Annotated in this window: 42 protein-coding genes (1 of these 42 only partly in view); 33 read left to right on the forward strand and 9 right to left on the reverse strand. The window is 56.5% G+C overall.

All coding sequences use genetic code 11. The features are described 5' to 3' along the window. Positions 1-1,636 carry the 3' portion of an ATP-dependent DNA helicase gene (locus VVR27_RS03730; RefSeq protein ID WP_368547119.1) on the forward strand. The gene continues 398 nt to the left of window position 1, outside the view, so the window shows 1,636 of its 2,034 coding nt (coding positions 399-2,034); its start codon lies off the left edge, out of view; its stop codon occupies positions 1,634-1,636. A gap of 71 nt (positions 1,637-1,707) precedes the next feature. Here VVR27_RS03730 and lexA read toward each other — a convergent pair whose 3' ends face one another. Next, entirely contained in the window at positions 1,708-2,421 is a 714-nt protein-coding gene (gene lexA / locus VVR27_RS03735) for a transcriptional repressor LexA (RefSeq protein WP_368547120.1), read from the reverse strand. Positions 2,422-2,640: 219 nt separating this feature from the next. On the opposite strand from lexA, the gene VVR27_RS03740 reads away from it, so the two are divergent. Genes VVR27_RS03740 through VVR27_RS03770 form a run of 7 tightly spaced genes read left to right on the forward strand, consistent with a single transcriptional unit; the run spans position 2,641 to position 7,585 of the window. Then, complete coding sequence (locus VVR27_RS03740; RefSeq protein ID WP_368547121.1) at positions 2,641-3,249, forward strand: LysM peptidoglycan-binding domain-containing protein; 609 nt, start codon at positions 2,641-2,643, stop codon at positions 3,247-3,249. Between the two features lie 37 nt (positions 3,250-3,286). Then, complete coding sequence (locus VVR27_RS03745; protein WP_368547122.1) at positions 3,287-4,396, forward strand: histidinol-phosphate transaminase; 1,110 nt, start codon at positions 3,287-3,289, stop codon at positions 4,394-4,396. Between the two features lie 33 nt (positions 4,397-4,429). Beyond that, on the forward strand, positions 4,430-5,062 hold the full coding sequence (hisB, locus tag VVR27_RS03750; protein WP_251380883.1) for an imidazoleglycerol-phosphate dehydratase HisB: 633 nt from the start codon (positions 4,430-4,432) through the stop codon (positions 5,060-5,062). Continuing rightward, positions 5,063-5,743 carry an imidazole glycerol phosphate synthase subunit HisH gene (hisH, locus tag VVR27_RS03755; RefSeq protein ID WP_368547123.1) on the forward strand — a complete coding sequence of 227 codons (681 nt, stop codon included), beginning with the start codon at positions 5,063-5,065 and terminating at the stop codon, positions 5,741-5,743. It begins immediately after the preceding gene. Beyond that, positions 5,744-5,914: a hypothetical protein gene (locus tag VVR27_RS03760; protein ID WP_346872838.1), complete on the forward strand. Its 171-nt coding sequence runs from the start codon at positions 5,744-5,746 to the stop codon at positions 5,912-5,914. A gap of 25 nt (positions 5,915-5,939) precedes the next feature. Then, entirely contained in the window at positions 5,940-6,671 is a 732-nt protein-coding gene (gene priA, locus VVR27_RS03765) for a bifunctional 1-(5-phosphoribosyl)-5-((5-phosphoribosylamino)methylideneamino)imidazole-4-carboxamide isomerase/phosphoribosylanthranilate isomerase PriA (RefSeq protein WP_346872839.1), read from the forward strand. Continuing rightward, positions 6,671-7,585, forward strand: a complete 915-nt coding sequence (locus VVR27_RS03770; RefSeq protein WP_368547124.1) for an SseB family protein — start codon at positions 6,671-6,673, stop codon at positions 7,583-7,585. Before priA ends, VVR27_RS03770 begins: the two co-directional genes overlap by 1 nt. A gap of 162 nt (positions 7,586-7,747) precedes the next feature. Here VVR27_RS03770 and VVR27_RS03775 read toward each other — a convergent pair whose 3' ends face one another. After that, complete coding sequence (locus VVR27_RS03775; RefSeq protein WP_346924378.1) at positions 7,748-8,167, reverse strand: DUF1844 domain-containing protein; 420 nt, start codon at positions 8,165-8,167, stop codon at positions 7,748-7,750. A gap of 359 nt (positions 8,168-8,526) precedes the next feature. Between VVR27_RS03775 and infC the strand changes: the two genes are divergently transcribed. The 12 genes from infC to VVR27_RS03835 all read left to right on the forward strand — a co-directional run bounded on the left by infC (position 8,527) and on the right by VVR27_RS03835 (position 21,446). Then, the gene (infC, locus tag VVR27_RS03780; protein WP_409349927.1) at positions 8,527-9,150 is read left to right on the forward strand and encodes a translation initiation factor IF-3; all 624 of its coding nucleotides are present in this window, start codon (positions 8,527-8,529) and stop codon (positions 9,148-9,150) included. Positions 9,151-9,363: 213 nt separating this feature from the next. Further along, complete coding sequence (gene rpmI, locus VVR27_RS03785; RefSeq protein ID WP_237203564.1) at positions 9,364-9,558, forward strand: 50S ribosomal protein L35; 195 nt, start codon at positions 9,364-9,366, stop codon at positions 9,556-9,558. 122 nt (positions 9,559-9,680) lie between these two features. Next, positions 9,681-10,064 carry a 50S ribosomal protein L20 gene (gene rplT, locus VVR27_RS03790; RefSeq protein ID WP_251380846.1) on the forward strand — a complete coding sequence of 128 codons (384 nt, stop codon included), beginning with the start codon at positions 9,681-9,683 and terminating at the stop codon, positions 10,062-10,064. Between the two features lie 176 nt (positions 10,065-10,240). Continuing rightward, positions 10,241-11,071 carry an iron uptake transporter permease EfeU gene (gene efeU, locus VVR27_RS03795; protein ID WP_368547125.1) on the forward strand — a complete coding sequence of 277 codons (831 nt, stop codon included), beginning with the start codon at positions 10,241-10,243 and terminating at the stop codon, positions 11,069-11,071. Positions 11,072-11,095: 24 nt separating this feature from the next. Beyond that, positions 11,096-12,268: an iron uptake system protein EfeO gene (gene efeO, locus VVR27_RS03800; RefSeq protein ID WP_368547126.1), complete on the forward strand. Its 1,173-nt coding sequence runs from the start codon at positions 11,096-11,098 to the stop codon at positions 12,266-12,268. A 16-nt stretch (positions 12,269-12,284) separates the two neighbouring features. Further along, positions 12,285-13,553, forward strand: a complete 1,269-nt coding sequence (efeB, locus tag VVR27_RS03805; protein WP_368547127.1) for an iron uptake transporter deferrochelatase/peroxidase subunit — start codon at positions 12,285-12,287, stop codon at positions 13,551-13,553. A 227-nt stretch (positions 13,554-13,780) separates the two neighbouring features. Then, the gene (locus VVR27_RS03810; protein ID WP_368547128.1) at positions 13,781-14,713 is read left to right on the forward strand and encodes a TrmH family RNA methyltransferase; all 933 of its coding nucleotides are present in this window, start codon (positions 13,781-13,783) and stop codon (positions 14,711-14,713) included. A 32-nt stretch (positions 14,714-14,745) separates the two neighbouring features. After that, positions 14,746-15,165, forward strand: a complete 420-nt coding sequence (locus tag VVR27_RS03815; protein WP_368547129.1) for a (deoxy)nucleoside triphosphate pyrophosphohydrolase — start codon at positions 14,746-14,748, stop codon at positions 15,163-15,165. Between the two features lie 328 nt (positions 15,166-15,493). Further along, positions 15,494-16,624 (forward strand): VIT1/CCC1 family protein, encoded by a 1,131-nt coding sequence (locus tag VVR27_RS03820; protein WP_368547130.1) that lies wholly within the window; start codon positions 15,494-15,496, stop codon positions 16,622-16,624. A gap of 272 nt (positions 16,625-16,896) precedes the next feature. Then, the gene (pheS, locus tag VVR27_RS03825; RefSeq protein WP_368547131.1) at positions 16,897-18,024 is read left to right on the forward strand and encodes a phenylalanine--tRNA ligase subunit alpha; all 1,128 of its coding nucleotides are present in this window, start codon (positions 16,897-16,899) and stop codon (positions 18,022-18,024) included. A gap of 4 nt (positions 18,025-18,028) precedes the next feature. After that, entirely contained in the window at positions 18,029-20,578 is a 2,550-nt protein-coding gene (pheT, locus tag VVR27_RS03830; protein WP_368547132.1) for a phenylalanine--tRNA ligase subunit beta, read from the forward strand. Between the two features lie 196 nt (positions 20,579-20,774). Continuing rightward, positions 20,775-21,446 carry a hypothetical protein gene (locus VVR27_RS03835; RefSeq protein ID WP_368547133.1) on the forward strand — a complete coding sequence of 224 codons (672 nt, stop codon included), beginning with the start codon at positions 20,775-20,777 and terminating at the stop codon, positions 21,444-21,446. Positions 21,447-21,507: 61 nt separating this feature from the next. Here the strand turns inward: VVR27_RS03835 and VVR27_RS03840 are convergent, their stop codons facing one another. Further along, positions 21,508-22,485: a quinone oxidoreductase gene (locus tag VVR27_RS03840; RefSeq protein WP_251380853.1), complete on the reverse strand. Its 978-nt coding sequence runs from the start codon at positions 22,483-22,485 to the stop codon at positions 21,508-21,510. 176 nt (positions 22,486-22,661) lie between these two features. On the opposite strand from VVR27_RS03840, the gene argC reads away from it, so the two are divergent. The 6 genes from argC (at position 22,662) to VVR27_RS03870 (ending at position 28,759) form a co-directional block, all read left to right on the forward strand. Continuing rightward, entirely contained in the window at positions 22,662-23,708 is a 1,047-nt protein-coding gene (argC, locus tag VVR27_RS03845) for an N-acetyl-gamma-glutamyl-phosphate reductase (RefSeq protein WP_368547134.1), read from the forward strand. Further along, complete coding sequence (gene argJ / locus VVR27_RS03850) at positions 23,705-24,919, forward strand: bifunctional glutamate N-acetyltransferase/amino-acid acetyltransferase ArgJ (protein ID WP_368547135.1); 1,215 nt, start codon at positions 23,705-23,707, stop codon at positions 24,917-24,919. The genes argC and argJ overlap by 4 nt, the downstream gene beginning before the upstream one ends. A 31-nt stretch (positions 24,920-24,950) precedes the next feature. Further along, complete coding sequence (gene argB, locus VVR27_RS03855) at positions 24,951-25,961, forward strand: acetylglutamate kinase (RefSeq protein WP_368547136.1); 1,011 nt, start codon at positions 24,951-24,953, stop codon at positions 25,959-25,961. Between the two features lie 22 nt (positions 25,962-25,983). Beyond that, positions 25,984-27,201, forward strand: coding sequence for an acetylornithine transaminase (locus tag VVR27_RS03860; protein WP_368547137.1), 1,218 nt, complete (start codon positions 25,984-25,986; stop codon positions 27,199-27,201). Between the two features lie 107 nt (positions 27,202-27,308). Beyond that, entirely contained in the window at positions 27,309-28,268 is a 960-nt protein-coding gene (argF, locus tag VVR27_RS03865; RefSeq protein WP_368547138.1) for an ornithine carbamoyltransferase, read from the forward strand. 11 nt (positions 28,269-28,279) lie between these two features. Next, positions 28,280-28,759, forward strand: a complete 480-nt coding sequence (locus tag VVR27_RS03870; RefSeq protein ID WP_368547139.1) for an arginine repressor — start codon at positions 28,280-28,282, stop codon at positions 28,757-28,759. A gap of 72 nt (positions 28,760-28,831) precedes the next feature. On the opposite strand, the gene VVR27_RS03875 is transcribed toward VVR27_RS03870, so the two are convergent. Continuing rightward, entirely contained in the window at positions 28,832-29,221 is a 390-nt protein-coding gene (locus VVR27_RS03875; protein WP_368547140.1) for an ankyrin repeat domain-containing protein, read from the reverse strand. Positions 29,222-29,368: 147 nt separating this feature from the next. On the opposite strand from VVR27_RS03875, the gene VVR27_RS03880 reads away from it, so the two are divergent. Then, the gene (locus VVR27_RS03880; RefSeq protein WP_368547141.1) at positions 29,369-30,928 is read left to right on the forward strand and encodes an AMP-binding protein; all 1,560 of its coding nucleotides are present in this window, start codon (positions 29,369-29,371) and stop codon (positions 30,926-30,928) included. A gap of 30 nt (positions 30,929-30,958) precedes the next feature. Here VVR27_RS03880 and VVR27_RS03885 read toward each other — a convergent pair whose 3' ends face one another. The 5 genes from VVR27_RS03885 to VVR27_RS03905 form a co-directional block, all read right to left on the reverse strand. After that, positions 30,959-32,197 carry a glycerate kinase gene (locus VVR27_RS03885; RefSeq protein ID WP_368547142.1) on the reverse strand — a complete coding sequence of 413 codons (1,239 nt, stop codon included), beginning with the start codon at positions 32,195-32,197 and terminating at the stop codon, positions 30,959-30,961. 108 nt (positions 32,198-32,305) lie between these two features. Beyond that, complete coding sequence (locus VVR27_RS03890; protein ID WP_368547143.1) at positions 32,306-33,823, reverse strand: SLC13 family permease; 1,518 nt, start codon at positions 33,821-33,823, stop codon at positions 32,306-32,308. Further along, complete coding sequence (locus VVR27_RS03895) at positions 33,820-34,485, reverse strand: response regulator transcription factor (RefSeq protein ID WP_368547144.1); 666 nt, start codon at positions 34,483-34,485, stop codon at positions 33,820-33,822. Before VVR27_RS03895 ends, VVR27_RS03890 begins: the two co-directional genes overlap by 4 nt. A 3-nt stretch (positions 34,486-34,488) precedes the next feature. Further along, positions 34,489-36,075, reverse strand: a complete 1,587-nt coding sequence (locus tag VVR27_RS03900; RefSeq protein ID WP_368547145.1) for a sensor histidine kinase — start codon at positions 36,073-36,075, stop codon at positions 34,489-34,491. After that, positions 36,050-36,448, reverse strand: coding sequence for a hypothetical protein (locus tag VVR27_RS03905; RefSeq protein ID WP_368547146.1), 399 nt, complete (start codon positions 36,446-36,448; stop codon positions 36,050-36,052). The genes VVR27_RS03900 and VVR27_RS03905 overlap by 26 nt, the downstream gene beginning before the upstream one ends. A 225-nt stretch (positions 36,449-36,673) precedes the next feature. Here VVR27_RS03905 and VVR27_RS03910 point away from each other — a divergent pair, with 225 nt between their 5' ends. From VVR27_RS03910 to tyrS, 6 genes are all read left to right on the forward strand, one after another. Beyond that, the gene (locus tag VVR27_RS03910) at positions 36,674-37,876 is read left to right on the forward strand and encodes an argininosuccinate synthase (RefSeq protein ID WP_251380867.1); all 1,203 of its coding nucleotides are present in this window, start codon (positions 36,674-36,676) and stop codon (positions 37,874-37,876) included. 122 nt (positions 37,877-37,998) lie between these two features. Next, complete coding sequence (gene argH, locus VVR27_RS03915) at positions 37,999-39,441, forward strand: argininosuccinate lyase (protein WP_368547147.1); 1,443 nt, start codon at positions 37,999-38,001, stop codon at positions 39,439-39,441. A gap of 77 nt (positions 39,442-39,518) precedes the next feature. Next, on the forward strand, positions 39,519-40,847 hold the full coding sequence (locus VVR27_RS03920; protein WP_368547148.1) for a DUF2254 domain-containing protein: 1,329 nt from the start codon (positions 39,519-39,521) through the stop codon (positions 40,845-40,847). Positions 40,848-40,949: 102 nt separating this feature from the next. Then, entirely contained in the window at positions 40,950-41,501 is a 552-nt protein-coding gene (locus VVR27_RS03925) for an adenine phosphoribosyltransferase (RefSeq protein ID WP_368547149.1), read from the forward strand. Positions 41,502-41,696: 195 nt separating this feature from the next. Then, complete coding sequence (locus VVR27_RS03930) at positions 41,697-43,985, forward strand: AAA family ATPase (protein WP_368547150.1); 2,289 nt, start codon at positions 41,697-41,699, stop codon at positions 43,983-43,985. Positions 43,986-44,099: 114 nt separating this feature from the next. Continuing rightward, a complete protein-coding gene (gene tyrS, locus VVR27_RS03935) occupies positions 44,100-45,404 on the forward strand; it encodes a tyrosine--tRNA ligase (RefSeq protein ID WP_368547151.1) in 1,305 nt (434 codons plus the stop codon). The last annotated feature ends 255 nt before the right edge of the window (positions 45,405-45,659 follow it).

A 45,659-nucleotide genomic window follows, 5' to 3' on the forward strand; every position in this document is an offset into this window, starting at 1 on the left:
CCTGCACAAGGTTGAAGGCGGCTACCCTGAGGACGACGGTGACACCCTTTTCGAAATGGATGCTGCCACTGGCGCTACCGGCAAACTGGGTGAAGAGATCCTCCGCCTGCGCTCCTGGGTGCAGACCACCGATACCGGCGACCGCGATGAGCTGCTTCCCGGTGTCAGTGACCGCGCCTGGCGGCAGGTTTCAGTAACAGCCTCGGAATGTCTGGGACGTAAGTGCCCCCTCATTGAGGAATGCTTTAGCGAAAATGCCCGCACCCAGGCAGCCGATGCAGATATCGTCATCACCAACCACGCGCTCTTGGCGATCAACGCTTTTGAGGGCGTCAACGTTCTGCCTGAACACGAGGTTGTTATTATCGACGAGGCTCACGAACTCGCGGACCGAGTGACCGGTGCGGTGACCGGCGGGCTTTCACCTCTCATGGTCAGCAAGGTTGCTCGCAGCATCCGCAAACACACCACAGCCGATCACAAAGCCTTAGAACAAGCAGCTCTGAAACTGGATGATGCTCTCAATGGCGTACCTGCTGAACTGATGGCCAGAGGGTTGCCTGACCGCGTCGCTGCGGCCATGGAGCAGGTGCGCGATGCCGCTCGTTCTGCGCTGACTGATACCAAGGCGGGTGAAAAGGATGCCGATGCTGGCCGGCAGATGACGCGGGCTAGCCTCACCGAGGTACACGACACCGCCGAGAAAATGCTGCAGGCAGACCCTCAACACCAGGTAATTTGGGTGTCCCGCCAAGGCTCGTGGGAGCCGGGGCGTGGTTACGTGGCGGCCTCCGATGATGATCCTGCAACCCTCAATATCGCCCCTATTTCGGTTGCGGGTTACCTGCGTGAAGGTCTCTTTGACGGTCGCACCGTGGTGCTCACCTCGGCAACGCTGGCACTGGGGGAGTCCTTCGAAGCAACAGCTGGCGCCCTGGGTCTGATGGGTTCAGGCGCACCGCGCTGGGACGCTATCGATGTGGGTTCGCCCTTCAACTACCCCAAACAGGGGGTTCTCTACCTAGCATCAGACCTACCCAAGCCCGGACGTGGGGTATCAACAGAACAGCTGGACCGCATCGTTGAGCTGGTGGTTGCCTCCGGCGGCGGTGCGCTGGGCCTCTTTTCTTCTAAACGAGGTGCTGAACTTGCCGCCGAATACGTGCGTGAGCGAACTGACCTCAACATCCTCTTACAGGGAGAATCATCTCTGCGAGCACTGGTTAAGGAATTTGTGGAAGATACAAATTCCTGCCTCTTTGGAACCATGAGCCTGTGGCAGGGAGTGGACGCCCCGGGGGATTCCTGCCGCCTGGTCATTATGGATCGTATCCCCTTCCCTCGGCCGGATGACCCGCTTTCACAGGCACGTTCTCGTGCTGTCGCCCAGAACGGCGGTAACGGTTTTATGGCGGTATCAGCCACTCACGCGGCTGTTCGTATGGCTCAGGGTGCTGGACGTCTGGTGCGCTCAGTCAACGACCGCGGTGTTGTTGCGGTTCTAGATTCGAGAATTGCTACCCAGCGGTACGGTAGTTATCTGGTAAAAACGCTGCCGCCTTTTTGGGTTACCCAGAATAAGGACGTGGTGCTGGGCGCCTTAGAGCGTCTGGCGCAGACTGTTGAGACCCACTAAGGGTAGGGGTATATAAAAAGGGCTAGGTCAGCATGACCTAGCCCTTTTTGTATGAGATGGTACTCAGTGCGTTAGAGGCTGCGCAGAACCGAAACGACCTTACCCATGATGGTGGCTCGGTCACCCAGGATTGGTTCATACTGGGTGTTCTGGGGCAGAAGCCAGGTGTGACCGTCACGCTGGCGGAAGGTTTTGACCGTGGCCTCGTCTTCTAAGAGGGCTGCAACGATGTCACCATTTTGAGCGGTATTTTGGGTGCGGACTACGACCCAGTCACCGTCACAGATAGCGGCGTCAACCATGGAGTCGCCCTTGACCCTTAGCATGAAGAGGTCGCCGTTTCCCACCAGCTGACGGGGCAGGGTCATGACGTCTTCGATTGATTGTTCGGCGGCAATCGGTGAGCCAGCTGCGATACGGCCAACCAGAGGTACCGTTGCTAAGTCTTCGCTGCTCTGTTCGAAGGTCGGTAGGAGGGGTAGCCGTAGCACAGACGTTTCTGCAGCTGGTTCAGCCTGCTCTCCCTCACCGAGAATCTCGATAGCGCGCGGACGTTTGGGGTCACGGCGAATGTAGCCCATCTCTTCAAGACGGGTCAGCTGATGAGTCACCGAAGAAAGAGACGCCAATCCCACCAGGTCGCCAATTTCGCGCATAGATGGCGGGTAACCGTGCTCGTCGATGGCCTCTGAAATGGCCTCCAGAATATTTTTCTGGCGGGCAGTAAGCGGGCGAGATCCCTTATTTCTAGGGCTGGCCGGAGTGTGCTGGGTGCGTTCGCTCACGGTGTGCTCGTCTCTGTTGGTCCTAAAATGTCAGCCACCTGTTGTCTACTGATCTAGGTGGTCTTCTAAGAGTATGCCACCAAAACAGTTTATTCAAACATTTGTTCTAATTTTTCTCGACTATGTTCGATTTTTCTGATAGAACATAAGTACTAGATTTTTTAGAACATTCATTCGACCACGGGTTGAATGTTTGAGCAGTCGTTAGGAGAAGGACAAATGAGCGCTATCGCCCTACCGGATTTTATGGCTCCTGCTTCTTCGAAGAAGCCCCTCAACTCATTGCAGGCACAGGCTGACGCCCAGCATTCCCGAGCAAAAACTAACTCGACTTTCACCACCCCCCAGTATCGAATTCGTACCGTTGAACCTGGAACTTTCAGACGCCACCAGGGTGCTCACACTGCGGTAACTCGACCGGCCCAGCAGGGGCAGCTCCTTGCCCCAGTTTCTGCAGCACAGACTTCTCAGGGAGTAAGCAAACAGAAGAAGCGTGGTTTTCTAGGAGGAGCCGTGCGTTTAACACGTAAGGGTCGCTTAGTGTTCCGCGGCATCCCTGCGCTGACTCTTGCTGTCCTCATCGTGCTGGGAGCCTTGACTTTCATCAGCCCGGGCGAAGCGAAGAGCTCGACCGGAGAAATGGCAACTCAGGTTATTTCTACCATGACGGTTATGCACGGTGACTCACTCTGGTCCATTGCCGCAAAAGTTGCCCCGGGCCAGGACAATCGAGACGTCATCAACCACATTATGCAAATCAATGATTTGAGTACTGCCCGGGTTGAGCCTGGCCAGGTGCTTGAGGTACCGGTCTACACTTCGAAATAAAATGTTCGATATGAGCTAGCGCGGCTAGACTGGTGGGGTGACTAATTCTATGGACTCTCTCTCTGCCCTCCCTCTGCGCGATGATCTGCGGGGCCGTTCACCCTACGGTGCGCCCATGATTGATGTGCCCGTGACTCTCAACGTCAATGAGAACACCCATCCCATGCCCGGTGAGGTTGTAGAGGCGATTAGTCGCGATGTAGCTGCTGCAGCCCTCACGCTCAACCGCTACCCCGATCGCGAATTCTCATCGCTGCGCCAGGAATTAGCGAGCTACCTTGGTCACGGTCTGACCGCAGAGAATCTTTGGGCAGCAAATGGCTCCAACGAAATTTTGCAGCAAATCATGCAGGTCTTTGGCGGCCCCGGGCGAAGCGTCATGAGCTTTGTGCCCACCTACTCTATGTACCCCCTCCTCGCGGACGGCACCAACACTACTTTTATTGCCGGCTACAGGGCTGAGGACTATTCCTTATCCACCGAGTCGGCCCTTGATCAGATTCAGGAGCATCGACCCAACATCGTCATCCTCTGCTCACCTAATAACCCCACTGGCACCGGTCTTGAACTTGGCGTGATTGACGCTGTCTATGAGGCGGTTGCCGCTTATAACGGCATCGTAGTGGTCGATGAGGCCTACGCTGAATTCGCCCAAGACCGCTCCCGAAATGCTTTGAACCTACTCTCCGGGCGCCCCAACCTAATTGTTACCCGAACTATGAGCAAAGCATTTGCCCTAGCAGGTGCTCGTCTTGGGTATTTCGCCGCGGCTCCCGCAGTTTGTGATGCTGTCCGCCTCGTTCGTCTGCCCTACCACCTTTCGGCGGTCACCCAGGCGACGGCTGTAGCTGCGCTTCGGCACCGCCAGCAACTCCTGGCTAATGTTGATGATATTCGGGCACAGCGCGACCGCATCGTAGATCACCTGGTCGGCTTAGGTCTTAAGCCCGCCGTATCAGACTCAAACTTTGTCTTTTTTGGTGGGTTGAAGGATGAGAAAGCTGCCTGGCAGTACTTGCTGGATGCCGGCGTTCTGGTACGCGATAACGGTATACCCGGCTACCTGCGCGTCACCGCCGGAACAGAGGCAGAAACCAGTGCATTCTTAGAGCATATGACGGCATACATCGAGACATTCGAGCGATAATTTTTCTTGACCACACCATACATTGAGGTAGACATGGCAGTACCCCACCAAACATCAACTGGGCTAGGCCCCCGCATTGCAAAGATGGAGCGCAAGACCAGTGAATCATCGGTCAGCGTCGAGATCAATCTGGACGGTACCGGAGTGTCAGACATCGACACCGGCGTACCCTTCTATGACCACATGCTGACCGCACTTTCTAAGCACTCACTCATTGATATGACCATCAAGTGCTCGGGGGATACCCACATTGATGTGCACCATACCGTTGAAGATACCGGGATCGTGCTGGGCGAGGTTCTACGTCAGGCACTGGGTGATAAGGCGGGTATTCGCCGCTTTGGTACCGCAACGGTGCCCCTAGATGAAGCGCTGGCGTCGGCAGTCGTTGATATTTCAGGGCGCCCCTATCTGGTGCACACCGGTGAACCTGCCGGCTTCGAGTTCCACCTCATCGGCGGGCACTTTACTGGTTCGATGGTGCGCCATGTATTTGAAGCTTTTGCTTACCATGCCGGTATTTGCCTTCACATTACCTTGTTGGGTGGCCGTGATCCCCACCATATTGCTGAGGCTGAATTCAAGGCGCTGGCACGGGCCCTGCGTCAGGCAGTAGAGCCGGATCCCCGCCACGCAGGTATTCCTTCCACTAAGGGAGCACTCTAAATGGCAGAACCCCAGCAGAAACCTTTAGTTGTTGTTCTGGATTACGGCGCGGGAAACGTCCGTTCAGCGGTTCGTGCCCTTGAAGAAGCCGGAGCAGAAGTGCTCCTGTCACGTCGCGAGGCTGATGTGCTGGGTGCTGATGGTCTGGTAGTGCCCGGGGTAGGTGCATTCCAAGCGGTGATGGATGGCCTGAAGCAAGCAGATGCTATCCGCATGATCGGACGTCGCGTGGCCGGTGGGCGCCCCGTTCTGGGGATCTGCGTTGGCCTTCAGGTGATGTTTGAGCACGGTGTTGAACACGGCATTGACACCGAAGGTTTGGGGGAGTGGCCTGGAACCGTCGAAAAGCTACAAGCTGATGTGGTACCCCATATGGGCTGGAATACGGTGCGCCCACCGGCTGGCTCCCGCCTCTTTGCGGGGATTGAAGGCGAGCGCTTCTATTTCGTGCACTCCTATGGCGTGCAGAGCTGGGACTTTGATCAGAACATCGAATCTATGGTGCCCCCTCAGGTCACATGGTCCCATCACGGCACTGACTTCATCGCCGCCGTTGAAAATGGGCCTTTATCGGCTACCCAATTCCACCCCGAAAAATCAGGGGAAGCCGGCCTGAAGCTCTTGCGCAATTGGCTGAAGACCCTGCCCGTGACCGGGCGTATCTCAGTGCAGGAGGACTAAATGTCCGCTTCTACTTCAGGCCTGCTGCTGATGACCATTGGCATGATGTTCGTAGGCGGCGCTTACTCTTTTTATCGACAGAAAATTACTTGGATAGCCCAGCTTATTTTGCTGATGGTGGGGCTCGGCTTCGCTGGCTATGGCCTCTACATTGTGCTCAACTACGGGTAAAAAAACCTCATTTTTAGGAGAAACTATGACTGAACGACTTGAACTATTGCCCGCAGTAGACGTTGCTGATGGTCAGGCTGTGCGTCTGGTCCAGGGTGAGGCTGGCTCTGAAACCAGCTATGGTAGCCCCCTTGAAGCGGCTCTTGAATGGCAGAATGCCGGCGCTGAATGGTTGCACCTCGTTGACCTGGATGCCGCATTTGGTCGCGGCGATAACATCGATATTCTGACTGAAGTAGCCCGGGAACTGACCATCAAGATAGAGATGTCTGGTGGTATCCGCGACGATGCTTCTTTGGAGCGCGCGCTTTCTCTCAACCCTGCCCGCATCAACTTGGGCACCGCCGCACTGGAAAACCCCGAATGGACCCGTAAAGTTATCGCTGAACACGGGGATGTTATCGCTGTTGGGCTCGATGTCCGCGGGGATGTTCTTGCTGCTCGCGGCTGGACTCAAGAGGGCGGCAACCTCTGGGAGGTACTTGACCGCCTGAATGAGGACGGCTGTGCCCGCTACGTGGTCACCGACGTCACCAAGGACGGCACCCTGCAGGGCCCTAACCTGGAGCTGCTACGCAAGGTTGCTGAGCGCACCGACAAGCCGGTAGTTGCTTCCGGTGGTATCGCCACTCTCGACGACATTGCCGCTCTGCGCACTATGGTTCCCCACGGCGTTGAAGGCGCCATTACAGGTAAAGCCCTCTACGCAGGTAAGTTCACACTGCAGCAGGCACTTGATGTAGCAGGCCGTCCCTAATGGCCGACTTCTCGGACCGAGTGCACCGTGCTCACACCCACGGGCACGGTGGGGGAGGTGGAGACCAGCGGGATCTGCCTACCCACATCGCCGCGCAATTGGCCAGTGCCGGGCAGAAAACTGATACCGGCGGGCAGCCTTGGGAAGGGCGCAACCTTGCTGAGGGTACCAGCCACACTCACCAGTACCCGGGCGATCAGGGCACGACGGACCCGGCTCTGCAAGAGGTGTTTGACGCTTTTGTCGCTGGCCAGGTTGATGAAGCTGCTGTGGTCGATGCCTTGCGCAATGTGCGTATTTTCGCCCCGGTCGTTGCCCAGCTTTCCCAGGCAGAAATTACCGAAGCTGGGTTAGTCTCGGATAAAGAATCAGATATGGCTCTGGTCAGCATTCAGGCACCGGACGGTCGTAAGGCCTTGCCAATCTTCACGGCGGTCGATGCTTTGACTGGCTGGCACGATTTGGCTCGCCCGGTGGCCGCTGACATGCGTAAAACCGCCCTCTCAGCGGTGGAAGATGATAACCAGCTCATCGTTATCAATCCCGGTCAAAACGTGACCTTTGTACTGCGCCGCCCGGCCTTCTGGGCCATTGCTAAAGGTCAAGAGTGGGTGCCCTCCTACCGCAACTCGCTGGTAGCCCGGGCACTCCAAGACATTGCCGCCCCTATCTCAGCAGTGACTGCTGTTGAGGCTGCCCCGGGGCAGGGAGTCTATAGCCGTACAGCAGACGGCACTGTGCTGGCAGGCGGCGGTCACGGGCCTGAACTAAAAATTACTCTGCGCTTAGCACCCGGTCTTACACAAGATCAGCTTAACCACACTGTGCAGACCTTTCAGCAGGGGCTAGCCATTAACCCGGTCATCTCTGAGCTGGTTGATTCCGTGCAGATCTCCTTAGCATCTGCCTCATAGTGAGGGATCAAAGGACCCCATCGGCACTAGCTATACAGAGCAAAAACGGGCACCCCTCCGTCGACTGACCCTTTCGCAGGCTCGCATGATGCGCGCCAGCTCGGATAAGTCGATTTCTGGGATGCCCGCCTTTGCTCTTCTACGCGGGGCAGTAAGGGCCTTTTAGAAGACGGGGCCGGTGAACTTTTCGCCCGGGCCCTGACCTGGCTTGTCGGGGAAGGTTGAGGCTTCGCGGAAGGCTAGCTGGAGGGAGCGCAGACCGTCTCGCAGGGGCGCGGCGTGCTGTGAGCCAATTTCGGGTGCCGCCGCGGTGACGAAACCTGCAAGGGCAGTAATCAGTTTGCGAGCTTCGTCCAGGTCTTTGAGGTCAGCTGCGTTTTCTTCTGCACCTAGCCCGCATTTGACCGCGGCGGCGCTCATCAGGTGGACAGCGGCGGTGGTGATGACCTCAACTGCTGGCACCTCAGCGATATCCCGCATCTGGGCGTTGACTTCTTCGAGTTGCTCAGCGGTCACACCTTCTGGGAGCTGGGTTTCATCGGGCTGCTGGTCTTCAAAACGGTAGGTAGATTCGTTACTCATGGTTACTAGAATCTCACATAGGGTGCAACCGGTGTGAATCGCTGGTCACACTCTGGCATTTTATTGCCTATTAATTCTCGAAAGAGCTCTTTAAGTCTTGATAAATAGGGTCAAAGCACGTAGAGTTCTAAGGTGTTTGCAAGCGGAACGTTTTAGTTCCCACCCGCATCAGCTCCAGCGTTGACGGGTTATGGCCTTAAGGTCGCAGTGTTTTGCTGCGTACAGTTTAGGTTAAGGGCTACAGGCCTCCGTTTGCTTTACCACAACGGGGGCTTTTTTAGTGCCCGAGAGAAATTCACGGGTATAACCCTACAAGCAACAGGAGCTTAGTCATTAGCGATCCCCGCATCAACGACCGTATTCGCGTTCCGGAAGTCCGTCTCGTCGGCCCCGGTGGTGAACAGGTCGGTATTGTCCGTGTAGAAGATGCACTGCGTCTTGCTCAGGAATCCGATCTCGACCTGGTTGAGGTTGCCCCTAACGCTAAGCCGCCCGTGTGCAAGTTGATGGACTTCGGTAAGTACAAGTACGAAGCCGCTGTTAAGGCTCGTGAATCTCGCAAGAAGCAGGTTAACGCCTCGCTGAAGGAAATCCGTTTCCGCCTCAAAATTGACACCCATGACTACGAAACCAAGGTAGGGCACGCACGTCGTTTCCTTGCCGGTGGTGACAAGGTCAAGGCTATGATTCAGTTCCGTGGTCGTGAACAGCAGCGCCCCGAGATGGGTGTGCGTCTGCTCGAGCGCATGGCGAATGACCTGGTTGAGGTGAGCTCGATTGAATCGAAGCCTCGCGTTGACGGTCGTAACATGGTGATGGTTCTTGCCCCGCTGCGCGGCAAGCAGGAAGTCCGCCGTGACGCCCAGCAGGAGAGCAGCCGCAAGGGTCGCGAACGCGTTAACACCACTGAGGCAACCCCTGTAACTAACTCGCTGGCAGATGCAATGCCCGCTGAGCTCAAGGCGCAGGCGTCAGCCGAATAAGGAACTGGTTAGACTACCGGCCCCGCATGCAGTATGTGCGGTGCAAGGTCAAAGATTTACGCATAATCCCGCCGTCCTCCACGGTCAGGTGGTTGATGCAGCGTGAAAACCAAACCCCTTTCATAGACGGGCCCGTTACAGCGGTGTTCGTTTAGTGTAGAGTTCCTCATCGCCCGAGAGGGCGGGAGGGTAGAACGTAAGGAGAATCGGCTCATGCCGAAGCAGAAGACCCACTCTGGTGCAAAAAAGCGCTTCAAGCTCACCGGTACCGGCAAGGTTAAGCGCCAGCAGGCCAACCGCCGTCACTACCTTGAGCACAAGTCATCACGCGTGACCCGCCGTCTGGCATCTGACCAGATCGTTGAAGGCGGTCAGGCCAAGGTCATCAAGAAGATGCTCGGTAAGTAAAACCGTCTTCTTTTTGAAGCTCTGACCTCAAAAACATGAGGTCGCACCAAAGTAGATAATTATTTCTCTCCTGCGCAACGCTAGATTATTAGTTGCCAGGACATAGATGTTAGGAGACACACGTGGCACGTGTGAAGCGCGCGGTTAACGCGCACAAGAAGCGCCGAGTAGTCCTTGAACGCGCATCCGGCTACCGTGGCCAGCGTTCACGCCTTTACCGTAAGGCTAAAGAGCAGGTCATTCACTCACTGGTTTACAGCTACGACCACCGTCGTAAGAAGAAGGGTGACTTCCGTCGTCTCTGGATTCAGCGTATCAACGCAGCTGCCCGTGCAGAAGGCCTGACTTACAACCGTTTCATCCAGGGCCTGAAGGCTGCTGAGGTTGAAGTTGATCGCCGTATGCTGGCTGAGCTGGCTGTCAACGAGCCCGCTGCTTTCTCAGCACTGGTTCAGGTTGCTAAAGATAACCTGCCTGAGGACACCTCAGCTCCCAAGGCTGCCTAAGCTCTAGCTTTATCAGCTGATCAGGACGCCGTCACTCCCCGTTTGGGGGAGTGGCGGCGTCCTTTGTGTGCCAGTGAGAAATACTTGAAGGAAGGTTAGCAATAGGTCATATGTAGACTAGCTTAAGGCGTATAATAGGTGAGCCTAAGTAAATATCTTCCGTGTACAAGAGAACTATGTTTCAAAACTTTCTGATTGGTCTGCGTGAGGGGCTTGAAGCCGCCTTAGTGGTGGGTCTGCTACTTGCCTACGTCCGTAAAACTGGTAAAGCGCACCTGGTGCCTAAAATCTGGATGGGTGTCCTTACCGCAGTGGTTGTATCACTGGGTTTCGGGGCGCTCCTGACCTTTGGCCCGCGTGGTCTCACCTTTGAGGCGCAGGAGGCTATCGGCGGCTCTCTGTCCATTATCGCCGTTGGTTTTGTCACCTGGATGATTTTCTGGATGGCAGAAAACTCTAAGCACCTTTCCCGTGAACTGGGGCAGAAAATTGATGCCGCCCAGGCAAGTACGGCTACCGTTGTGGTCATCGCCGCACTGGCGGTAGGACGCGAGGGTTTAGAAACAGCGCTCTTTCTCTGGGCTGCCTCCCAATCTGCAGGCAGCGGTGCAATGGCCTTGGTAGGGGCACTGTTAGGCATTATTATCGCTATCGCTCTGGCCTGGCTCATCATGCGCGGCGTTCTGAAACTCAATCTAGCGACCTTCTTCCGCTATACCGGCATATTCCTGATTTTCATCGCAGCCGGTGTGCTCGCCTACGGAGTGCACGATTTGCAAGAGGCAGGTCTTCTACCTGGCTTGCACCACCTGGCTTTTGATTTATCCCACATCATCGCACCTACCTCACTGGTTGGCACGCTGCTCAAGGGAATCTTCAACTTCTCCCCGGCCACTACCTGGCTTGAAGCAGGTGCCTGGTTGATGTACACCGGTACCGTGCTCACTATCTTCCTCACCAAGCACAAGGCGCCCAAGACCGCAGCGAAGCTGACAACGGCGCCCTAACCCTCATTTGATAAAGGTAACACCATGAAAATTTCGACCACAACCACCGGCGCAGCGCTCACCTTGGCTGTGCTGGCACTGACCGGCTGCACTGACAACACAGCATCGAACTCGGCTGATGGAACGGTGAGGGTATCGTCCACCGAAAGCGAGTGCACACTTTCAACCACCGAGGTCAAAGCCGGTAAAAATACCTTCTCAGTCACCAACGACGGCAGCCAGGTCACCGAGTTTTACGTTTTAGCTGAAGACGGTCTGCGTATTCTCTCAGAGGTGGAGAACATCGGCCCCGGTATCACCCGGGACCTGACCGTTAACCTTGCAGAAGGCACCTACAAGACCAGCTGCAAGCCTGGCATGGTGGGGGATGGCATCATCGGTGACCTAACCGTTGCTGCCAACCCAGATGAAAGCCCCGTATCTGCTGACGAGCAGGCCCTGCGCGATACCGCTATCACCCAGTACACCGCTTATATCAAAGACCAGACTGAGCAGCTCAAAACGAAGACCGATGCTTTTGCGGATGCTTATGCTACCGGGGATGATGAACAAGCCCGCTCACTCTACGCCGCTGCTCGTCTGCACTATGAACGGATTGAACCGGTTGCTGAATCTTTCGGTGATCTTGACCCTCAACTGGACCTCCGTGAGGCTGACCTTGAGGAGGGCCAGACCTGGACCGGCTGGCACCTGATCGAAAAGGACCTCTGGCAGCCAACCGCAGAAGATAACGGGGGGCAGGCTTATATCCCGCTGACCGAGAGCCAGCGCAAAGAAGCCGCCACCAAACTCAAGGAAGACACACAGAGCCTCTACGATCAGACCCGTGACCTGGAACTAACCCTGGATCAAATCACCAATGGTGCTAAGAGCCTGCTCGATGAGGTGGCTTTCTCCAAGGTCACCGGTGAAGAGGAAATTTGGTCACACACCGACCTTTCTGACTTCCAGGGCAACATTGATGGCGCCAGGGTGGCTTTCGAGGACGTCCGCCCTCTGCTTGAAGCCAAGGACGCTGAGCTGGCCCAAACCATTGACGGGCGGTTCACCGATATTCAGAGCCTGCTTGATCAGCACCGAGACGATGAAGGGTTCGTACCTTATACCCAGCTGAGCGAGGACCAGGTACGCGAACTTTCGGACGCGATTGATGCCCTGAGTGAGCCCCTGTCCCAGCTCACCGGCATCCTTGTCTAAATCATAAGGAACCGTGATGAAAGATTTTGATGATCGTCCTAGCCTGAGCCGACGCACAGCTCTGCTGGGCGGGTTGGGCGTGGCTACAGCCGTAGGTGCTGTAGCATGCGGCACCACAGAAGAGAGCGCAGAGCAGGTACCTTCTGACTCCCATGAGTTTTTTGGGCAGCATCAGAGCGGCATCGTTACCCCGGTGCAAGATCGCTTGCATTTTGCGGCGCTGACCGTCATTACTGAATCCCGTGAAGAGCTACAAGAACTCTTGAGGGATTGGACGGTAGCAGCCCGTCAGCTGATGGCTGGTGAACCGGTCGGTGAGGAGAGACCGCTGAATGCTCCGCCCGATGATACGGGCGAAGCTATGGATCTCAGCGCCTCCCACCTGACGCTCACCTTTGGCCTGGGGCGGTCGCTTTTTATTGACGCTGCCGGCGCTGCCCGCTTCGGGCTCGAAGGGCAGTTACCTCCAGCTCTAGAGGATATTCCCAAGATGAGCGGGGACATGCTCGAGGAGGCACGCAGCGGCGGGGATCTGTGCATCCAGGCCTGCGCCGATGATCCGCAGGTGGCGGTGCACGCCGTGCGCAATCTGGTAAGAATCGCAGCGGGGCGGGCAGCCGTAGCCTGGAGCCAGCTAGGCTTTGGCCGGACCTCTTCCACCTCTACCTCTCAGGTCACCCCGCGTAACCTCTTTGGCTTTAAAGATGGCACTGCCAATCTGAAGGTTGAAGAAGAGGAATTACTGGAACAACACGTTTGGGCAACATCCCAGACATCGGAGAGTAACCCCGCCTGGATGGAGGGTGGCTCTTACTGCGCCACCCGCCGCATCCGCATGCTGATTGAGCCCTGGGACCGAGCACCTCTGCGGGAGCAAGAAGATATTATCGGGCGTACTAAGCGTGAGGGGGCACCTCTCTCGGGCGGCGGCGAATTTGATGCGCCCGACTTCACCATGAAGGGTAGAAACGGCCCCATCATCCCCGTCAATTCTCATGTGCATCTCATGCACCCCCATCAGAACGGTGGAGTGCAGATGCTACGCCGCGGCTTTAACTACACCGATGGCACCGATGGGCTAGGGCATCTGGATGCCGGGCTCTTCTTCATTGCCTATGTGTGCGACCCTCGCACCCACTTTGTTCCTGTGTTGCGCACCATGATGAAATCTGATGCCCTCAGTGAATACCTGCGCCACACCGGTAGTGCGCTCTTCGCCATCCCACCGGGCGTCAAAGACGAGAAAGACTATCTGGCTTCGGGACTATTCGAAGGGGCAAACTAGCGGTTGCTCGAAGGAGAAGTAGCATCCGCCAACTGATCCTCTGACAGCCTCGTGCGGAGCGCTCGCCCGTACTTCACGGCAACCCCGACCAGCTAGCGGAGATACCCCCCTCATTCTCACCTGTAGTTAGCTTATCCACTACCCCCAACCTTCTGCCATCGCTCGGTCTTTGCGCCCTTGCCCACACCTGGCTGCTTGGTTGGGGCGGCCGTGAGACAATGGAGGCTATGGATTTTTTTGAGCGTCTTGCTACCCCCGTCATTATGAACAACCCCTTCGCTGATCGTGTGAAGGATGTGGCCAAGCTAGCTAACCGCAGCGGCCGCACCAAGAGCGGTCAGTTCCTCGTGGAGGGGCCGCAGGCGGTACGCGAGGCGCTGCTGGCTCACCAGAAGAAGCCCCTACTGGATGCGGTCTACATTACTGAGAAGGCTTTTGACCGTCACGAAGATTTAGTTGAGCTACTAGAAGAAGTGCACGGTAGCCCTACTCCTGAGCCCGGCCGTAAGGTCTTTATGCGTATGGTAACCGATGAGGTTCTGGCAGCTATGGCTGAAGCAGTGACCCCGCAGGGCATTGTTGCCGTGGCTTTCCAGCGGGAGATTTCTCCGGCTGATATCTGGGGTGAGGGCGCTATCAACCCCAAGCTGGTTGCTGTGCTGACCCGTGTGCAGGATCCGGGTAATGCTGGCACCATTGTGCGTGCGGCTGATGCTGCCGGTGCTGACCTCATTATTACCACCAAGGGAACTGTTGATCTTTATAACCCCAAGGCAGTGCGCTCTACCGCTGGCTCTCTCTTCCACCTGCCGCTGCTACAGGGCATCGATCTAGAAGATTTTGCCGAGGATGCAAAGGGCCAGGGCATAGGAGTGCTGGCTGCCGACGGTTACGGGCGGGTCAGCCTTGATGACCTGCAGGACGCCGCCTTCGCTGCCCGCGCTGGGGTTGAGCCGCGCAAGAAGGTCAAGTACGACCTTGCTGCGCCCACAATGTGGCTTTTCGGTAACGAAGCTCAGGGCCTGAACGATGAAGAGAAAGCTGCCGCTTCACTGAGAGTAGCTGTGCCCATCCACGGTGCTGCTGAGTCGCTAAATGTAGGTATGGCTGCTGGTGTTTGCCTCTACGCTTCGGCGCTGGCTCAGAACCGTAAACAATAATCGCAGGGTATAGGGCTAGTTCTATGGCGGACATGGTTTACCCTGTTCAGGTGGTCGGGGCGGCGCTGGTTGACTCGCTGCAGAACCCTACCCGTATACTGCTAGGGCAACGGTCTGCACCACCTGCTCTGGCCGGTCTTTGGGAGTTTCCCGGCGGGAAGGTTGAACCGCAAGAGAGTTGCCAGGAGGCACTGAAACGAGAGCTGGTCGAAGAGCTAGGGGTAGAGATTATTCTGGGACGCGAGATGAGCGGCCCGCACCCGCAGGGGTGGCCCCTGAACGAGAAAGCCTCCATGCGTGTCTGGCTAGCTGAAATAACTGACGGCCAACCGGCAACCCTTCAAGATCACCTGGCTCTGGAATGGTTTCCCCTTGATGCTGAGCTCATCAAGGTTGCCTGGATTCCAGCTAACCTACCTATCACCAGAGCGCTACTGAGCCTTTCAGCGTGATTACCCAGCATCGCTACAGATTGTGCCCCTGACCTCATCTGAGGTCGGAGGCTTTGTCTTACTTGCATCATCAACTAGTATGGTGGAGAAACGAAGGGGAGTAGCTCCCACACTGGCACCTCGCAGGTGCCCAAGCGGTGTATCGACATACTGGTTGCTTCTTAAACCCGGTACACCACCTGCCGTATCACCCCAGATACCGGCAGGCGAGCAAGACCTTCGGCAGACGACTTTAACCCCAGTGACGTGGGTAGCCGCTGCCGGAGTGTGCGCTCACATAATGGTACGGTCTACCGGCTCAATCACTGACTGAACAGACAGCGAGCTCATGCCCAGTACACCACACCCAGTCCAGCTTCACCACGCTGCCACCAACCCCACATCAGCTCAAATTCGCAGGTGGCGCCGCTACCTGGCAGAAGAAATCTCTGAAGCCCAGGTTTACACAGCACTGGCAAAACTCTCCACAGGCCACGAGGCAGAAATCTTGCAGTCAGTGGCAGACGCTGAAAAGCGGCACCAGGACCATTGGCGTGCCCTTCTGGGTGAACACGCCCACCCCGAACCGCGTCCGTCCGCTTCTGCTAAACTCCTCGAACTGCTTGCCAAAAACTTCGGTACCGTTTTTGTGCTAGCTCTTGCCCAGCGTGCAGAGGGTCGCTCACCCTACCGTGAGGATCCGGACGCGACCGAAGCGATGGCGGCCGATGAAGCGATTCATGAAGAAATCATTCGGGCGCTCTCGACGAGTGGACGCGAAAAATTGTCGGGCAACTTTCGCGCCGCCGTCTTCGGCGCTAACGATGGTCTGGTCTCTAACGTAGCTCTCATTATGGGTATCGGGGCATCGGGTGCCTCTAACTCGATGATCCTACTCTCCGGTATCGCCGGTCTACTAGCAGGTGCCCTCTCCATGGCAGCCGGCGAATTCGTATCGGTGCGCTCACAGCGAGAACTGCTAGACGCCTCCCGCCCCACCCAGGTGACCCTATCGGTAGCTAAGAACCTTGATATTGATCAAAATGAGCTGGTTCTCATTTACAAGGCACGCGGCATGAGTGAAGAGGCCGCCCAGCATCGTGCCATGGAACGTTTTGGGCACTTAGACTGTGACTGCGACCCATCACTGTCTTTCAAGGATGTTATTGAGGGAGAAGAGCACGAAGAAGAGCACGGGGCTCTTGGTTCAGACATCGGCGCTTCAGCCTCAAGCTTTGCCTTCTTTGCATCCGGTGCCCTGGTGCCGATTCTGCCCTACATCTTTGGAGCTAGTGGCACCTTCGCTATGGTGCTGTCCCTAGCGCTGGTCGGTATTGCCCTCATGATCACCGGCGGCGTAGTGGGTCTGTTCTCTGGTGCCTCACCGATGAAGAGAGGCCTGCGTCAGCTGGCGATCGGTTATGGTGCAGCGCTAGCAACCTACCTGCTGGGGCTCCTCTTTGGTGCGACGGTAGGTTAGGTGACCTGATGATGTATGCGGAAGTCGGTGTTGTTTCTTGAGCGCTTCTCACGCGATGCGTGAACGATGAGACATGCCTCGATCAGCTGATGACACAGCGCACTGGCTCTGTTCACTCCGATCTAAACCCACTTACCTTAGTGTCCCGTTGCAATCAGCGGGACACTTCTTTATGTCGCGCGCCCAAAGTGCTCTAAAATAAAGAACTGATGCCCTGGGCGCCCGGCGAAAAACCCTGTGCCCGCCAACAACAGATGTGAAGAGATGTGTCTATGACTGATTCTTTGCCCGAGGTACCTGAAAACCCCACTCCTTTTCAGGTTCTGGCTAATATCCGAGCAATTCTAGACAAGGACCCCCAGAACGGTCTTGAGACCGTTAAGCAGGCATGTACCGCTGAGCTTGATCGAGCGCTAAATGAGATTGCAGAAAAGACTTCTGATTTCGAGGAGCTCAAGCGGGTGCGTCTTGAGTTCACCGGCGACAAGGGTGGTTTCACCCTAGCTAATAAACAGATGCGAAATCTGGCTAAAGAGCACAAAGCTGAGGTTGGCAAGCTCATGGGTCAGGCTCGCGGACGTCTGGCCAAGGCACTAGAAACCCGCAACGCGGAGCTTGAAGAAGAGCGCGCTGCTCGCATTCTCGTGGAAGAGGCAGTAGACGTTACTGCCCATACTCCCCGCCGCCGCGTGGGTGGGCGTCACCCCATCAACGTGCTCCAGGAGCAGATGTGTGACATCTTCGTTGGCATGGGCTGGGAGGTTGCCGACGGCCCCGAGCTGGAATCCGAGTGGTACAACTTTGACTCCCTCAACTTCCCACCGGACCACCCTGCCCGCGAACTGCAGGATACCTTCTTCGTTGAGCCGGTCAGCTCACACCTGATGTTGCGCACCCACACCTCACCGGTGCAGATGCGCTCGCTCCTGACCCGCGATGTCCCGCTCTACGTGGTCTGCCCCGGCCAGGTCTACCGCACCGACGAGCTGGACGCCACCCACACCCCGGTCTTCCACCAAATCGAGGGCCTAGCCGTCGACAAGGGTCTAACCATGGCAGACCTCAAGGGCACCCTGGAACACATGGCACGCGCCATGTTCGGCGAAGACGCCAAGATTCGCCTGCGTCCCAACTTCTTCCCCTTTACCGAACCCTCCGCTGAGCTGGATGTCTGGCACCCGGACGCCAAGGGCGGCCCCCGCTGGATTGAATGGGGTGGCTGTGGCATGGTCAACCCCAACGTCCTGCGCGCAGCAGGTGTGGACCCCGAGGTCTACTCCGGCTTCGCCTTCGGCATGGGCATCGAACGCACTCTCATGTTCCGCAACGGCGTTCAGGACATGCGCGACATGATCGAAGGCGACATCCGTTTCTCACAGCAGTTCAAGATGGAGATCTAACCCAATGCGAATTCCCCTTTCCTGGCTCCGTGAATACGCGCCCGTCCCGGCAGACGCAACCGCCGAAGATGTCATGGCCACCCTGGTTAAGGTTGGCCTTGAAGAAGAAGGCGTCCACCGCCCCACCGACGAGCTCACCGGCCCCATCGTGGTCGGCCAGGTGCTTTCGATGGAACCTGAAACCCACTCCAACGGTAAAACCGTGAACTGGTGCCAGGTGCGCGTGGTTCCCGAAGGCCAGACACAGACTCTGACCGGCAAAGGTATTGAAGAATCCGGCGTGCAGGGCATTATCTGCGGTGCCCACAACTTTGCACCCGGTGACAAGGTAGTCGTTACCCTACCTGGCGCCGTCCTCCCCGGTGGCTTTGCTATCACTGCCCGCAAGACCTACGGCCATAAATCCGCTGGCATGATTGCATCCGTGCGTGAGCTGGGGATCGGTGATGACCACGACGGCATCCTGGTGCTCTCCACCCTGGGCCTTGACCCAGAACTTGGCTCGGACGCCATGGAATTGCTGGGCCTCTACGACCAGGCTGCAGAAGTCAACGTCACCCCAGACCGCGGCTACGCCTTATCGATACGTGGTATCGCTCGTGAATACTGCCACGCAACCGGTGAGACCTTTGATGACTTCGTGCTGGATTTAGCAGCCAAGGCACCTGCGGCTAATGCCAGCGGCCTGCCCGTCACCCTCACTGACTCCGCCCCCATCCATGGCAAGGACGGCTGTACCCGCTTCGTCACTCGCCAGGTGACCGGTGTCAACGCAGCAGCCCCCGTGCCCACCTGGATGTCATCACGTCTGCGTCTGGCTGGCGTCCGGTCCATCTCGCTGCCGGTTGATATCTCCAACTACGTGATGCTCGAAACTGGCCAGCCGCTGCACTTCTACGACGCAGATAAGCTGGATGGCGGTATCACCGTTCGCCGTGCCCAGGCGGGGGAGAAGCTCACTACTTTGGACGAGAAGGTCCGCGAGCTACACTCCGAAGACCTGCTCATTACTGATTCGACGGGACCCATCGGCCTTGCCGGCGTGATGGGTGGGGCTAGTACCGAGGTCGGCACCGAGACCACCAACATCCTTATTGAAGCTGCCCGCTTTGACGAAGTCTCTATCGCCCGCACCTCCCGCCGTCACAAGCTCTCTTCGGATGCTTCCAAGCGTTTTGAGCGCGGCGTTGATCCCGAGCTCCAGGCTGCAGCCGCCCAGCGTGCTGTTGACTTGCTGGTTGAACTGGCAAGTGCCACCGTGGAAGAAGGCGTGACTGACACTGGTTCTACCGCAGAACCTACCGTCATTGACCTGCCCGCAAACTACACTGCAGGCCGCATCGGCATCGACTACACGGAAGCTCAGATTACTGAGTCCCTGGAACAGATCGGTGCTCAGGTAGAGCGTACCGAGACCGGCTACCGCGTCACCGCACCGTCCTGGCGTCCTGACCTAACGGATAAGGAGCACCTCACTGAGGAAATTGCCCGCCTAGTCGGTTACGATCTGATCCCCTCAACCCTTCCCGTAGCACCCCCCGGTCAAGGCCTGAGCACTGAGCAGCTCCTGCGCCGCCGCGCCCTCAACGCGTTGGCCGCGTCGGGCTTGACCGAGGTATCGGCTTACCCCTTTGTTTCGGAGGATGACAACAACCTTTGGGCAAGCCCGGTTGCCGGGGAAACCGTGAAGTCAATACGCCTAGCTAACCCCATTGCTTCCCAGCAGGGCTGGATGCGCCGTTCACTGCTGCCCGGCCTGACCGAGGTGCTCAAGCGTAACCTATCCCGTGGCTTCAAGAACCTTGCAATTTACGAAACCGGCCACGTCTTCATCCCCGGTGCTCAGCACGGTTCATCTCAGATTCCCGGTCTGGGTGTGCGGCCCTCCGATGAGGTCCTAGCAGATCTTAACGCCGGCATCCCGGACCAGCCTCGCCACATCGCAGGTCTTTTCTGCGGTCTGGTGCACGAAGAAACCCCCGGTGCCGTTCCCCATTCTCTGGACTGGCGTGACGCCCTTGACTCTGCCACCCTGGTAGCAGATGTTATCGGTGTGAAGCTAGAGGTTGTAAAGGGTGAGCACCAGGCCTTCCACCCCGGCCGTACCGCAGCCCTAACCCTGGCAGATGGCACCGTCATCGGTTACGCGGGTGAACTTCACCCCAAGCTTCTCGCAGAACTGGACATGCCCGAGCGCACTGCCGCTTTCGAGCTCAACTTCTCAGCACTGCTGAACGGTCGCGGTGGCCCGACCATCGCCACCGGCATCTCCGGCTACCCGGCCACCAACCAGGACGTCGCGCTAATCGTTGACGCTGATGTCCCGGCTAAGGCTGTTGCTGCTGCCCTGGCTGAGGGTGCAGGTGACCTGCTGGAGGACGTCCGCGTCTTTGATGATTACCGCGGCGCCGGTATCGATGAAGGTAAGAAGTCCCTAGCCTTTGCACTGCGCTTCCGAGCCACCGACCGAACCCTAACCGCTGATGAGGCAAGTGCAGCCCGCTCCTCAGGTGTAGCTGTCGCAGCAGACCGGTTTGGAGCTGTCCAGCGCTAAGGCACAGCTAGAGGCATAATCTGCGCCCGGCTTCTGCCCGCCCACCTAGCGCGGGCAGAAGCCGGGTGCTCATCGCTCCTCCACCCACCAAAGCGCAAAGAAAGTTTCGCCCGGGTTGCCGCCCCTCTTTGAGCTCAAGTAGTCTTGAAAGACCACCTGCCCAACCGAGTAGACCTTATCCAACGAAAGCGATACCGTGAGCCCACAGCTCGAATCAGAAAATAACGACAACCTTCAGGGAGAAGACCTCCTTGCCGGTGAGCGCGCAGGCGGGTTCTTTGGCCTCAACGATGAAGATGAGCTTGAGGAAACTCGCGGCCCCATTCTGCCCAAGCTCATTGCGGCGGGGCTCATGCTAATGGTGTCGCTCATTGCCCTGCTCCTGCTTGTGAGCGGCGTACGCACCTACAGCGAAGCCCGCGAAAATGAGGGCTACGAAAACAAGTCCTGGGTGATTCAAGGCACCCTTGAAGATCTCACCAAAGATTTGCAGGGCGATAAGAACGTGGGTATCTACGCGGGAGCTCTTCCCGATGATGAAGCCATGAACGATAAGACTTTTGTCTCTGATGTAGCGGATTCAGTTTCCGTTGGCCCCAATCAGGGCGTTAAGTTCCGTGGCTCCCAGACTGGGCGCGTCAAGAGCGACTTCCCCGAAAAGGTCGATGCCCTGCTCGTTGAAAACGCTGACGGCAACCTCACCGTCGCCCGCACCGGCGAAACCGGCACCCTGGTGCCCGTCACCGAAAGCACCGTAGGCTCCCAGAAAGCCAACGCGATGCTCAAACTGGGCGGCGCCATCCTGGTCTTCGGCGCTGGAGTAGTCGGCACCTTCTTCATGATCCGCAAGAAAAAAGAAGAGGTTTAGCAACAGATTGAGGCTAGGCGCGCTCGCAGCCGACTGACTTTCTGAAGTGCGGCTCATAAGACTAGGGGAGCAGGAGCACCTTGCCGCGAGTCTTGCGGGCCTCTAGATAGGTGTGAGCTTCCGCTGCCTGGGCCAGTGGGAAGGTCTGATCCACGGTTAGGTTGAGGTCACCCGATTCAATTGCGTCAAAGAGTTCACCCATCCGCCAGCTAATTTCCTGGCGGTCTTGGGAGTAGTGCGCTAGGGTCGGGCGGGTGACATAGAGAGAGCCTAGCCCGTTGAGCTTTTGCAGGTCAAAGGGTGCTACCTGCCCGGAAGCCCCACCAAAGAGCACCGCCATGCCGCGGGTTTTTAGCACAGTCAGTGACTGTTCAAACGTATCTTTACCCACGCCATCGTAGACGACGTCTAGACCGGCACCATCGGTAAGGTCCTTAATATTTTCTGCAAAACCTTCATAGCGCAGAACATGGTCAGCCCCGTGAGCTGTCGCAATTTTAGCTTTCTCATCGGAAGAAACAGTGGTGAAAACTGTGGCTCCACGAGCCTTGAGCAACTGAATGGCGATGCCACCCACTCCACCTGCACCGGCGTGAATAAGGACCTTATGTCCTGGCTCCACCCGGAAAGTGGAGCTGATGAGGTAGTGAGCTGTCATGCCCTGGAGAGGGAGAGCCCCGGCGTCCTCCCAGCTGATACTCTCGGGTACCTGAACAGCGAGCTCTTGGTCCACTAGAAAATACTCAGCATAGGTAGCCGTCGCGTTGGCAGTGGCTAGCCGATCACCCACCGAGAAATGAGTGACGTCAGAACCCACTGCCACCACTTCACCGGCAGCCTCAGTGCCGGGAACGAAAGGGAGTGGCACCGAGTACACACCGGCACGCTGGTAGGTCTCAATGAAGTTAATGCCCACTGCACGAGTCTTCACCAGCACCTGGGTGGAGCCGGGGGTAGGGAGGGGAAGCTGTGCTGGAACCAGGACGTCAGGCGCCCCTGTTGCTTCAAAATGTACTGTGGTCATAGTGGTATTAGTCATGATTTTAAGCCTACTCCCAAATCTAAGATTATCGATGTTAATGGCTAATTGTTTGGACTGGGCTTGGGTTAGCGCATCTTCACCCTAGCCTGCCTCTATCTGAGGTAAAGCGTCCGTATCCCGAAACAATCTGTATAAATATTTACTGCATTGCAAAAAAATGCAAAGATGGTGTCATGACGATTACAGTAGCTGTTTCTGGAGCCACCGGCTATGCCGGTGGCGAGGTCCTGCGTTTGCTGGCAACCCACCCCCACGTGGAGGTTAAGACGGTTGCCGCTCATTCTTCGGCTGGGCAGAAGTTGGGGGATCTTGCTCCCCACCTGCGAAAGTACTCACACCTGACGATTGCTGATACCACCGCTGAAGCTTTGGCGGGGCACGACGTTGTTTTCCTTGCCTTGCCGCACGGGGCCAGTGCCGAGGTTGCCGCCCAGTTACCTGAAGGCACTCTGGTCATTGATGCCGGTGCCGACCACCGCTTAGACGACGCGGAGGCTTGGCAGAAATTTTACGGCACTGACCACGCAGGTACCTGGCCGTATGGGCTGCCAGAGTTCCCAACGTCTGCAGGGCAGAAACAGCGCGAACAGCTGCAGGGCGTAAGTCGTATCGCTGTGCCTGGCTGCTACCCCACATCTTCCATTCTTGCGCTGGCTCCCGGTTTTGCTGCCGGTCTTTTAGAGCCTCAGGACGTTGTCATTGTGGCTGCATCCGGCACCAGCGGGGCAGGTAAAAGCCTCAAACCTCACCTGCTCTCGGCAGAAGTTATGGGCTCCATGAGCCCCTACGGGGTGGGCGGGGCACACCGTCATACCCCTGAGATTGAAGAGAAACTTTCTGCAGCAGCGGGAGAGCGGGTGCAGATTTCTTTCACACCTACTCTTGTCCCCATGCCGCGAGGAATCCTGGCAACCTGTACAGCGCGGGTCAAGCCAGGTGTTACCGAGGCCCAGCTGCGCGATGCCTGGGGTAAAGCCTATGAAGGTGAGCGCTTTGTGCACCTGCTTCCGGAGGGGCAGTGGCCCAGCACCAAGAGCGTGCAGGGGTCTAATCACGCTGAAATGCAACTGGCTTTCGATGCGCACGCTGGGCGGGTCATTGTTACTAGCGTTATCGATAATTTGACCAAAGGCACCGCTGGTGGTGCCATTCAATCCATGAATATTGCTTTGGGTCTGCCCGAATTCGAGGGCCTTGAGCAGGAAGGGCTGGCGCCGTGACCGATTTGAAGCACCATGTTGAGGGTATCGAAAGTAGCGGGGTTACCTACCCTGCTGGCTTCAGAGCTGCCGGTGTAGCCGCCGGGATTTCCAGTGTCACCGGTAAACGCGATGTTGCCCTAGTGGTCAATGAAGGGGCGCAGAAGAACGCTGCCGCAGTTTTTACCACCAATAAGTTCGCTGCGGCGCCCGTGCTCTGGAGCCAGCAGGTGATTACCGACGGGCGGGTCGACGCTGTGCTACTCAACTCAGGCGGGGCTAACGCCTGCACCGGTGCCCCCGGTTTTCGGGACACCCATGCCAGCGCCGAGCAAGTTGCAGAGGTTCTGGGTGTTTCAGCCGGGGATGTCCTGGTGTGTTCAACCGGGCTGATTGGTCAGCGTCTACCCATGGATAAGTTGGGTGCCGGTATTAGCGAAGTTGCGGCTTCGCTGGGTGCTGGTGCGGCGTCCTGCCAGGAGTCTGCACAGGCGATTATGACCACTGATACCGTGCACAAACTGGCCGGGCAAGAGCTTACGGCAGCTGGTGGCACTTACCGTATCGGCGGTATGGCCAAGGGAGCTGGCATGCTAGCACCCGGGTTGGCAACTATGCTGGTGGTCCTGACCACCGATGCTGCCCTCACCAGCCAGCAGCTTGATACCGCGCTGCGCGAGGCCGTCCGCTTGAGCTTCAACCGGGCTGACTCCGATGGGTGTATGTCCACCAACGACACCGTGGCGCTACTGGCGTCCGGGGAATCTGGTGTTACCCCCGACCCGCAAGATTTTACCCAGGCACTGACCGCTATCTGCCAGGACCTCGCCCTTCAGCTGATTGGAGACGCCGAGGGAGCCAGCCATGATATTCATGTGCGTACCCTGGGGGCAGCTACCGAAGCTGAGGCTGAGGAAGTCTCCCGGGCAGTTTCCCGCTCAAACCTCTTTAAGACGGCGATTTTTGGTAATGACCCCAACTGGGGCCGCATCCTCTCTGAGGTGGGCACCACCAGTGCGCATTTTGAGCCCGAAAACGTGAATGTCACCATCAACGGTGTTATGGTCTGCCGGGCCGGGGGTATCGGTGAAGACCGTTCCCTGGTCGATTTGACCACTGACCGCAGGGTCACCGTAGACATCGATTTGGCGGCAGGGGAGCACCAGGCAACGATCTGGACCAATGACTTGACCCACGACTACGTCCACGAAAACAGCGCTTACTCCAGCTAACATCTCCCCACCAACGGCTTAGAAAGAAGACATGGCACAGCATAACAACGCCGCCGCACGTTTTGATACGGCGCAGGAAAAAGCTAAAACCCTGACCGAAGCCTTGCCCTGGATTCAGCAGTTCCGGGGCAAGATCATGGTTTTCAAGTACGGCGGGAACGCTATGATTTCTGAGGATCTGCGCGCAGCTTTTGCTGAAGATATGGTTTTTCTACGGACCATCGGCATTTGCCCGGTGGTAGTACACGGTGGCGGACCGCAGATTACTGCCATGCTGGGCAAGCTGGGAATTGAGAGCGAGTTCCGGGGCGGTCTGCGCTACACCACACCTGAGGCAATGGACGTGGTGCGCATGGTACTGACCGGTCAAGTGGCTCGCGAGCTGGTGAGCCACATCAACCGTCACGGCCCTTTTGCTGTTGCGATGAGCGGTGAGGACGGCGGGCTGCTGCGTGCTCGACGCATCACAGCTCAGGTCGACGGGGTTGAGACCGACCTGGGGCTGGTGGGTGAAGTGGTTGGAGTTAACACCACGGCCATTACTTCCATGATTGAAGCTGGGAAAATCCCGGTGATTTCATCGATTGCCCCCGAGGTACATGACAGCCAGAAACACCCGGACCATCATCACGGTCTGGCAGGTCTCACCGGTGAAATCCTCAACGTGAACGCAGATACAGCGGCGGCCGCCGTGGCCGCTGCGCTGGGTGCTGAGAAGCTGGTGGTGCTGACCGACGTTGAAGGGCTTTATGCCAACTGGCCTGACCGTAGCTCTCTGATTAGTTCCCTCACGGTCAGCGAACTGCGGGAGATGATGCCCTGCCTCGTTTCTGGCATGATTCCCAAGATGGGTGCCTGCTTACAAGCCGTAGAACAGGGGGTGCCGCGAGCATCGATTGTTGATGGTCGCCTACCGCACTCGCCTCTGCTTGAGATTTTCACCGATACTGGCATCGGCACCCAGCTCACCCCGGACGGCCTGGCTGAGGGCGCCTGGAAGCACCCAGAAGCTGACTACCGGGTACAACCGGTGACCTACTAGAGCCTGAAGAAAAGAGATAAACGTGAGTCAGCAAAACTATCTTGAAACCTATTCCACCGACCTCTTGGGTGTCTTTGGTGACCCCAGCCTGGTGCTGGTCCGCGGTGAGGGCTCGCGCGTCTGGGATGCAGACAGCAAGCCCTACCTTGACCTGCTCGGCGGTATTGCCGTAAACGCTCTGGGCCATGCCCATCCCGCATGGGTGAAGGCGGTGGGGGAGCAAGCTGCTACGCTGGCCCATGTTTCTAATTTTTTTACCACCCCGCAGCAGGTGGCGCTAGCCCATAAACTGCGTGGTCTGCTGGGGGCTGAGGACGCCCGTGTTTTCTTTTGCAACTCCGGTACCGAAGCGAATGAGGCGGCCTACAAGCTAGCTCGCCGCCACGGCAATCTCCATGGCAAGGGAACCATACTGGCGCTGGAGCAGGGGTTTCACGGTAGGACCATCGGAGCTTTAAGCCTGACCCACAAGCCCGCCTACCGGCAGCCTTTCGAGCCTCTGCCCACCGGCATCCAGCATATCCCTGCCACCCTGGAGGCTCTAGAAGAACACTTCACCGATGACGTCGCGGCGCTGATTGTTGAGCCCATTCAGGGTGAAGCTGGGGTGCTGCCTCTACCTGAAGGTTATCTAGGACGAGCCCGTGAGCTGACGCGCCAGCATAATGCCTTACTTATTGTTGATGAGGTGCAAACCGGAATGGGCCGTACCGGCCGCTGGTTTGAGCACTCCCGCGAGCTAGGCGCCGATGAACTCCCCGATGCCATTACTCTAGCCAAGGGGCTGGGCGGAGGTTTTCCGGTGGGTGCCATGATGGTAGTTGGCGCTAAGAATGGCGCAACTCTACAGGCAGGCATGCACGGAACGACTTTTGGCGGTAACCCTCTAGCCACCGCAGCGGCGCTCGCCACCCTGGAAACCATTGAGGCAGAAGGCCTGTTAGAACACGCTGACAATATGGGAAGCTATCTGCGACAGCAACTGGGGCAGCTAACCGGTATCCAAACAACCCGCGGGGCCGGGCTGCTTATCGGCATTGTTCTAGAAGATGCAAAGACAGACGCCGGAGCTCCGCTCGCCCCCGCCTTTGTAGTGGCTGCGAGAGAAGCTGGTTTCATCGTCAATGCTCCCAATGAGAATACCGTGCGTCTGGCTCCAGCCCTGACTCTGAGCCACGAAGAAGCTGATGAGTTCATCGCTGCCTTCCCCCACATTCTTGCCCAGGCCCTCCAGTCGTAGTGGCCGGGGCGCCGCGCCCAAACTCACTATTCATCAAGCGAATAAATATTAAGAATTATGCATATAATCGTTGGGGTGCACTCGTAGCCCCAGTAAAGGAGACCATCGTGGTACGTCATTTTCTCAAAGACACCGATCTCACCCCCGCCGAACAGGCTCGTGTGCTGGACCTTGCCGCTGAGATGAAGGCAGACCGCTTTGGTTTTGCCCCTCTCGCTGGGCCACAGACCGCAGCGGTAATCTTCGATAAGACTTCTACTCGCACCCGTTTTTCCTTTCATACCGGTATCGCAGAACTGGGCGGTAACCCCCTCATTGTGAACCCGGGTGAAGCACAAATCGGGCATAAAGAAAGCGTTTCAGACACGGCTAAAGTCATTAGCCGAATGGTCTCAACAATTATCTGGCGTACCTTTGAACACCGCGGTCTTGAAGAAATGGCGCAGCACTCTACCGTGCCGGTCATCAACGCCCTTTCCGATGACTACCACCCCTGCCAGATTCTTGCTGATCTACTCACGATCCGTGAGCACCTGGGGGAGTTGGCGGGTAAAACCATGGTCTACCTGGGGGATGCTGCCAACAACATGGCTAACTCCTACCTCCTGGGGGGAGCCACCGCCGGCATGCATGTACGCGTAGCTGGCCCGTCCAGCTACCTGCCCGCCCCTGAGGTGGTAGCAGAAGCAGAAGCTCGCGCCCAGCAAACCGGCGGGTCAATCCTGGTTACCACCGACCCCGCAGAAGCACTCGCCGGGGCGGACGTAGTTATTACCGATACCTGGGTTTCCATGGGCCAGGAAGACCAAAAAGAGGCCCGCGCCAAGGTCTTCAAGCCCTACACCGTAGATACCGCAGCGATGGCTCAGGCAGCTGAGCACGCTATCTTCTTACACTGCCTGCCAGCCTATCGCGGCTTCGAAGTGACCGCAGAAGTTATTGACGGGCCTGCTTCGGTTGTCTTTGACGAGGCAGAAAACCGCCTTCACGCTCAGAAAGCTCTCATGGCCTTCCTCCTGGCAGAATCTGGCCTAGCTGCCAACTACCGCGCAGCTCTTACCCACTAGAAAGAACATCAATGGCAATTCCTCCCACCAAAACTGCCCGCCAGGCTCGCATTATTGAGTTACTGCAAACCCACCGAGTGCGCTCGCAGGCTGACCTGGCGCAACTGCTCACCGATGACGGTCTCAAAGTTACTCAAGCCACTCTCAGTCGCGATCTAGTTGAAATTGGTGCTGAGCGGGTACGCGATGAAAAATCTGGGCTAATCTACGCAGTGCCCAACCACCCTGTGCGTCGCAGCGCCCAGGACGGCCCGGACGCTCGACTGGTTGGGCTTTTCAAGGAGTTGCTGGTGACAGCTGAGGCCTCAGCCAACCTGGTGATACTGCGTACCCCGCCCGGGGCGGCGCAGTTCCTGGCATCGGCCATCGACCAGGCTGGCCTTGAACCGTTGCTGGGGTCCATTGCCGGTGATGATACGGTCATGGTTATTACCCGCGACCCCCTTGGGGGTGAAGCGGTAGCTGAACTATTCCTCAGCTGGGCCGCGTAGGAATCCATCAATCCAAGCAGGCTTTGACCCTGCCCACTCGTCTCTCACGTCTATTCCCTGGTGGTGAAAGGGTTAGCTGAAGAGCTTTTGCATATCGTCAAGCTCAAAGAACTGGGCCACCTGGGCTGGTGTTTGGGTACCCAGGGTTTCGTCCGCTCCGGCGTCCAAGAGCATGCGAGCGATGGGGAGGTTATTGCGGAAGACAGCGCAGACCAAGGCAGTTTGCCCTCGGTCGTTGATCCGATCCAAATCAGCGCCTTCGTTGATAAGAATCTGTAACAGGTCGGTGTGCTGATGGTAGGCAGCAAGAATGAGCAGAGTATCGCCCTTGGCGTTGGTGAGGTCAACGGGAACGCCTTGGTCGAAGAGTGACTTGAGAGCTACCGGCTTATTGTACCGGGCTAAATCGAAGACTGAGTTAAGGAATTCGTGTTCTGTCTCGGTGAGGACGTTATCTGTCATGCCTATACTTTGGCAGATAGCTTCACCCTGCGCAAACCTGTCGGTACTTTTCTGACAGGTTCTCCCATCGTGCTGACGTGTTCACAAGGCTTCATCCACACTTTATGGGAAGATGTTGTACCAAGCAGGCTAGCTAACCGAAAGGGCATGATGATTCAGTCTTTGACCTCTAAACCTACCGAGCAGAGTAATCTCTGTTTTTTGCTGACCCGTCAGGCATCTTCGCGCGACCTGGCCTTGCAGTGGGAAGGCGGGCAGCTCACCTATCAAGAGCTGGTGGATAAAATTGACGTTGCTCGCCAATGGCTGGGTGATAGGGGAGTAGGCCACGGTGATCGTGTGGCTCTTGCCTTGCCCAATGTGCCTCAGATGGTAGCTCTTTACTATGCCACGCTTGCTCTGGGCGCCATTGCTGTGCCTCTGCATCCGCTTTTGTCAGCTCGTGAGGTCCAATACCAGGTGCAGGACGCCGGCGCTCGGCTGCTGCTGGTTTGGGCCGGTACCCGGGTAGCGGGTGAATTGGCTGACCTTGATATGACAGCGGTTAATGCGGGTCTTAGTGCTGTTGAGGTTATTGATGGCAGTGTAATTTTTGAGGGGAAAGCAGAAACGCACTTTAGGCCCTGCGCTGTCGAAGCTGATGCTCCTGCCGTCCTGCTCTACACCTCTGGTACAACCGGCCAGCCTAAGGGGGCAACCCTAAGCCACGCCAATATGCTTTCTAACGCGCGTTCCTGTGCTCAAGTTTTTGGTTTTGAACCAACAGATACCATCTTCGGCGGGCTTCCCCTCTTCCACGCTTTTGGGCAAACCGTATCGATGAATGCTGTGTTTGCTGCTGGAGCCAGCATTGCCCTGCTACCCCGTTTTACTCCCCAGGGTGCTGCGGCTTTATGTGCAGATACTGGGGTCACTGTTTTTGCGGCGGTGCCCTCCATGTACAGCGCTATAGCTAACTACCTGGAAACAGATACTGCACTTGCGGATCATCTGAGGGGCTCTCTACGGTTCGGTATTTCTGGAGGGGCAGCCTTGCCCTCCTCTGTACACGCTGATATTGACCGCTTAGTTAACTTTCCCGTCTATGAAGGGTACGGGCTGAGTGAAACCTCCCCGGTAGTATCTTTTAATCAGGCTGAATTTGGTCTTGTCATTGGCTCGGTGGGCCGCCCCCTGCCCGGCGTCCTGGTTGAGGTCCGTGATGAGCAGGGGCATCCGCTCGGCGCAGACCAGCCGGGGCAGCTGTGGGTCAGCGGCCCTAACGTGATGACCGGTTACTGGCAGAACCCTGATGCTAACGAGGCGGTATTTGACGGTGACTGGTTCGCAACGGGGGACGTGGCCAGATTAGATAGCCAGGGCAATATTTATATTGTGGACCGTCTCAAGGACATGATTCTGCGCAATGGTAATAGCGTCTACCCTCGCGAAATTGAGGATGTTCTCTACACTCACCCACAGGTCAGCTTGGCTGCTGTGGTGGGTAAGGCGGACCTGCAGGTGGGTGAAGAGATTGTGGCCGTTATTGTGCCCCGCACTGCGAATTTGACCGAGGCTGAAGGTGAGGAGCTGGTTGCTGAACTTGATCACCTATGCCGTCAGCAACTCGCTTCCTACAAGTATCCCCGGAGTTTCCTTCTGCGTGCAGAGCTACCGCTTGGTCCCACCGGTAAGATTCTCAAGCGGCAGCTAGCGGCCTCACTGTAGAAATCCTGCCAATCTTCCAGTGACGTGGTCTTAGGCGGCTGCCTTCAGGTTTCGGTTCTGCATGGAAGCACTCAGTGATGCCCCCAGGAGAATCATACGAAAACAGCGCTCGGTGGAATTGGTGAGCAGCTCTTCACCATTTTCTAGGGCATCATCTAGTCCCATGGGCAGGGGCATGATGCTGGCAAAAGCGTCAATACCAGCATCGTGAACCCGGTAGGCTTTCTCTCCGATGGATCCGGCGAGGGCAAGCACGGGGACTCCCGCGGCCTGCGCTCGAGCGGCAATTTCTGCAGGAACCTTGCCCTTGGGCGTCTGATAATCGATAGCACCTTCTGCGGTGACCACCAGATCAGCCTGTTGAATTTCTGTAGTGACGCTGAGGCCGGCCAACCCGGAATCAATGAGAGCCTCAAAGCGTGGGGTAAGTTCGGCTCCAATCAGGGCTAGTCCAGCACCTAAGCCTCCTGAAGCACCGGTGCCTGCTCCCGTATGAAAATCAGTGGATACTCTACCGCCGGTCATCTCACTCTGGGTGCTCTCAAGAAGGTTGGCCCAGTGAGTTAGCGCCTGATCTAGCTCTTCGACCTGCTGAGGGGTGGCGCCCTTTTGGGGGCCGAAGACGCGAGCTACCCCCTTGGGCCCGGTCAAGATGTTGTGCTGGTTGAGGGCCAGTATAATGCGAACCTGTGAAAGGCGGGGGTGTAAGCCGCTGTAATCTATGCGCTCAGCGTTGCAAAGATTGGCTCCACCAAGCTGCACTTCCTGGCCGTCGGCGTCTAGAATTTTTGCACCTAAGGCAGAAAGGGCACCAGCACCGCCATCTGAGGTCCCTGAATCTCCGCAACCCACCAAAATGGTGTGTACTTCCGGGTTTGAGAGTGCAGCGGCTATTGTTTCTCCTACTCCGTAGGTAGTGGTGGCGCCAGGGTTCCTCATGTCTTTGGGAACCAGGGAGAGACCTGCTGCGGCAGCCATCTCTACCACGGCAATTCCGCGTTGAGAGCCTCCCAAAAGAGCGTAGTGAGAGTTGACGCACTGCCCAACAGGCCCGGTGATCTCAAGCGAAACCAGGGTGCCGCCGGTTGAGGATGCTAGGAGTTTGGCGGTTCCTTCTCCTCCATCGGGGATAGGTAGGACCACGGTATTGACTCCGGGAATAACCCTGCGGATACCTGCTGCGATAGCGTCGGCTACAACATCGGCATCAAGGCTTCCTTTGAAGCCAGAAGGGGCGATGAGGATGCGCTGGGGAATGGACATAATCATGATAGTTCTCCTTATATTGGGGCACCGAGGCATGGTGGGTGCAAGCATCTTAGCTAGTGTTGCCACTAGGTCTTTTAGTGTTTTAAAAATTTCGCTGGGTGGTGCGATTTAGGTGTAGAGAGGCAGACCTAAGAGGGGCCAAATGAAGAAAGAAAAGAGTGCGATAAGTATGGCATGCAGCGGAGCGAGCCAGGCGCTGAGTTTCAGGAGGTCTGCTGGAGTGTAGGTTGGTCTTCCGTCCATGTTGGCAAAGAGAGCAACCGGTTTAGCGCTGGAGGTGAGGGTGTGGCAGAAGCCTGCTGCGGCGGTTGAGATAAAGGCGGCTGCCACTGGATTCACCCCTAACGGCAGCGCCGCTGTGATGATGAGGGGAATAAGCACTGCGCTACGAGCACTTCTGGACTGAATGACCAGGTGAGCTGCAGTTGAAATCAGAATCACCATAAGCACGAAGATGGCTGCTCCGCTAGAGCCCAGTTGACTCACGGGGGCAAAGAGGGATTCAGCCAGCCAGCTTGCCGCACCTGAATCTGCTAGACCGGTTCCGATGGCTAGAGTCGCTGCCATGAAGAGCAACATGGGCCAGGGTGCTTTCTTGAGGGCTGCGCCCAGCTTGATTGAGCTAACCCCCGGAGCGGTGGCCGCCAGGGCGCCCAGTACCGCTACGATCACGGGTGTCAGACCGTGCAGAGTTTCGGTGCACCAGAGAAGTACAGCAACCAAGAGGACCAGGGCAATGTTCCGTTCGGGAGCTGTGAGCGGCCCACGGACCGGGGTATCTGATGCTTGCTCAAAATCAGTAACCGTTACGTCGATGGGGCCCTGCTCCTCTCGAGAAGGACCAAAGAGCCGTAGCACTAGCTCAGTAACGACTAAGGAAGCCAACAGACCTAGACCTGAGCCCAGGATCATCCACTCCAAAAAACCAATGGTTTCCAAACCGTAGGCGGTTAGGATTTCTGAGGTGACCAGGTGGGCGCCAGCACCAATAAAAGATGCTACAGCCGAAACCAGGATACTGGCCGGGGCTAGGATACCCAGAGCTTTTACCAGGGCTGGGCGGTTACCCAAGGCATCCGCCAGGGTCTGGTAGATGGGCAGAGCGAGCGCAGCGCGTCCCGAAGGTGAGGGAACCAGATATACCGTCAGAAAGAGAGCCAGATTGAAAAGGTAGGCGAGCTGCCTGGGGGTCCGAGCTCGGGAAACCAACTGGGCGGTCAACCTGCGGGTGAGGCCGGAGGCAGTGAGCACCTGAGCCATAACCACAGCAGCAACCAGTAGCCACACCGCTGATGTCCCTAAGGACGCGGTGAACCGTTCCGTTGAGATGATACCGGTCAGTACCAGAGCAACAGCGGCTGCCAAAGACACATAGGTATCGGTCAGCGGGCTAAAAACCCATGCCCAGATGGCAATGATAAAGATGCTCAGGGCTAGCGCTCCCTGGAGGCTGAGTGAGGCAGACCCAAAACCAGTCCAGGCTACCGCAGCCACCAGGGTAAGGGCACCAGCTAGAGAGACAACTAGTCGACCAGTGATGAAGCTGCGGTTGACCTGATCCAGAGGAGCGGTCACCGGCAACCTTTCGTCAGGGCATTCTTGAGAGGAATATAGTAGCTTGCTCATACAAATCGGTACCCTGCTCCGCGAACGGTCACAATGTAGTCCTCCCCAATTTTTTTGCGTAGTGCTCTGATATAGACATCAACGATGTTGGAGTTGGGGTCGAAGTCCACACCCCAGACCTGACCCAGTAGCTGTTCGCGCGAGAGCACCTGATTTTTGTGACGCATCAGTGTTTCCAAGAGAGCAAATTCTCGCGTAGTGAGCTCTGCTGACTGTCCCGCTACCGAGACCTGACGGCTCAGAATGTTAAGAACGAGGTCGCGGTGAGTGAGCTGGGAGGTTGGGGTCGTATCATCGGAGGCTGTATCGCGAAGACGTAGCCTAATACGAGCAATCAGCTCAGCGAACTGGAAAGGTTTGGTCATGTAGTCATTTGCCCCGTTCTCCAGACCTTCTAACGTATCGGAGACTGAGTCCCGGGCAGTCAGCATGATAATAGGGGTTTTGAGACCCTCAGCTCTCAGTGCTCGCATGATGGAGAACCCGTCCATGCCGGGAAGACCCACATCGAGGATAATCAGGTCAAAATTTCCCACTTTGGCCAGAGCATAAGCGCTACAGCCCTCATCAATTAATGTGGAGGTATAACCGGCTGATTTCAGCCCCTTAACAATAAAGGACGAGATACGCGGGTCATCTTCAACAATGAGGATGTGGCTCATCGGTTAGCTCTTTTCTGGTTCGTTCTGAGGTGGGTATGTTGCGGTAATCGACTGGGTTTTTTTCGGAGGGTTAGGGGCAGGAACGCTGATGCCAAAGATTGAGCCGGGGCCGTCTTCTGGCGCCGCAATCCATACCCCACCACCGTGGGCTTCTGCTATCGACCGAACGATGGCTAACCCCAGACCGGCTCCCACTGAGTGCTGTTTGGCAGTGGCAGGATTTTTAGCGTTATTGCGTCTGAACCTTTCAAAGAGGATCGATGCATCCTCGGGGCTAACACCCGGGCCACGGTCCTGAACCCATAGCTTCAGTTGCCGCTCACCGTCTTGACCAGAAAATTCCGATCCGATGGTGATTGCGCTTCCACTGGGGCTGTACTGGGCTGCGTTGGCTGCCAGCTGAAGCATCGCCTGAGTAATGCGCTGTTCGTCCAAGCCGACCTCTCCCTCGGCAATATCAGCAATAATCCACCGATGGTTAGCAAAAACCTGAACCTTGGAATCGAGGGAAATCATGAGCTCGGAGACCTCAGTGGGGTGAGGTTGAACGAAGTCTGGGCGTTCAGATTTAGCCAAGGTTAGAAGGTCCGATACGATTCGCCCCATACGCTCTAACTCATCATCCACCAGGAGCAGAGTCTGTTCCTGTTCCTCGGTGCGCTCCATGAGCTCAAGGTGGCCGCGCACAATAGTGATGGGGGTGCGGAGTTCATGGCTGACATCGTCCATGAACTGCCGTTCGGTGAGCGTTGCTTCTTCGAGACGGTCTAGCATCTGGTTGAAAGTATGACTCATTGCTGCCACGTCATCGTCCCCTTTAACCGTTACTCTGCCGCTAAAATTCTTGTCGTTAATGTGCTCGGCTACCTGGCGGAGATTACGGATGGGTTTAGTAATCTGAGTGGCGATGAGCCAGGACACCAAGAGAGTGAAAGCGAGGCCAGCAACGCCAACCCAAATCATGATAAAGACGGTGTGTTGGACCGCATCTAGTTCGGGTTGAATATACTCCAGAACCAGTAGATGGCCTGTTGTTGTGCCTTCATCGGTTTGTAGCTCAACAGCGACCTTGCCCCAATGCACTGGCCCGGCAGGTGTCTGCTCAATTCCTGAGTTGGAGGGGTTTTCCCTGAGCCCGGTGAGTAGAGCCTGATCCTGATGTAGCCGGTACCCGGTGGTTTGAGCGTAATGGTCCTGTTCTTCGAGAAAAATGATCTGGTGAGGGGTTAGACCGATGACTTGTTCCTTGTAGCCTGTGTATTGCCGGGTCACGTACGAGCCCAGCATGTCTTCTAGCGTTTCAAAAGGTCTGGCTGTTTGAGGGTTGACCCCAATCTGTGCAAAGTTTCGGAACTCAGCGATTTCACTTTCGGTGCTGGAATTGGCTCCCCTTCCCACATCGCTAATTAGTATTTCTCGCACGGTAAAGATGAGCCCGGTAATGATGAAGCTGGTGAGCAGAAAAGTCCAGGCGACGATGCGCAGGCGGACTGACCCGCTGCGTTCCGTGCGGGCGGATCTAGCTCGATGTTTTTCTAAGGTAGAGCGCCAGCGGGGCTTGAGGCTAATCATCGTCGTCATCCCAGTCATCGTCATCCCAGTTATCGTCACCATCACTGCCTGGAGAGTATTGCGGAGCAGGTGCTGGAGGTAGGGGCTGTTCAATATAAGCCGGTTCTGGGACTACCGCTGCAGGCGCTGGTGCCACCACTTCTGCTGGCTGCGGCTCTTCTTCTGCAGCGGGTGCCTCTTGCTGACCCGCGTCATCTGCCTGATCGTTATCTGTAGGAGTTGCGGAGACACTGGGCGAAGAGTTTTCTGCCGGGGCGCTTTTGATATCAATTACCACAGGCTCGTCATCAATCTGGGGAGTAGCACTGCTGAAAGAAGTAACGAGGGCTAGGGCAGCGACGATACCGGCCAGCGCAAGAACCAGCAGGCCAAAGGTGTATTTCTTGAACATAATTCCAGTCTGTACGGTCTTTATAAAAGTTTCGTGAGTCCTGCATTAATGTTTTTTAATAAATAACTCTTTTTACAGGTTAGCTCTGGGTAGAGTGGTCTTTGGTCACGGGGCGTAACTGGTGCCTAACGTCCGCATCGTGGCAGTGTTTGAATAATTATGTTTATATGTGCATAATTATTTATAGAGAAGCGGCTTGTCCGCACCACACCATTTAGGAGCATTATGAAAGAGCGTATCGTTCTTGCCTACTCAGGCGGCCTTGACACCTCGGTAGCCATCGGTTGGATTGGCGAAGCCACCGGCGCAGAAGTTATTGCTGTGGCTGTAGATGTAGGCCAGGGCGGCGAGGACCTCGAGACAATTCGTCAGCGTGCCCTCGATTGCGGCGCCGTTGAAGCATACGTTGCAGACGCTCGCGACGAGTTCGCTAACGACTACTGCATGCCTGCTCTCAAAGCTAACGCTCTTTATATGGACGCTTACCCGCTGGTCTCAGCCGTTTCCCGCCCCGTCATCACCAAGCACCTGGTCGCTGCAGCTCAGCAGTTCGGTGCCACCACCGTGGCACACGGCTGCACCGGTAAGGGTAATGACCAGGTTCGTTTTGAGGTTGGTATTCAGACCCTGGGCCCCGAACTCAAGTGCATCGCACCCGTACGCGACCTCGCTCTAACCCGCGAGAAGGCTATCGATTACGCAGAGAAGAACAATCTGCCGATTGCCACCACCAAGAAGAACCCCTTCTCCATCGACCAGAACGTTTGGGGTCGCGCGGTTGAAACCGGCTTCCTAGAAGACATCTGGAACGGCCCCACCAAGGACGTTTACGACTACACCGATGACCCCACCTTTGCTCCCGTGCCGGACACCGCCGTGATTACCTTCAAGGAAGGTATCCCTGTAGCGATTGACGGCCAGGCTGTCACCCCGCTAGAAGCCATCGAAATCATGAACCGCCGTGCAGGTGCCCAGGGCATCGGCCGCATCGACATTGTTGAGGACCGTTTGGTTGGCATCAAGTCCCGCGAAATCTACGAGGCACCCGGTGCCATGGCACTGATCGCAGCCCACAAGGAACTTGAGAATGTCACCATTGAGCGTGAACAGGCTCGCTTCAAGAAGACCGTAGGGCAGCGCTGGACCGAGCTGGTCTATGACGGCCAGTGGTTCTCACCGCTGAAGAAGTCACTAGACGCCTTCATCGAGGACACCCAGAAGATGGTCAACGGCGAAATTCGCCTGGACATGCACGGCGGTCGCGCCGTTGTATCGGGCCGCCGCTCTGATACCGCGCTCTACGACTTCAACCTCGCCACCTACGATGAGGGCGATAGCTTCGACCAGTCACATGCTCGTGGTTTCATCGAGCTCTTTGGCCTGTCCTCCAAGGTTGCTTCAGCCCGCGATCAGCGTCTGGGCCTCTAAAATCCTAGAGTGATTCACCCCGCCGGCCCGGTGCCTTCCCTCCCCAGAAATGAAAGGGTAGGGGGGGCGCCGGGGCGGCTTTTGACTCACACCCCTGCTTTTACCACCGAAAGAGTTGAGATATGTCTGTTGATAAGCACGGCACAAATGACGGCGCTCTCTGGGGCGGACGCTTCGCTGGCGGCCCTTCTGATGCCTTAGCTGCCCTCTCCAAATCAACCCAGTTTGACTGGCGTCTGGCGCCTTATGATATTGCAGGTTCTCGTGCTCACGCCCGCGTGCTAGCTAAGGCCGGCCTGCTGACTGAAGAAGAACTGACAGGCATGATCGCTGCCCTGGACCAGCTAGAAGCAGATGTGCGCAGCGGCGCCTACACTCCGGCTGAGTCCGATGAAGACGTACACGGTTCACTGGAAAAGGGCCTTATCGAACGCGCTGGTGCTGATTTAGGCGGCAAGCTTCGTGCCGGGCGCTCGCGCAACGATCAGATTGCAACCCTCGGTCGTATGTATCTGCGTGATCATGCCTCAATTATCGCTCAGGGCGTGGTAGATACCATTGACGCGCTCATCGCCCAGGCTGAGGAGCACCCCTACGCTCCCATGCCCGGCCGCACCCACCTGCAGCACGCCCAGCCGATTTTGCTCTCTCACCAGCTACTGGCTCATGCGTGGGCCCTGTCCCGCGACTTGGACCGTTTACTGGACTGGGACAAGCGCGCTGCTGTCTCACCCTACGGCTCGGGTGCTCTTGCCGGTTCATCTTTGGGGCTTGACCCTGAAGCTGTGGCCCACGACTTGGGCTTTAGCTCGGCTGTGCATAATTCGATTGATGGCACTGCCTCACGCGACGTCTACGCTGAGTTCGCTTGGATCTGCGCCATGATTTCGGTGGATCTTTCCCGCATCTCAGAAGAGGTTATTCTTTGGGCAACGAAAGAGTTCTCCTTCGTAAAGCTACACGATAGCTTCTCTACCGGCAGCTCGATTATGCCTCAGAAGAAGAACCCTGACATCGCTGAGCTGGCTCGCGGTAAAGCTGGCCGCCTCATCGGTGACCTTACCGGCTTACTGGCAACCCTCAAGGCTCTGCCTCTGGCCTATAACCGTGATTTGCAGGAGGATAAGGAGCCCGTCTTCGATGCTATTGACCAGCTTGAGGTACTTCTACCTGCGGTCTCTGGCATGATTGCCACCCTGACCTTCAACACTGACCGTCTAGCTGAGCTGGCCCCTCAGGGCTTTGCTCTGGCAACCGATATCGCTGAGTGGCTGGTGCGTGAGGGAGTGCCCTTCCGTGTGGCCCACGAGCTGGCCGGAGAAGCGGTGCAGGTGTGCGAAGACAAAGACTGCGAGCTGTGGGATTTGACGGACGAAGAGTACCTAGCAATTTCACCCCACCTACATGCGGGTGTCCGCGAAGTGCTCACCGTTGAAGGGTCTCTGAACTCCCGCAGCGCCCAGGGCGGCACTGCCCCGTCTGCTGTGGCTACTCAGTTAGAAGCGCTCAGGAGTGAGCTAGAACCTGCGCGTGCTTTCGCCGCCCGCCCTCAGATCATCAGCTAATACTTTTGTCTTTCAACGGACTACCCGCGCTACAGTAGTGGGTAGTCCGTTGTTATTTTTACAGTAGAAAAAGAACTATGCACCTTCTCGATAGACTCAGAACCTTCAGGGACTCCTTTGTAATGATTCCAGCCCTGTTCATCACAACGGCAATCGTTCTCTCTTTCGCACTGGTGGCTCTTGACCGCTCTGTAGCCTACGGGCCAGAAGCCACGAGCGTCTTTTTCTTCACCGTAGGGCCAGAAGGTGCCCGCGGCATCCTCTCGGCTATTGCCTCAACGGTGCTCTCCGTAGCAACCATGGCCTTCTCCATTACCATCTCGGTGATGTCTACAGCCAGTAGCTCATTCGGGCCCCGCCTCGTCCGTAACTTCATGTCGGATCGTGGAAACCAAATCGTGCTGGGTACCTTCACATCTACCTTCCTCTATTGCCTGATGGTTATGCGCACCATTCAAAGTGATGACACTGACGTACCGCAAGGATCTTTCGTACCTCACCTGGCTGTTAACTTTTCCATGGTGCTGGCTTTAGCCTGTGTTGCTGTGCTGATTTACTTCATTAACCACATCGCTTCGGGCATTCAAGTCTCCACGATCGCTACTACTGTTCAGCAAAAATATCTCAAGCTCATTGAAAAACGCTTCCACGCTGAAGAGGCCGCAAGCGAAGTCTTTGAAAGCTACAGCGACAATCACCTGCCAGATGCCTTTACCTATCAGGTGCACGCAGAGACAAACGGCTACGTCGTCGATATTGAGCGCCTAACACTGGGCAAAAAACTGGCAAAGAGTATAGCTGGGGTTCACATTTTCGTGTGCCCCGGCGACCACCTGGTCAAAGGCCAGCTCATTGCAACTATCCAGGCACCGCGAGAACTTGATGACCAGCAGGTGGAGCAAATTTCCTCAACTGTGCGTCAGCTCTGCTCAGTGGGGGAGTCGAGAACTGAGTACGATGACATTCGCTTCCTTCAAGACCAAATCGTAGAGCTAGGTGTGCGTGCGCTGTCACCCGGAACAAATGACCCCTTCACGCTTACTAATTCCACCCACGAACTGACTGTGGGGCTCATCCGTGCTGCCCAGGCAGAGCACGCCAAAAACTCCGTCTTTGTGGGTGGCGAACTCAAGGTCCGTTTTGAGCCTGTTGAGGCGAGTGAACTGGTGGATTCAGCCTTCGATAATTTCAGGTCGTATGCTCTAAACCATGAACAGTGCGTGATTGACCTACTGAACATGGCTGGGAAAGTCATTGCCCTGGGTGATAACGAGCCGGCCGTGGCCCGTGCCCGCTGGCACGCGGCCGTCCTGCTGGAATACTTTAGGGCTACTAAACCTCATGATTATTCGCTAGCGCTGGTGACTGACGCCTATGAACGGTATGTGGTAGAGCACCGGTTCTAGTCTGTTTTCGGCGTAAGGGCTGCCAACCCAGACCGCGTATACTAGCTGATGACGTTTTTAGCGCATGAGCGTAACCACTGATGATTGAAGGTGTAACCGTCCATGATTAAGTCCGTTGATTCCTCCCTGCCTCTTGAAGAGCAGATTCCTGCTGCCTGCGCGCAGATTCAGGACTACCCTAAGGAGGGCATCCTCTTCTACGATGTAACCACCCTTTTTGCTAACCCTGAGGTTTTCCGCCGTGCTATGGACGAGCTGGCAGCCCGTTTTGAGGGTCAGTTCGATATCGTGGCTGGCGTTGAGGCGCGCGGTTTTCTCATGGCTTCCGCCTTGGCGTATATTGCCGGAACCGGTGTGATGACCGTGCGTAAGGCGGGAAAGCTGCCTCGCGATACCTATATGAAGGAATACGAGCTGGAGTACGGTTCGGCTGCCATCGAAATTCATAAGGAAGATATCCCTGCAGGCACTCGCGTGCTGCTGGTTGATGATCTGCTGGCAACCGGCGGCACTTTGGAGGCTGCAACCCATCTGATGAAGATGGCTGACCTTGAGGTTGCCGGTATCGGTGTGCTCCTTGAGCTGGACGGCCTCGGTGGCCGCGAGCTTTTAGCCGGTAACCGTGTTGAAGCGCTGGCATTGGTCTCTGAGTAAACCAAGAATTTTTTGTGAAGGGCCGTTGACGGTCCATCATTTTTTCGGCGGGTCCATCCGATGACGGGCACCTCGAATTTTCGTCGACCATTATCTCTGCACCTTCTGAATGCGGCCATCCCGGTGCCCTTTTGCTTTACCCCAAGCCCGGTATAGAATAGAGGGCTTTACTTTTCCGTGATGAAGGGTGCCCTCTTGACTGAGAACACTAACGCTAGCCCCACCCAGACAACGTCTGAAGCCGCTTTTGAGCGGGAACTTGCGGGGGAGCGAGCCTACGTTGGACAGCTTTACCAGCGTCTTGATCAGTTGCGTGAAGCCACCGAGTCTAAGCTGCGCAGCACCCGCAAGAACCAGTCGGCTGGCAACCACCAGAACCGTTCTGAACGCGATGCCTATGCCAGTTTCTACGAAGATCGGTTGGCACAGTACAATGCAGTCGATCACCGCCTTGCCTTCGGACGTCTAGATATGGACGACGACGCTGTGCGCTATGTCGGCAGAATCGGACTTGCCACCGAAGAACACGAACGGCTGCTCATTGATTGGCGTGCCCCGGAGGCAGGCACTTTCTACCAGGCAACCGCTTTCAATCGCCAGGGTGTGCGCCGGCGCCGCCACCTCATGCTAGAGCGCCGTGAGGTGACCGGTTTTGAAGACGATGTGCTCGATTCAGCCATGCTTGATGATGAGGATGCTAGCCTGCACGGTGAAGGTGCTCTGCTGGCAGCACTCAACCGCAAGCGCACCGGTCGCATGGGAGATATCGTGGCCACCATCCAGGCTGAGCAGGACGCCATTATCCGTGCTGACCTTGCGGGGGTTCGCGTCGTCCAGGGTGGCCCCGGTACTGGTAAAACGGCAGTAGCTCTGCACCGCGCCGCCTACTTGCTCTATACCTTCAGAGAACGCCTGAATAATTCGGGTGTTCTGGTAGTCGGTCCTTCATCATCCTTCATGTGGTACATCGAGCGTGTGCTCCCTTCCCTGGGCGAAACCGGCGTTGTGATGTCCTCACTCGCCACTCTCTACCCGGGGCTCCGTGCAGTGCCTGAGACTAATCCGGCAGTCGCCCGCGTTAAGGGTGATTTACGCATGGCTGAGGTTATTAAGAAAGCCGTTGCTGACCGCCAAAAAGTGCCCGCTACTTCCGTTCGTCTGGCCGTCGATTCAATGGATATCACCCTTAGCCCCAAGCTGGTCAAGCACGCCCGTGCCACCGCTCGGTCTACTGGAAAACCCCATAACGAGGCGCGTGAAACCTTCGTCAAGGTTTTACTTAAAGAGCTAACCCGGCAACTCAACGAAAAACTGGATGCCGCCGCTGGGCACGCTGTTGACCGCCCCTACCTAGAAGAAGACGTCCGTAACTCTCTGGATGTCCGCCGTGCCATCAACTTGGCCTGGATGCCCCTGTCCGCTGAGACCTTGGTGCGCTCACTTTTCTCTAAACCTGAGTACCTGGCCTCAGCCACCCAGGGTATTCTGACCGATGCTGAACGTCAGGTATTAGTTCGTTCTGCAGATCAGCCTTTCACCGAGTCCGATGTCCCTCTGCTAGATGAAGCAGCTGAGCTTTTGGGTGACTTTTCTAAGGTCACTGGTGCCGCTGCCGCTCAGCGTGCTGAGGCTGCCCACCAGGCAAACCTAGAGAATGCCCGCAAGGCACTAGAGAACGCTCACCAGCAGTTGGAAGATATCGGTGTGGATGGCGTCATCACCGCTGAGCAAATTGCTGAACTTAACGAAGAAACCGGTGAACGCATGACGGCAGCTCGAGCTGCTAAGAGCGACCGTACTTGGGCCTACGGGCACGTCGTGATCGATGAGGCTCAGGAGCTTTCTGCTATGCAGTGGCGTTTGCTGATGCGCCGTTGCCCCATGAAGTCGTTCACCGTGGTGGGCGATATTGCTCAGGCGTCCAGCGCGGCGGCAGCTTCATCCTGGGCACAGGCTCTAAAGCCTTGTATCGGGGAGCGTTTCCACCTGGATGAGCTGACCGTCAATTACCGCACACCTGCCCAGATTTCGGACGCCGCGGTGTCGGTGGCACGAGCTGCCGGCCTTGAGATCAGCGCCCCTCGAGCGATTCGTGAGGGAAACTGGTCACCGTCCGCTCGCGTGGTGGGGGCAGAAAACCTCATCCCAAGCGTTGTTGCTACCGTGAGCGAAGAGGTTGCTCAGGGCGGGGGAGGGCTCATCGGCGTTATCGTTGCTGATTCCCGTTACCGTGAGGTTGCCTCTGCGATTTCAACTGCTCACCGTGATAACACGGGCACTTCAAAATCTGCCCTTGAACATCAGATTCTGGTGCTCACTCCCTGGGAGGCCAAGGGCTTGGAGTTCGATGTGGTAATTATTGTTGAACCTATGGACCTTATAGAAGCGGCCAATGGCTCGGTGGGCGACCTTTATGTGTCTATGACAAGGCCTACTCAGCGTCTACACCTGATTGCTGGAACCGATCTGCCGGCCGGTCTCTAAAATTCTCACAGAGAGAAAGCTACTGCCTACCGTTACCGCGTGCTTCTGCCCAGCTGGTAACTTTAAGGGCAGTGGCTATTGCTACCACCGTATTCACACTAAACAGGAGTAACCGTGTCTGAAGAGACTCTTGCATCTCAGCACAACGACGATTCCTTCGCCAACGTTTGGCAGGAATTGAAGTGGCGTGGCCTTGTGCACGTCAGCACCGATGAAGAAGCGCTGGAAAAGGCCCTGAGCGAAGAGTCCATCAATTTCTATATCGGCTACGACCCCACTGCTGCCTCCTTGCACCTGGGGCATCTGGTTCAGCTTTTGCTGATGCGTCGCCTGCAGTTAGCTGGACACAACCCCTTCGGTCTAGTCGGCGGTGCTACCGGTCTGATTGGTGACCCCCGTCAGACATCCGAGCGCGTGCTGAACTCACGCGATGTTGTTGAAGGTTGGGTCGATCGCCTGCGTGGTCAGATTGAACGCTTCCTCTCCTTTGAAGGTGAGCACGCAGCTCGCATGGTCAATAACTTGGAATGGACCAGCGAACTGTCAGCCATCGACTTCCTGCGTGAAATCGGTAAGAACTTCCGTGTTGGCACCATGATTAAAAAAGAGATTGTGGCTAAGCGCCTGAACTCAGACGAGGGTATCTCCTACACTGAGTTCTCCTACCAGATCCTTCAGGGCAATGACTTCTTAGAACTCAACCGTCGCTACGGTATTTCCCTGCAGTGCGGTGGCTCAGATCAGTGGGGCAACCTGACTTCAGGTACTGAGCTAGTCCGCAAGGTAGAAGGCACGTCTGTTCATGCTATGGGCACCCCGCTCATCACTAACTCAGATGGCACCAAGTTCGGTAAGTCTGAGGGCAACGCTATTTGGCTAGATCCTGAGATGTGCTCACCTTACGCTTTCTACCAGTTCTGGCTGAACACTGCTGATGCGGACGTCGCTGACCGCCTTAAAGTCTTTACCTTCAAGACTCGTGAGGAAATCGCCCAGCTGCAGAAGTCAGTAGAAGAAGAACCTTTCAAACGTCTTGCCCAGAAGACCTTGGCCTACGATGTTACCTCGCTGGTACACGGCGTAGATGCTACCAAAAAGGTCATTGCTGCATCTGAAGCACTTTTCGGTAAGGGAGATTTCGCTGCGCTTGATGAAGCAACTCTGAAGGCAGCAACCGCTGAGTTGCCTCATGCTGTTTTGAATCAAGATCAGCTGGACATGATTACTGTCCTAACCGAGACCGGCCTGGCAGAGTCTAAGTCTGCAGCTCGCCGAACCCTCAAAGAGGGCGGTGCTGCGATCAACAATGTAAAGGTACAGGGTGAGGACGCCGCCCTGGCAGAGTCCGATCTGCTCTTAGGCAAGTACGCTGTGGTCCGCCGCGGCAAAAAGAACATGGCAATGGTAGAGGTTGCCTAGTACCTTAAAAATTCAATAATCTGAATTTCCGTGGGTGGGAGTGAGCTAGAGCTTGCTCCCACCCACACTTTTTAGAAGAAGTGACCACTGTCAGTGAACTGAATCACGAAAAAGGGTGCTTTTGGGTGCTGAAACCGTGGAGTAGAAAAAATTCTAAAAATATTTCCAGACGTTCAAACCTGTGTTCACTAGTAGATACATAAGTCGGCACTCTCTAAAAGTAGCCTGCTTCACCGCAATAGGGGGTAAATCAGG

This window comes from Rothia sp. LK2492, from assembly GCF_040946345.1.
Taxonomy (GTDB): domain Bacteria; phylum Actinomycetota; class Actinomycetes; order Actinomycetales; family Micrococcaceae; genus Rothia; species Rothia endophytica.

Coding starts and splice junctions, on each gene's coding strand:
- VVR27_RS03740 (WP_368547121.1), top strand. CDS start 2,641: ATGAGCGCTATCGCCCTACCGGATTTTATGGCTCCTGCTTCTTCGAAG.
- hisB (WP_251380883.1), top strand. CDS start 4,430: ATGGCAGTACCCCACCAAACATCAACTGGGCTAGGCCCCCGCATTGCA.
- hisH (WP_368547123.1), top strand. CDS start 5,063: ATGGCAGAACCCCAGCAGAAACCTTTAGTTGTTGTTCTGGATTACGGC.
- VVR27_RS03760 (WP_346872838.1), top strand. CDS start 5,744: ATGTCCGCTTCTACTTCAGGCCTGCTGCTGATGACCATTGGCATGATG.
- priA (WP_346872839.1), top strand. CDS start 5,940: ATGACTGAACGACTTGAACTATTGCCCGCAGTAGACGTTGCTGATGGT.
- VVR27_RS03770 (WP_368547124.1), top strand. CDS start 6,671: ATGGCCGACTTCTCGGACCGAGTGCACCGTGCTCACACCCACGGGCAC.
- VVR27_RS03775 (WP_346924378.1), bottom strand. CDS start 8,167: ATGAGTAACGAATCTACCTACCGTTTTGAAGACCAGCAGCCCGATGAA.
- rpmI (WP_237203564.1), top strand. CDS start 9,364: ATGCCGAAGCAGAAGACCCACTCTGGTGCAAAAAAGCGCTTCAAGCTC.
- efeU (WP_368547125.1), top strand. CDS start 10,241: ATGTTTCAAAACTTTCTGATTGGTCTGCGTGAGGGGCTTGAAGCCGCC.
- efeO (WP_368547126.1), top strand. CDS start 11,096: ATGAAAATTTCGACCACAACCACCGGCGCAGCGCTCACCTTGGCTGTG.
- efeB (WP_368547127.1), top strand. CDS start 12,285: ATGAAAGATTTTGATGATCGTCCTAGCCTGAGCCGACGCACAGCTCTG.
- VVR27_RS03810 (WP_368547128.1), top strand. CDS start 13,781: ATGGATTTTTTTGAGCGTCTTGCTACCCCCGTCATTATGAACAACCCC.
- VVR27_RS03815 (WP_368547129.1), top strand. CDS start 14,746: ATGGTTTACCCTGTTCAGGTGGTCGGGGCGGCGCTGGTTGACTCGCTG.
- VVR27_RS03820 (WP_368547130.1), top strand. CDS start 15,494: ATGCCCAGTACACCACACCCAGTCCAGCTTCACCACGCTGCCACCAAC.
- pheS (WP_368547131.1), top strand. CDS start 16,897: ATGACTGATTCTTTGCCCGAGGTACCTGAAAACCCCACTCCTTTTCAG.
- pheT (WP_368547132.1), top strand. CDS start 18,029: ATGCGAATTCCCCTTTCCTGGCTCCGTGAATACGCGCCCGTCCCGGCA.
- VVR27_RS03840 (WP_251380853.1), bottom strand. CDS start 22,485: ATGACTAATACCACTATGACCACAGTACATTTTGAAGCAACAGGGGCG.
- argC (WP_368547134.1), top strand. CDS start 22,662: ATGACGATTACAGTAGCTGTTTCTGGAGCCACCGGCTATGCCGGTGGC.
- argB (WP_368547136.1), top strand. CDS start 24,951: ATGGCACAGCATAACAACGCCGCCGCACGTTTTGATACGGCGCAGGAA.
- VVR27_RS03870 (WP_368547139.1), top strand. CDS start 28,280: ATGGCAATTCCTCCCACCAAAACTGCCCGCCAGGCTCGCATTATTGAG.
- VVR27_RS03875 (WP_368547140.1), bottom strand. CDS start 29,221: ATGACAGATAACGTCCTCACCGAGACAGAACACGAATTCCTTAACTCA.
- VVR27_RS03880 (WP_368547141.1), top strand. CDS start 29,369: ATGATGATTCAGTCTTTGACCTCTAAACCTACCGAGCAGAGTAATCTC.
- VVR27_RS03885 (WP_368547142.1), bottom strand. CDS start 32,197: ATGATTATGTCCATTCCCCAGCGCATCCTCATCGCCCCTTCTGGCTTC.
- VVR27_RS03890 (WP_368547143.1), bottom strand. CDS start 33,823: ATGAGCAAGCTACTATATTCCTCTCAAGAATGCCCTGACGAAAGGTTG.
- VVR27_RS03895 (WP_368547144.1), bottom strand. CDS start 34,485: ATGAGCCACATCCTCATTGTTGAAGATGACCCGCGTATCTCGTCCTTT.
- VVR27_RS03900 (WP_368547145.1), bottom strand. CDS start 36,075: ATGACTGGGATGACGACGATGATTAGCCTCAAGCCCCGCTGGCGCTCT.
- VVR27_RS03905 (WP_368547146.1), bottom strand. CDS start 36,448: ATGTTCAAGAAATACACCTTTGGCCTGCTGGTTCTTGCGCTGGCCGGT.
- VVR27_RS03910 (WP_251380867.1), top strand. CDS start 36,674: ATGAAAGAGCGTATCGTTCTTGCCTACTCAGGCGGCCTTGACACCTCG.
- argH (WP_368547147.1), top strand. CDS start 37,999: ATGTCTGTTGATAAGCACGGCACAAATGACGGCGCTCTCTGGGGCGGA.
- VVR27_RS03920 (WP_368547148.1), top strand. CDS start 39,519: ATGCACCTTCTCGATAGACTCAGAACCTTCAGGGACTCCTTTGTAATG.
- VVR27_RS03925 (WP_368547149.1), top strand. CDS start 40,950: ATGATTAAGTCCGTTGATTCCTCCCTGCCTCTTGAAGAGCAGATTCCT.